Source organism: Nocardia sp. NPDC019219 (assembly GCF_040632645.1).
GTDB lineage: Bacteria > Actinomycetota > Actinomycetes > Mycobacteriales > Mycobacteriaceae > Nocardia > Nocardia sputorum.
This window is the reverse complement of record NZ_JBEYCG010000008.1, coordinates 180,242-237,912: the sequence shown is the minus strand read 5'-3', so window position 1 is coordinate 237,912 and position 57,671 is coordinate 180,242. Positions and strand designations below refer to the sequence as shown.

Genomic DNA, 57,671 nt, shown 5'->3' with positions numbered 1-57,671 from the left:
GGTCCGGACGCGGCCATGGACCGGGCGCTGTCGGCGCTGTACAACACCGATGACGAGACCTCCCCCGGCAAGCGCACCGGCGGTTTGCAGGGTTCGGCGCCGCGCGTGGCCCGCTGGCTCGGCGATATTCGCAGCTACTTCCCTGCCTCCGTCGTCGAGGTCATGCAGCGTGACGCCGTGGAGCGACTCGATCTCACCCAGCTTCTGCTGGAGCCGGAACTGCTCGAGGCGGTGGAGCCGGACGTGCACCTGGTCGGTACCCTGCTGAGCCTGAACCGGGTGATGCCCGAGACCACCAAGGCCACCGCCCGCATGGTGGTGGAGAAGGTGGTGCGGGAGATCGAGCAGCGCATCGCGGCACAGACCGTCGCCGCCGTCTCCGGCGCGCTGAACCGCGCTGCCCGCGTCTCCCGGCCGAAATTGCGGGATATCGACTGGGACCGCACCATTCGCAAGAACCTCGCCACCTACCTGCCCGAGCATCGCACTGTGGTGCCCGAACGCCTGGTCGGCTACGGCCGCAAGGCGCAGGCGGTGCGGCGCGACGTGGTGCTGGCCATCGACCAGTCCGGTTCGATGGCCGCCAGCGTCGTGTACGCGTCGGTGTTCGGCGCGGTGCTCGCCTCAATGCGGTCGCTGCGCACCTCGCTGGTGGTCTTCGACACCGAAATCGTCGACCTCACCGACAAACTCGACGACCCGGTGGACGTGCTGTTCGGCACGCAACTCGGCGGCGGCACCGACATCAACCGGGCCCTCGCCTACTGCCGGTCGTTGGTCACCCGCCCGGCCGACACGCTGTTCGTCCTGATCTCCGACCTGTACGAGGGAGGCATTCGCGACGAGATGCTGCGCCGCGTGCGCTCGATGCAGGAGTCCGGCGTGCAGGTCGTCGTATTGCTCGCCCTCTCCGACGACGGCGCGCCCGCCTTCGATCACGACAACGCCGCTGCTCTTGCCGCCCTGGGCATCCCGGCCTTCGCCTGCACGCCCGACAAGTTCCCGGAGCTGCTGGCCATCGCCCTCGATCGGGGTGATGTGCAGTCCTGGGCGCATACGAACGCCGCCCACCACTAGATCCCGCCTTGTCGGTTGGCGTTGTCGACTACCGGAGATCAGGACGGTCGGACCGCGGTGACCTGGGCTTACTCGTTCCAGCCCACCGCGGCCCCGTCGCGGCCACCGGTATCGGCATTCGGCGGCCGGACCATGCCGGCGCTCATGCGGGAGACACTCGCCGCAAGCAAGAGCGGCGCGGAAGCCGCGGCCGGAACGGGTCAGCCGGGGTAACCGCCGGGGAATCCTCCCAAAAGAGAGAACACCTGGATGGCAAGCGAAGACAGCAGATCCATGATGGTCATCGGTTCCATGGCAACTCCTTGTCCGGACGGGCGAACAGGATGACTCCGCGATCGTACGCGCGACGGAGCGCTCTTCCGGTCAGCGCCGCCGCGCGTGGCGGACCGCTAGGAGCTGGTCAGCATAGGTTTCGGTGGAACGGGACCCATCACGCCCCACGCCGTCGCCGCCGCGGGCACCACGACGGGATGCAGCACGGCGGACAGCGCCAGCAATACGACCGCGACGATGACGTCCAGCCAGTAGTGGTTGGCGGTGCCGACCACCACGAGCGTGGTCAGCGCCGGATGAGCCAGGGCGAGCCAGCGCCACGGCGTGCGGGTCGCGGCGACCACCGCCACACCGAGCAGCAGCGCCCAGCCGACGTGCAGCGACGGCATGGCCGCGAACTGATTGGACAGCCCGCCGGAATCCGCCGCGCCGTAGACGGATTGGCCGTATCGCGCGGCCAGATCGACGAAGCCGCGATCGGTCAGCATGCGCGGAGGCGCGAGGGGGACCAGGATGTGCACCGCGAGCGCGCCCGCGGTCAGCGCCACCATGAGATTCCTGGTCCAGCGATAGTGCTCCGGCCGGAACATCCACAGCCACAGCAGCACTCCCACGGCCACAGTGAAATGCGCACTGGCGTAATAGAAGTTGGCCGGAACGGCGAGGAACTCGCGGTGCAGGAACAATGCCTGAACCGTCCGCTCGTCCGGCAGGCCGAGCCGTTCCTCGAAGCCGAGCAGGCCGTGCGCGTTGCCCATGGCGCGCCCGGTGTCGTCGGCGGTGATCAGCCGCCCGGCGCGATAGCCGAGATAGAGCACCGTGATCAGAAGGAGCTGGGTCACCGCTTCGCCGCCGCGACCGCGCACCGCCGACCGCATTCGTTCGACGACTCCGCCCGGCGCGAACTCCAGTTCGCCGAAGTCCACAGCGACCATCGCGCGGCCTCCTTCCCCGTCGAATCAGGCCGTTTACCGGAAATTAAGTGGAGTGGTAACCTCCGTTTGAGTTAACACTACGAACCGGACAACTTCAGCAGGATGTGACGGGATAGACACCGCCACGATGACGATCGAATTCGCTTGTGTCGCAAGTGAATTCGCGATTCCTTCGGTCCGCACCATGCGAGGCGGCAGGCACCGGCAGCGGCGGTCTTCCGCCATTCGGTGCGCGCACGGCGCCCGCGCCGAGAGTCACCCAGGGGTACCAGCGGTCGCATACGAATCGGCGACGACTCCGTCGGCGGGTCCAATGAACGGGACACTTTTCGCTGTCAGCCCGCAGACGACGCGGCGATACCGTCGGTGTCCGGCGCGGCCGATCTTCGGCAAGAAGATCACCAACTTCTACGCCGTGCGCAACCCCGACAAACTTGTCACCGTGGCGGTTCCGCGGCGGATCAGCCGATAGCGGGAGCCGACAACGTTCCGTCGTATCCACGACCGCACTGATCCGTCACCCGTGCGGCGCACCGCGCAGGTGCGCCGCACGGACGTCAGAGATCCGCGATGGCCGCCAGCGGCGGTGTGCGCGCCGCCCGCACCGCGGGCCAGAGCGCGGCGAGCACCCCGACAACCGCCGAGCTGACCAGGACCAGGACCAACTGGCTCCACGGGACGGCGATCTGGTCGAGCCCGAAATCGCGCAGGGTCCGCAGGAAGCCGACGCCGAGCCCCAGCCCGAGCGCCATGCCGACGACCGCGCCGAACACCGCGATCAACATCGACTCCAGATAGATGGTCCGGCGCACCTGGGGGCGCTGCATGCCGACCGCGCGCAGCATGCCGATCTCCCGCCTGCGCTCCACCACCGACAGCGCGAGGGTGTTGACGATGCCGAGGATCGCGATCACCACCGCCAAGGCGAGCAGGCCGTACAGGATGGCCAGCAGGGTGTTGATCTGCTTACCCTGTGCTCCCTTGAACTCCTCGCGGTCCTGCACCTGCACCACGACGAACTGCTCGGTGGCCTTCTCCAGGTCGGCGCGCATCTGGGTGGGATTCGCGCCCGATCGTGCCTTGATCAGGACCAGGAAGTTGGTCCGGAAATTGAGCGGGACGACCTCGTCGTAGACCGTCTGCGACACCACCATCGGACCGAGCAGCGGGTTCTTCTTGTACACGCCGGTCACGGTGAGCGGAACCTTTTTACCGTCGACGCTGGTCGGGGTCACCTGATCGCCGACCTTCCATCCGCGATCAGTGGCCTCGTCCTCCGACACGAGTACGTCCCTGGCGCCGAGGGTGTCGCCGCCGCGCACGATCTCGTAGTTCAGCACGCCGGCCAGCGGACCGTCCGGCGACGTGGCGAACACCTGCTCGTCGCCGAGTTTGAACCCGGCGCCTCGCATCCCCACCGCCTGCTCCACTCCCGGCACCTCGGTGCGCGCGGCATCGGCCGCGCCGAACGGCACGCCGAGCAACTGCGGTCCCGCCAGCACGTAGTCGGCCCGCACCCCCTTGTCGACCAGCACACCGACGCTCTCCTTCGCCGAAGCGCCCAGCATGCCGATGGCCGAGACGAGCATCAGTCCCAGGGTGAGCGCGAAGGCCGTCGCGGCGGTGCGGCGCGGATTGCGCGCCGCGTTGTTGCGCGCCATGCGGCCGATCGGCCCGAACGGGCGCACCAGCACGCCGAGCCCACCGACCAGCGGCCGCGACAGCGCGGGCGCGGCGAGCAGCACCGCGAAGACCAGCCCGAGCGCGCCGACGCCGACCGTGGCGGCCGCCGTACCGCCGGTGCGCTGCGCCCCCAGCACGACGAAACCCGCGCCGAGCACGGCGAGCACCACACCGAAGACCGTGCGCAGGCGCAGCGACTCCCCGGTGGACGCGAACTCCTCGCGCATGGCCTGCACGGGCGGAATGCGCGAGGCGCGGCGCGCGGGCGCGTAGGCGCTGACCATCGTCACCGCGAGACCGACCAGCAGCCCCACCACGATGGTCCGCGGCCGCACCGCCATCGATCCGGTCGGCAACCCGAGGTCGAACGCGTTGAGCACCGCCGACAATCCGAACGCCAGACCGACGCCGCCCGCGAGACCGACGGCGCTGCCGATCAACCCGATGACGAACGCCTCCGCCACCACCGACGTGCCGACCTGCCGCCTGCTCGCGCCGACCGCGCGCAGCAGCGCCAGCTCCCGCAGGCGTTGCGCGACGATCATCGAGAAGGTGTTGTAGATGATGAACGTGCCGACGATCAGCGCGATCGCGCCGAAAGCGAGCAGAAAGTAGTTGATGAAGTTGAGCGCGTCGGACACTTCCTTCTTCAGGTCCGCACGCACCTGATCGCCGTTCTGCACCTTGTAGCCCGGCAGTTCTCGGGCCAGGTTGTCGCGCAGTTCGTCGCCGGGGATGCCGTCGGCCGCCAGGTCCACATACGCGACGTGCAGGCCGTCGGTGAACAGCTTGCGCGCCTGCGTGTCGTCGAACAGCACCCCGATCAAACCGCCCGTGTCAGAGGGTATTTCGTAGATGCCGGTGAGGGTCACATCGATGGGATCCGGCTGGGATGGGATGAGGATCTTCGTCCGGTCTCCGACCTTCAGTGCGGCGCGCTCGGCCCCGCCGGTGTTGAGCGCGATCTCACCCGGCCGGGCGGGCGGGACGCCCTGCAGGAATTTCTCCGGCTCCGCGACGGCCTTCTCCGGCGGCAGGTAGGACTTGCCGAACGTCGGCGCACCGCCGGTCTGGACGGCCTTCTTGCCCGCCGGATCGAGCAGCACCACCGGGCCGTTCACGCTCGGCGCGACCGTGCGGACGCCCGGATACTTCACCAGCTCGTCCACCACATTGTTCGGAACACCTTGCGCCTGGCGCTCCTTCGGGCTCACCCGGACGTCGACGCCCTTCGCCTCGTTGGCGAAGATCCCGTCGAACGTGCTCTGCAACGTGTCGGTGAAGACGAACGAACCCGCGATGAACGCGGTGCCGAGCACCACCGACAAGAGGGTCAACGCGAGCCGCACTTTGTGCGCGGCGAGATTGCGCAGCGCGACTTTGCGCATCGGACTTCCGGCCATCACGCCCGCCCCCGATTCTCCCGCGAGCGCCCGATCACGCCTGCTCCAACGCTTTCATCCGGTCGAGCACCGTGTCGGCGGTCGGATCGCGCATCTCGTCGACGATGCGTCCGTCGGCGAGGAACACCACCCGGTCGGCGAACCCGGCCGCGTGCGGTTCGTGGGTGACGATGACGACCGTCTGCCCGAATTCGTCCACCGCGGCGCGCAGGATCGACAGCACCTCCTCCGAGGCGCGGGAGTCCAGGTTGCCGGTCGGCTCGTCACCGAAGATGATCTCCGGCTTGCCCGCCAGCGCCCGGGCGCAGGCCACCCGCTGCTGCTGACCGCCGGACAGCTCGCTGGGACGGTGCGTGAGCCGATCGGTCAGCCCGAGCCGCTTCAGCACCGTGTCCAGCCACTCCTCGTCTGGTTTGCGTCCCGCGATGTCCAGCGGCAACGTGATGTTCTCCAGCGCCGTCAGCGTCGGCACCAGGTTGAACGCCTGGAAGACGAAGCCGATCCGGTCCCGGCGCAGGCGCGTCATCTGCTTGTCGGACAGCGTGGTCAGGGCGGTGTCGCCGATGCGGACGGTGCCCGAGCTGGCGCTGTCCAGCCCGGCCAGGCAGTGCATGAGGGTCGATTTGCCCGACCCGGACGGACCCATGATCGCGGTGAACTCGCCCTTCGCGAACTCGGCCGACACCCCGTCCAATGCCCTGACCTGGGTATCACCCGATCCGTAGACCTTGGTCAGTTCGATAGCGTGGGCCGCGACATCGGTGGATGCCGCCAGGTCGGCGGTGTCGGCGCCCAAGGCTTGCGAAGTCATGCCGTCCAGTCTTACCGGCATCTCCCCCGCACGCCATCAGGGAACACCCTGTGTTGGATTTGCATGCTCGGTCTCGCTTCGCTCGAAACCAGTGGTCGAGGTGAGCTGAGCGCGTCGGGTTGGAGCCTTCCGGAACTGGCTCGCAGTTCGGACGCACCAGCACTGCTCCGATGTGAGCCGGGCAGACGGCAGTGTGCGCCGTTCGGCACAAGCCCGGTACCCGGCCGGTTCGGGAGCGACTATGCCTGCGGCTGACTTACCACCCACGCGAAAGCCGATGCCTTGGATCTGGCTCCTTCGAGGGTGCGGGAGCGGTTGGGTTCGCCGAGTTCGGCCAGTAGTTCTTCCGAGAGGTCGACCAGCGCGGCCAGGGTGGCAGGGGTGAACCAGTCCGGCCTGGTGGCGAAGAGAATGTCCTCGGAAGCGGTGTTTCCGCTGGCACCCGGCGCGAAGGGGCAGCCGCCGAGCCCGCCGAGCGCGCCGTCGACCATATCCGCGCCCGCCGCGACCGCGGCGAGGGTGTTGGCCACGCCCATGCCCCAGGTGTCGTGACCGTGGAAGACGACCCGTCGCGCGGGCGTCCGGTCGCGCACCGCGGCGACCAGCGCGGCGACCTCGCCGGGATGGGCCTGGCCGAGCGTGTCGGCCAGGACTATGTCGTCCGCGCCCTCGGTGCGCGGGTCGCGGGCGATGGCCAGTACCCGCTCCGGGTCGACCGGGCCGTCGAACGGACAGGTGAATGCCGTCGCCAAGCAGAGCTGAATGGACCCGTCCACCTCGCTGGCCAGGCGCACCGCGTCCGGCATGGCGGCGACGCTGGCCTCGGTGTCACGTCCGATGTTCGCCCGATTGTGCGCGTCGGAGACCGAGAAGCAGTACTGGAAATTGCGCACTCCCGCCGCGGCGGCCTTCTCCACATGGCGCGGCGTCGCCACCCAGACCCAGCAGCGGCTCAGTTCCTCGGGCGTCAACGCGGCGACCAGTTCCATGGTGTTCGCCATCGGCGCGACCAGGTCCGGGCGCGCCATCGAGCCGATCTCCAGCGCGGGCACGCCGAGTGCGAGCAGGCGGCGCACGATGTCCACCTTGCGCTGCACGGGCAGCAGCTTGCCGGTCAGCTGCAGTCCGTCGCGCAAGGTGACGTCGCGCAGCACCGGCGCGGTCATCGCTGCTCCCGCGCCCGGTGGTGCCCGCACATCACGCCGCCCCAGGGCTTCTCGCCCGCTCCGGTGGGATTCGGCTGGACGGCGGGCCTGCTGGTACCCGGCGAACGCAGTTCCCGGGTCCCGCGCCCCTTCGGACGCCTGCGGTCGTGCGGTCGCGTGCTCATCGCGCCTCCAACGCATCGATCTCGGCCTCGCTCATGCCGAGCAGATCGGACAGAACTTCCCGGGTGTGCTCACCCAGGTCGGGGCCGACCGTACGGATGGGAAGGGACTGATCGCCGATCACCGGGACGATGCCGGGAAAGCCGACCACCTTCGGCTCCGGCGCGCCGACGTCCACGGCGAACGGCTGGATCATGTTGCGTGCCCGGTACTGCTCGTCGGCCACGATGTCGGCCGCGGTGTAGATCGGGCCGCACGGGATGGCGGCGGTATCCAGCAGTTTCAGCGCCTCGGCGCGGGTGTGCCGGATCGTCCACTCGCCGATCGCCGCGTCCAGCCGCTCCCGGTGGCGCCAGCGGCCCGCGTTGTCCTGGAGTTCCGGGTCCGCGGCCAGGTCGGGCCGCTCGATGACCGCCATGTAGCGCTGGAAGATGGCGTCGCCGTTGCCGCCGATGATGATGCTGGTCCCGTCCGCGCACGGGTAGGCGTTGCTCGGCGCGATGCCCTCCATCCGGCCGCCGACGCGTTCGCGCTGGATGCCGTAGGCGAGATAGTCCGGCACCAGCGACTCCATCACCGAGAGGATGGCTTCGTTGAGCGCCACGTCGATCACTCTCTCCCGCAGCGGGACAGGCGCGTCCCGCTCGGTGCTGCGCTCGCGCTGGAACAGCGCCATCACGGTGCCGAACGCGGCGTAGATGCCCGCGATGGAGTCGCCGATCGAGACGCCCGTGCGCACGGGGGGACGGTCCGGATCGCCCACTAGTTCGCGAAGGCCACCCACCGCCTCGGCCACCGCCGCGAACCCGGGACGTTCCGACATCGGCCCCGTCTGCCCGTAGGCGGAGATCCTGGTGATCACCAGATTCGGATTCGCCTCGTTCAGCACCTCCGGCCCCAGGCCCCACTTCTCCAGCATGCCGGGCCGGAAATTCTCCAGCAGCACGTCACAGCGCCGCACCAGATCGAGCACTATCCCGCGCCCCGTCTCGGTGCGCAGGTCCAGGGTGATCGACTTCTTGTTGCGGTTGATAGTCCGGTACAGCATCGAGGTGTCGCCGCCGTAGAGCCGCCAGTTGCGCAGCTCGTCGCCTGCCTTCGGGCGTTCCACTTTGATCACCTCGGCGCCGAAATCACCGAGGATGCGCCCGGCGGTCGGCGCGGCGATGTAATTGCCGAGTTCCAGGACGCGCACCCCGTCCAGCGGCCGAATACTCATGGCAACCAGTCTGGACCATGCCGTGCCGGTTTCCGCACCGCCCGCGGCGCCGCGTGTTCGCGGCCGTGGTGAGTTCGGGGGGCACACGCACCCTCCGCTTCGGTCGCCGCGCGGGGTCCAGGGCGGCGGGAGCTGGTCGCGGTGCACCCGCCGACGGTGGATCCGCTTCGGTCACCGGGCGAGGATCAGGGCCGCGGGAGCCGGTTCACGGTGCGCCGGGCGCTGCCGGTTCTTCCGCCCTGTTTGCGATCAGCCCGACGAAAACCCTGGTCAGCGATGTGGTTTCGGTGATGTGCTCGAGCGAGCACCAACCGATCTCGACAGCGAAGGTATCTCATGACGGTCGCACCCGTAACACCGACCACCGCCTCGGTGACCAAGCTCGGCGCCCGCATCGGCGCGCGGATCGACAACGTCCGGCTCGGCGGCGATCTGGATTCGGCGACCGTCGAGGTGATCCATCGCGCACTGCTGGAGCACAAGGTCGTCTTCTTCCGCGGGCAGGATCACCTGACCGAGGACGGGCAATACGAATTCGCCCAGCTGCTCGGCGCGCCGACCACCCCGCATCCGACGGTCACCTCGCACGGCGTGAAGAGCCTGGCGATCGATTCGGAACACGGCCGCGCCAACAGCTGGCACACCGACGTCACCTTCGTCGACCGCATCCCGAAGGCGTCCATCCTGCGCGCGGTTCACCTGCCGTCCTACGGCGGCGCCACCACCTGGGCCTCCACCGTCGCGGCCTACGAGTCGCTGCCGGAGCCGCTCAAGCGGCTGGCCGAGTCCTTGCGCGCCGTGCACACCAACGTCTACGACTACGCCCGCGTCGAGGAGACGCCGCGTCCGAACACGGCCGCCTACCGCGCCGAGTTCGAATCCACTTACTACGAGACCGAGCACCCCGTGGTGCGCGTGCACCCGGAGACCGGCGAACGCGCGTTGCTGCTCGGCCACTTCGTCAAGCACTTCGTCGGGCTGTCCAGCACCGAGTCGCACGCGCTGTTCCGGCTGTTCCAGGACCGGGTGACCCGTCTGGAGAACACCACCCGCTGGAATTGGGCCCCCGGTGACGTCGCGATCTGGGACAACCGCGCCACCCAGCACTACGCCATCGACGACTACGACGACCAGCCGCGCAAGCTGACCCGCATCACGCTGGCCGGCGACGTCCCGGTCGGCGTCGACGGCGCGACGAGCACCACCATCGCGGGCAACGCCGAGCACTACTCGATCATCGAGGACACCCAGCTGCTCGCGTCCTGAGCCGAGGACCCCGCATGGTTGCCGGACCCCGGCTGTTGAGGGGCCATGCGGTGTCTTCGGTCGGAGCTGAGGTCAGCTCCGCTGTCGCGACGGAACCGACCAGCCGAATCGGCCCGTCGTGCGCCCGAAGCGCGGCGCGTCGCCGGGAAACACCCGTGGTCGCCGGCTGGCTTCCGACGCGCTGGTCCGATCGCCGAAAGCGCCCGTTTCGATCAAGACCAGTCCGTCGGACGCCGTCTCGACCGGATGGCAGTGGTTCCCGGCATGCCGCGCGGCGATCGAACCGAGCGCCGCACCTCAAGCACAGTGCTCGCGCAAGTACGCCAGATCCTCCGCGAGGCCGTCCCCCGGAGTTTCCAGGACAACCGGCGCGCCCGCCGTCCGGCACACCTCGGCGAGCAGTTGCGGGTCGATGGTGCCGTCGGCGAAGTTGGCGTGCCGGTCGGCGCCGGAGTTGAACTCGTCGCGGGAGGAGTTCAGGTGCACCAGGTCGATGCGCCCGGTGATCGCCTTGATCCGGTCCACGACGCCGACGAGTTCTTCGCCGCCCGCCCAGGCGTGGCAGGTGTCCAGGCAGAAACCCGCGCCGTAGTCGCCGACCGCGTCCCACAGCCGGGCGATGGCGTCGAAGTGCCTGGCCATGGCGTGATTGCCGCCGGCGGTGTTCTCGATCAGGATCGGCACCGCGAAACCGCCCTTGTCCTGCTGCCGCTCGAACAGTTTGCGCCAGTTGTCGATTCCGGTCTCCAGCTCGGCGTCGGATCGCACATGCCCGCCGTGCACCACCAGGCCGAACGCACCGAGGTCGGCGGCCGCCCGCGCTTGCTGGGCCACCGCGTTGCGCGAGGGCATGCGCAGCCGGTTGTTCAGGCTCGCGACGTTGATCTGATAAGAGGAGTGCACCACGACATCGATCGGGCTGGCAAGGATCTCCTCGGTCCGCGGGTGCGGGGTGGGTTTGTCCCAGCTCTGCGGATCGACCACGAACATCTGGATGACGTCGGCGCCGAGTTTCTCCCCGAAGCCGATCGGGTCACTGTCGAGCCGGACGTGTGCTCCAATGCGCATGCGGGCCACAGTACTGGCAGCTACCGACGGCAATCGAGGTTGCGCCGCGACTGTTGCATCCCGATGGTTCGCAGAGATACATGGATAGTGTCCGCGCGCTCGACTCGACAAGGGGGTGTAACGGTGTCGCAGACCGGCGATGTGTTCGCGGGCTATCGCGTCAAGCGCGACCTCGGCCGAGGCGGGATGGGGACCGTGTCCCTGGCCAGGCGCCGCCCCGTGCACCCCGGCCTGATCGAGTTGCCGAACTTGTCCATGCGCCCGGGATCCGGGGTGCGGCCGCACCAGCAACCTCCGGACCCCCGGCCCCCGCCGGGCGGTCCGGGTCCCGTCGATCGCCCGCGCGTCACCACGCTCGACGAGCGATAAGGCGAGGCGCGACTACTGCTATGGTTTCGATGTTTTCCGTGGTCGGACCCTGCTCCGGCCACGCATTCTTTTGCTGTACGCCTGTTCGCCGGTGGGTCCCGGCGGGCGGCGGGAAGTGGAGCAGTCATGCTGGCCAGCGGTGATGTTTTCGCCGGCTATGTCATCGAGCGGCAACTCGGCCGCGGTGGCATGGGCTCGGTCTATCTGGCGAAACATCCGCGGCTGCCGCGGATGACCGCGCTGAAGCTGCTGAATCGGGAGATGTTCTTCGACAAGGAGGTGCGTGCGCGGTTCGAACGGGAGGCGGATCTGGTCGCCCAGCTCGATCACCCGAACATCGTCACGGTCTACGACCGCGGGCTCGAGGACGAGCAGCTGTGGATCTCGATGCAGTACGTCGACGGCATCGACGCCGCGTCGGTGGAACCGAAGTCGCTGCCCCCCGAACGCGCCGTGCAGATCATCAAGGAGACCGCCGACGCGCTGGACTACGCGCACGGCAACGGGGTGCTGCACCGGGACGTGAAGCCCGCCAACATCCTGCTGGCCCGCTCCACCGCCGGTCGCGGCGAGCGGGTGTACCTCACCGACTTCGGCATCGCGCGGCTGCGCGACGACACCGGTCATCTCACCCAGACCGGCACGTTCACGGCGACGCTCGCCTACGCCTCGCCCGAACAGCTCACCGGCGCTTCGCTCGACCACCGTTCCGACCAGTATTCGCTGGCCTGCTCGCTGTTCTGGTTGTTCACCGGCACCGGACCGTTCTCCGCGACCAATCCCGCCGCGGTCATCCAGGGGCATCTGCAGGGCGCGCCGCCCGCGCTGAGCAGCGTCCGGCCCGGACTGCCTTTCGCGCTGGACGGCGTTCTGGCCAGGGCGATGGCCAAGCGGCCCGACGACCGATACGGCAGCTGCGCGGAATTCGCCGCGGCCGCCAAGCAGGCGCTGACCGGTTCGAGTGTGCCGTCGATGCCGGTGGTGGGCGGCCCACGCCCGGTCACCGGGCCACCGCACCCGACCGCCGGACCACGTCCGACGACCGGGCCGCAGGTGCCGACCACCGGCTCGCCGTATCCGGCGGCGCAGGGCCACTTTGTCAGCGGTCCCGGACACCAGATGCACACCCCGCAGACCAGCGGACCGAACCCGCTCGCCGCCTCGGCGTCGCCCGCGACTCCACCGCCGGCGCCGGTGGCCAACTCGCGACCGCAGACCGGCCCCGCGCCGCAGCCGACGGCCGCCAATCCTTACCCCCAGCAGCAGTTCTCCGGCTTCGCCGCGCCGCCCGCGCCGCCGCACGGCGCGCACGCCCATCCTTCGGCCGTGCCGCCGCCCAAGAAGAACACCGGGCTGATCGTCGGCCTGGCGGTGGGCGTGGTCGTGCTGATCCTGGTGGTGCTCGGCATCATCGGCGCGGTCTCCGATTCGGGCTCGAACAACGGCGGCACCACGACCACATCGGCGGTGAAGCCGAACCTCGTCGACGCGACGCCGGAGTCGATCAGCGCGGAGTTCCCGCGGATGGTGCCCGCTTCCCAGACCGAGGAGATCGGCTACAACGGCGCCGAGTGCTGGCTGGCCTCGCCGAGTTCGCCGCCCTCGCCGTCCAAGGGCGACCCGGACTTCGGCGACTGGGCCGCGCAGTGGCGCTGCTTCAAGGGCGGCAACAACGAGGACCCGTACTACCGCATCTACGTCTACAAGACTCCGGCCGACGTCCAGGCGGTGCTGAAGACCCTGCCCTCGTCGGCCACCAAGTCCACCGACACCAACGGCGGGAAGACCTACACCAATTACAAATACGTCGACGAGGGCGCCAAGATGGTGACCGCGTTCACCGGCGACCCGGATCGAACCCAGTACCTGATGTACACCGACGGCTTCGCCCACACCACCATCGACGAGGCGCTGCGCTGGTGGCGCTCGGCGCCGCTGAACTGACCGATGCTGCGCACCGGCGAGGTCTTCGCGGGATACACCATCGAGCGTCTGCTCGGCCGCGGCGGGATGGGATCGGTGTACCTGGCCCGGCATCCGCGGCTGCCCCGGCTGACGGCGATGAAGCTGTTGAACCCGGAGCTGTTCGACGACCGGGAGATCCGGGCCCGCTTCGAACGGGAGGCGGACCTCGTCGCGCGGCTGGACCACCCGAACATCGTGACGGTGTTCGATCGGGGCATCGAGGGCGACCGGCTGTGGATCTGCATGCGCTACATCGACGGCACCGACGCCGCCGCGCTGGACGCGTGGACGTTGCCGCCGCAACGGGCGGTGCAGATCATCGCGGAGACGGCCAAAGCGCTGGACTTCGCGCACAGCCGCGGCGTGCTGCACCGTGACGTGAAACCCGCGAACATCCTGCTGGAGCGCGTCGACGGCGAGCAGGAACGCGTCTACCTCTCCGACTTCGGCATCGCCCGGTTCCGGGACGACACCGGAAGGCTCACCCAGACCGGGACCTTCACCGCCACCCTGGCCTACGCCGCGCCGGAGCAGCTGTCCGGTGCGCCGCTGGATCACCGCGCCGACCAGTACGCGCTGGCCTGCACGCTGTTCCGGTTGCTGACCGGCACGGTGCCGTTCGACGCGACCAATCCGGTCGCGGTGATCCAGGGCCATCTCAGCGCTCCACCGCCACCGGTCAGCAGGCTGCGGCCCGGATTACCGGTGGCGTTGGACGGCGTCCTGGCCGAGGCGATGGCCAAGCACGCGGCCGATCGTTTCGACTCTTGCGGTGAGTTCGCCGCCGCCGCATGGCAGGCGCTCACCGCTCCCGCGACGTGGTCGCCACCGCCCGCGCCGAATGCGCCGCCCCGGGCCGACGCGGCGATCCCCCAGCGTCCGGCGCGCGCCTACCTCGGCCCGAGGCGTCGTTCCCGATGGCATGCGTCGGTGGGCGGCTGGATCGGCTTGCTGTTGGTGGTCGCCCTGCTCGGTCTCGTCGTCGCGGTGGCCCTCACCGACAACGGTTCCCCCGGTTCCGCCGCCCCGACGACGACCGCACGCCCGCAGAACACCATCTCCGCCGCGCCCTCGACCGGGCGGCCCACCACGACCGCGTCCACCACCGCGGACCGTGCCACGATCGGCGCCCGCGCGGCGGAGCTGAGCGCCGCGTTCCCGGACATGCTGCCGGAGACCTCCGCGCAGCGCTTGGTGCACTCCGGAACCGGGTACAACAAGGCGGGCTGTTTCGCGCACGCGCCGGACTCCGCGACGACGCGCGACCACGACGATCCGGATTTCGGTCCCTGGCTGGTGATGTGGAGCTGCTTCGGCGGCCCGAACAAGGCGTCCTTCGACTTCTACCTCTACGGTTCCCCCGCCGACGCGCAGGCGGCGCTAGCCGCGCTACCGGCCAACGACCGCGCCACCGCCACCAACGACAGCGGGCGCAGTTACACCAACTACACGCTGCACGACAGTCGCAACCTGCGCCCGCGGATGGTCACCGCCTTCTCCTCGGATCCGGGCCGCGCGGCCATGTTGATGTACAGCGCCGGATTCATCGCCACCGACGCCGAGTTCATGGCTTGGTGGAAATCCGCACCGCTGAATTGAGTTGCGGGGAGACGCAAGGGTATGCCCACCCGCCGCGCGTTCCGCGGCCACGTTCGGCAGGCCCCGCGCCGCGCGAGTGGATGCCGACACGACCGATGGTGGCCGACGACCCACGCGTGGAGCGGTACCGGTAGTTGCTCGCGGTCAGCAACGGGTGGCCCGCGCCGCCGACTCCGGCGCGGTGTTCGCCTGGTTCACCACCGCCTCGCGCACCGTCCTGGCCGGTTATTCGAAGACGTAGTGCGCGAACTCGTGCGTCGGGTGGAAGCCGATCGTGCGGTAGATCCGGTTGGCCGTGGTGTTGGCGGTGTCGGCGAACAGGCAGACCTCGAGGCTCTGGGCGCGCAGCAGCTTCGCGACGTGCGCGGTCACCGCGGAGGCATAACCGTGCCCGCGTGCCTCCGGCGGGGTATAGACCGGCCCGATCCGGGACCAACCCTGGATCGGGATCTGATGCGCGGCAAGACTGACCGGTTCTCCGTCGCGTTCCCACAGCCACCAGCGGCCCGCCGCCACCCGCCGGCGGATCGCGGCGTGGTCCAGTCCGGACGCCATGCCGGACTCCTCGCGCATGGCCGCCAGCCAGTCCAGGCACAGCGCGACGTCGGAGTCCCGGGCGGGGCGCGGCGCTCCGGCCACCTCGGGGATCCGCAGCGCGCCCAGCCGGTGCAGCCGGGTGGCATACGACTGGTGAAAACTCTTCCCCAGCAGTGCGCACCAGTGCTGCGCGAAAGCAGTCGCGTCTTCGACGACGCCCTCGACGCCCGCGCTCGCGGGGACGACGTCGGCCAGCGCGCGAGCCACCGCGGGAATGCCGTCGGGCGGTAGCGCGCCGAGATACACGTCGCGACCCGCCACGCGCATGGCGGCGCCGACCACCGCGGCGTCCTCGCCGTGGACCGACAGGAATCGCGAGGCCTCGGCCGGGGCGTCCATGCCCGTGAGGTGGTTGGCGACGCTCGTGGTGAGCACGGTGTGCCGCAGCGGATCGCGGAGCAGGAACGACCCCGCGACCGAGCGGAACTCGGCGGCGTCGGTGGTGATCTCGATCCTCATGGAATCACGGTAGGCGCATGAAGTGTTGCGCGCCTTCGTTTCTCACGGCCGATGCCGGTCCGGTCACCGGGCGACCGGCCGGTTTCGTGTCAGTCGGGTTCGCCGCCACCCGCGCGGAGTTTGAGCAGCACCAGCCCTGCGGTGCAGGCGAGAATGAGTCCGGCGACGGTGATCTCGACGTGCAGGCCGGCGATGCCGAGCACCGCCCCGACGAGTCCGCCGATGAAGAACAGCCAGGCGAGCGTCCGCGACACGATCGTGAACACGCCCTGCTGGTTCGACGCGGGATGCTGTGCCGTTGCCGACACCGCATCTTCCGCGGCGCGGGATGAACCACGCCGCGACGCTGTCGAGTAAGCTCCCATCATCTACTCCTCGATGACGCCGGTCAGAGAACCACTATCACGTTCTCACACAACGTGTCTCTCATCCTTGAACCGGCGTCTCACGCGTAACTTTGCTCACACACGCTACGACCCCGGGACGCCGGAAGATAGCGACACGTGCCCACGACACGCCGAAGAGACCAATTCGATATCTGAATCAGAACTGTTTTATATGCGCCGCCCGGCGTACCCCCAGCGACCACTCGCCTCGCCGGACCGACCGGCCTCGAGTAAGGTGAGTCCACTCGATACACACGAGGAGCGTCACCGTTGGAAAGCAGCAGGGCCAAGATCGCCGGTCCGGCGATCGCCGCGGGAGCGGTTTCCATCGGACTCGTCCTGATCGGCGCCTGCGGCGTCGGCAAGCAGGACACCTACGTGCCGCCGCCGCCGCTGAAGGCGGGCGAGTACGCCGAACCCGTGGTCCACGAAAGCACTACGGGATCGACCACCCCCAGGGTCGTCATCCCGCCGTCGCCCAGCTGGCGGATCGCACCGGCCGACCAGCGGCACCCGACCCCGTTCGCGGGCTTCATGAGCAGCACGACCGCCGAGCCGTCCCCGCGTAACCCGCACGAGGACACCTCGCAGGCCGCGCCACCCGAGGACCCCAGGCCGCCCACCGCGCGGACGCCCACCGGCGAATCGACGGACGAGGCGCCCACGCAACTGCGGACCTCCCCGGAGGGCCAGGACGAGTGAGACGCGGTGGTGCGCAAGCACGCACCACCGCGGCACTCCTTACAGCTCGGGCAGCTCGTAGTCGCCGACCCGGTCGCTGAGCACCCGCAGGTGCTCGAGTCCGCTGCCGAGAGTGTGCTCGATCGCGGTCAGCCGTGCCACGTAGTGGCTCACCGGGTACTCCGCCGTGACGCCGATGCCGCCGTGCATCTGGATCGCCTCTTGCCCGATGTGCCGGGCCGCGCGACCGACCTGCAACCGGGCGCGCGAGGCGATCACCGGATCGTCGGCTCCGTCCGCCAGCGACGCCGTGGCGTACAGGCTCATGCTGCGCGCCAGCTCCAGCGAGACGTACATCTCGGCCGCCCGCTGCGTGAGCGTCTGGAACTTCGACAGCGTGACGCCGAACTGCTTGCGCTGCTTGAGGTAATCGGCGGTCAGCCGCAACGCTTCTTCCATCGCGCCGACCGACTCCGCGCACAGGCTCGCCTGCGCGTGCGTGAGCACGGACGCGATCGCCTCGGCCGCGTCCGCCGCGCCGAGCCGCTCGGCGGGCGCGTCGGTCAGTTCCAGCTGCGCGCCGCGCTGACCGTCCACCGTGCGGTAGGACTTGCGGACCACGCCCGTCGCGTCGGGCGCGACGAGAAACAGCCCCACACCGCCCTCCGGCAGCGTGGCGCTCACCACGAGCTCGTCGGCGCTGTCCCCGTGCGGAACGGGGTTCTTCACGCCGGTCAGCGTGTACGAATCACCCCGCGCCGCGGCGGTGGTCGCCAGGTCGTTCGACGGCCAGCGCACCCCGGGCTCGGCATGGGCGAACGCGAGCAGCTTCGCGCCCGAGGCGACCTCGGGCAGGATCCGCTGCCGCTGTTCGGCACTGCCCGCCGCGGCGACCAGCCCGCCGGGCACCAGCACCGCGTCCAGGATCGGTTCCGGAGCGAGCCTGCGGCCCACCTCTTCGAGCACGACCATGGTCTCCACGGGACCGGCGCCGACGCCGCCGTCCTCCTCGGTGAAACTCAGGCCGAGCACGCCCAGTTCGGCGAGCTGGCGCCACACGTCCCGGCTCCAGCCGAGCTCGGAGTCGATGACCTTGAGCCGCGATTCCGCGTCGTAGGTGCGGGCGAGCAGGTCACGGACCGTGTCGCGGAGCATGACCTGTTCATCGGTGAGATCGAAATCCATGGTGTCGCCTCACAATCCGAGGATCGTGGAGGCGATGATGGTGCGCTGCACCTCGCTGGAGCCTCCGTAGATGGTTGTCTTGCGGTAGTTCAGGTAGGAAGGGCCGCTGCGCTGCGCCCAGCCGGGCGAGGCGATGTCGTCCGCACCCACCGGGATGGCGTCCGGTCCCGCGATGTCCAGCAGCAGCTCGGTGGCCGCCTGCTGGAGTTCCGAACCGCGCAGCTTCAGCACCGACGAGGCCGGATTCGGCTTGCCGTCCGAGGAGTTGGACACCACCCGCAGCTGGGTGAGTTCCAGCGCGAGCAGCTCGTTCTCCAGTTCGGCGACCCGCGCCGCGAACACCGGGTCCTCCAGCAACGTGCCGTTGCCCGACTTGGTCTTCGCCGCGTACTGCTTGGCCACACCGATCTTGACCTTGGTGCGGCCGACGCCGGTGATGCCGGTGCGCTCGTTGCCGAGCAGGAACTTCGCGTAGGTCCAGCCCATGTTCTCCTCGCCGACCAGCTGGTCGGCCGGCACCCGGACGTTCTCGAAGAAGACCTCGTTCACCTCGTGCCCGCCGTCGATCAGCTTGATCGGGCGAATGGTGACACCGGGCGATTTCACGTCGAACAGCAGGAAGGAGATGCCCGCCTGCTTCTTCGGCGCGCTGGGGTCGGTGCGCACCAGGCAGAAGATCCAGTCCGCGTACTGGGCCAGCGTGGTCCAGATCTTCTGGCCGTTGACGATGTAGGAATCGCCGTCGCGGACCGCGGTGGTGCGCAGCGAGGCCAGGTCGGAGCCGGCGTCCGGCTCGGAGAAGCCCTGGCACCACCAGATGTCCAGCGCCGCGGTGGGCGGCAGGAAACGCTCCTTCAGCTCCTGCGAGCCGAAGTGGGCGATCACCGGGCCGACCATCTGCGCGTTGAACGTCAGCGGCTCGGGCACCGAGGCCAGCTGCATCTCGTCCTGCCAGATGTGGCGCTGCATCGGCGTCCAATCCTTGCCGCCCCACTCCACGGGCCAATTGGGCACCGCGAGGCCGTGGTCGTTGAGGATCTTGTGCGTGGTGACGATGTCGTCGCGGGACAGCTCGCGGCCGTCGCGCACGCGCTCGCGGATGTCGGCCGGGATCTCGGTCCGATAGAACTTGCGCAGTTCGTCGCGGAAGGCGACGTCGTCGGGGGACAAGGATAGTTTCATACGCATCTCCCTGCGTGTCTCGTACGTCCGAGTCAAACCTACCTCCCGGTAATCCCCCATTGTCGACTGGATCACAACGGAGGGACACACACGCCGGTCACGACCCCCGTCCCAGGCGCCGCTCCCCGGGACGGCAGCGGCCGCGAGCTGGTACGTTGCTGCAGGTGGGTCGGGGGCCCACAGGGTTCGGTATCGAGGAGAACGAGTGAACGGCAGGACCATCGCACGCGCCGCGGCCGCGGCGGCATCTCTCGCCATCGGCGCGGTTCTCACCTTCTCCGCGCCCGCCACTGCGGAGCCCCAAGCGCCGGTGGACTCCGGCCTGGCCCATCTCACCGACATCGCCGGATCCGACCCGTCCGCGCAGGAGGGCGTCGGCGCGCTCAGGCGCTACGCCGACTTGATCGGCGCCGCGCGCCTGCGCGAGGTGTCCAGCGTGTTCACCCCGTTCTCCTACGCCGCGCCCACGTTCGGCTGCGGCAGCAACGGGCCGATCACCACGATCATCGCGGCCGCCACGACCGATGGGACGGGCACCGGCCGGGATCTGAACGTCGGTCCCGGCGAGCTGCGGTTCAGCGCGACCCCGTCGCACTCCGGCGCTCCCCTGGCGTCCGGTCTCGTCGTCGCCTGGGTGAACGTGAACACCGGCGCCAGCGGCATCGATCCGCTCGACGACGTGACCGAGTACCGCCTCCCGACACTGTCGAAGACGGTCAAGAGCGGACCGGGCACGGTGCTCGCCTCGATGTGGGGCATCATCGACTACCCCTTCGCCCACTGTGTGATGACACCCACAGTCGGGTTGTTCACCGTCCCCGATGCCCCGGCTCCGCCGCCTGCGCCCGCGCCTGGCCCTGCCCCGGCGGCCCCCGCGCAGCCCGCGCCGAGCGGCTCCGGCGGCGAGCCCACCCCTTAGGAGCCGTTTCACCCTGGCTATGGACCGGCTACGGCACGTAGCGGTTGCCCTCGGCATGCTCGAAAACGGCGCACCCGCCCAGCCCCCTGGATGCGGTCGCATCGGTCCCCGCTGATCGCTACACGGCCGAGCAGCCACTTGGCGACATCGCTCGGCGGGGCATCGCCCCCGGCGCTCCCTACCGCAGGGCGGCGAAGAAGGCGCGGATGTCGGTGACGTGCGCCTGCGGCTGCTCCATCGCGATGAAGTGGTTGCCGGTGTTGCCCTCCGGCCAGTGCACGATGGTGTTGTCGCGTTCGGCGAGCCTGCGCATCAGCGCGGATCCGCCGCCGTAGGTGCCGGTCGGCACCAGTTTCTGTCCTTTCGGCCAGGCGAATCCGCCATCGCCGAGGCCGTTGTACATCGGCCACGACGAGGAGGCCGCGGTGGAAGTGAACCAGTACAGACTGGCGTTGGTGAGCAGCTGATCGCGGCTGATCACGTCCTCGACGCGGTCGGCGAGCGGGGCGAATTCGGTGAACTTCTGCATCAGCCAGGCGAGCAGGCCCACCGGTGAATCGGTCCACGCGTGGGCGAAGGTCTGCGGGGCGGCGTGCAGCAGGACGTGGTGGTTCACGCCTCCGGTCATCCATTGCTGCATGCCGTCCCATTCGGCGCGTTCCTCGGGCGTCATGGTGGGTACGTCCGCCTCGGTCGGCATCCCGATCCCGCCGTCGAGGTGTACGCCGATCACTCGGTCCGGCGCGGCGATGGCCAGTTCGGGCGCGACATACGCGCCGAGATCGCCGCCCTGCGCCCCGAAGCGCCGGTAGCCGAGGCGATCCATCAGGCTCAGCCACATCCGGGCCACTTTCGCCGGTGTCATGCCGAGCTCGCGCGGCCCTTCGGAGAAGCCGAAACCCGGGACCGACGGCACCACGACGTGGAATGCCTGGGCCGGATCGAGTCCGTGCGCACGCGGATCCGCGAGCGGGCCGATGGTCTCGGCGAACTCGGCGAACGAGTTCGGCCAGCCGTGGGTGAGGATCAGCGGCGTCGCGCCCGGCTCCGGCGAGCGCACGTGCACGAAGTGCACGTCGAGACCGTCGATCCGCGTGCGGAACTGGGGGAACGCGTTGAGCGCCGCTTCCTGTGCGCGCCAGTCGAACCCGGTCCGCCAGTACTCGGCCAGTTCACGCAGGTAGTCGACCGGGACGCCGCGATCCCAGCCCACGCCGGGCAGCTGGGCGGCCCAGCGGGTGCGGGCGAGCCGGTCGTGCAGGTCGGCCACCTCTGCCTGCGGAATCTCGATGCGGAAGGGTCGGATATCGGTCATTCGGTCGGCTCCTTGCCAGTCGGTCCTGCGAGTACGACGACGACGTTAGAAGCGATCTAGGACTGATCAGGTCCTAGATTTCCGGCATGCTCGGAGCATGAACGACACCCCCGCCCGGCTCCTTCGCCTGCTGTCGCTGCTGCAGACGCCGCGCGAATGGCCGGGCAGCGAATTGGCCGAACGCCTCGGCGTCACCGACCGCACGGTGCGCCGCGATATCGATCGGCTGCGCGAGCTCGGCTATCCGGTGACCGCGACGCTCGGCGCGGCTGGCGGCTACCGCCTGGCGGCGGGCGCGGCGATGCCGCCGTTGCTGGTGGAGGACGACGAGGCCGTCGCCATCGCGGTCGGGTTGCGCGCCGCCGCCGGGTCCGCGGTGGCCGGGATCGAGGAGGCGTCGGTCCGGGCGCTGGCCAAAGTGGAGCAGGTGCTGCCCGCGAAGTTGCGGCGCAGAGTGCGGGTCTTCGCCGCCGCGCTGACTCCGCCCACCGGTGACGGGCCAACTGCCGACCCCGAGGTGCTCGCCACGCTCGCGGCCACCGTGGCCAACCGGGAACGGGTGCGATTCGCCTACCGCGACGAAACAGGAGCCGAGACGCGGCGCAATGCCGAGCCGGTGGGCCTCGTGCCCGCCCGGCGGCGCTGGTACCTGGTCGGCTACGACCTCGACCGCGCAGGCTGGCGCGTCTACCGCGTCGACCGGATCGACCGTCCGCAGCCCACCGCCGCCCGCTTCGCGCCGCGCCCGCTACCCGCCGCCGATCCCGCCGCCTACGTCACGGGCCGCCGCACCGACTGGGGGACACCGGCCTTCCGGCTCCGCCTGACCATCCACGCTTCCGCCGACCGAGTCGCGGGACGGCTGGGTGACGGCCCGGGCGAGATCATTCCGATCGACGCGCGTACTTGCCGGATCGACACCGTTCGCGACGACGCACCGGAGTGGCTGGCCCACCGGCTGCTCGGGCTGGGAGCGGACTTCCAGGTCCACGAGCCACCGGAACTCATCGCGCAGCTGCGCGCCATCGCCGACCGCGCCGAGCGCGCGATAGGCACGCAGGAGCGCCCATGACTCGAGCGATTCGAACTCGTCACCGTCGCGCTGGGACAGCGCCGAAACTTGCGAGGCCACGAGCCGACCCGGGAGTTCTGGCGTCCGTGCACATCCCAGGCGAACCGCCGCGCGCACCCGGCCCTCTACGAGTCGTAGCCGAACACTTCTGAGCACCTGGCAATACCTTGATCAGCCGGTCCTCTGCGCATTCTGCGCGACGTCTGCGATCAGGGAGCGCATCCCCTCGGGCGCACCCCGCTTCGAGCGTCTATACGCGCACCCGCCCGCGACCTCCGATTCAGCGGGCGAGGCGGATTCCGAGCAGAGCGCCGGATTCCGTGCTCGCGATCAATTCGTCCGGACGGCCGGGGGCAGCGGCCACCGCGGTGAGCGGCTGGCCCGCGAGGACGGCGCAGCCTGCGCCGGTGCGGGGATCGACCCGGACCAGCTGGCCGGTGAGAGTGGTGACGTACAGGATGCCGCTCGGGTCGACGAGCAGGTCGTCGGCGAAATCCGGCAGGCCGGGCAGTCGCCCGGCGACATCCGCGACGGTGGCGCGGGCCGCGGGGTCGTCGAGCGGGATGCGGACGATCCGGCCGAGCGGGCCGCCGTTGGCGGTGATGTACAGCGCGCCGTCGTGCACGACCGCGCCGTTGGCGGCCAGTCCGGCCAGCGGTGCGCCCCAGGCGGTGTCGACGGAGGCGTCGGGACGAACCTTGACCACGCCGGACAACGTCGCGACGTACAGGTTCCCAGCTGGGTCGAACGCGGCGCCGTTGGGCATCGTGAACCCGGAGACGTAGAGCTCCGGTGCCGGCACTGCCGCCGCCGGATCGAACCGGATCACGCCGCCGGGCCGCACGACGCTGACCGGCGCGTCGCCGTAGACGACGTACAGCAACCCGTCGGGACCGAGCCGGACCGCGCCCGGGAACTCCACCGGAACAGTCGCGGTCAGCGTGCCGGCGGCGTCGTAGCGCTGGACCTCGTTGCGGTTGAGCCGCGAGACCCACAGATTGCCCTGGGCGTCGTAGCCCAGATTCTCCGCCCAGTCGAGCACCGGCACCGGCGCCGGAACGGCCGTGACCGCCGCCGCGGGGTCACAGGCGGCGACCGGCGGCGCGGCCTCGGCGACCGGCGCGAGTACTGCGGTGCAGGCGAGCGCCGCTGCGGAGGCGAGGAAGGCGCCGGGACGGCGGAGGGTTCTCAACGCGGGCACCTCGGGCTCGGGTAGGAGTGAGTCGCCGCGGATCTTAGCCGTTTTCGGCGCGAAATCGTGCGGTCCCGTCCCGGACACGATCTTTGGCACTATCGGTGAATGCCTTTTTTCGACGGCGCGCGCGGGCGGATGCACTATCGGCGGTGGCCGATCGAGAATTCGCGGTACACCCTCGTTCTGCTGCCCGGAATCGGGCAGCACAGTGGGCACTACCACCGGTTCGCGCGCGCCCTGGGACCCGCCGGGGCGCAGGTGTGGGCGTTGGACACCTCGGGACACGGGTTGAGCGAGGGCGATCCGGAACGGCCCGGCGCACTGGCCGAGCTGGTAGCGGACGCCGTGCGGCTCGTCGAACTGGCGCGCGACGACCGGCCACTGATCCTGCTGGGTCACTCGCTGGGCGCGGTGACCGCGCTGGGCATGCTCGGCGCGGCGGTGCCGGAAACCACTGACACGACAGCGCATCCGGTGACCGTGGAACGAGACTACCCGCTGCGGCCGGCCCTCCCCGACGACGCGCTCGCGGGCCTGGTGCTGTCGGGAGTCCCGAAGCGCGCGCTCGGCGGCGGTGCGCCCGGCGCGCCGGGAACGCCACTGCCACGCGAGCTTCCGATCCTCGCGGTGCACGGCGTGGACGATCGGCGCGCGCCGATCGATGCCGTCAGGGTCTGGACTAGCCGCCACGAATCGGTAGATTTACGGGAGTACATCGACGCAGGGCACGACCTGTTGCACGAGCCGGTGCACGCGCGGGTCACTGCCGACATCGCGGATTGGACGCAGGGTGTCGTCGTGGGGTTGGCACGACATCCGTGAACCGCTCTTCGGACGAGGAAGGGGGACGGCGCAGATGCCATCGCAGGAGAACGAGTTCGGCGGAGAGCCACGCGCGGAGGTCACCGCACCAGGTATCGACATCGCCGCGCTGAACAGGGCGGTCGACGACGGCTCGCTGTGGATCGACAGCCTGCTGGTCGCCGACGGCGCGCACGAACGCTGCGCGCGCCAGTACGAATTGCTCGCCGATCGGGTCGACGAGCAGATCCGCGTGCTGAGCGCCGCCACCGCCCTGCCCGGATTCGGCGGATTCGCCTCCGGCGACGCGCTACGCGCCGGCTTCGAGCGCAAAGCCGACGGCGCGATCACGCGACTACGCCAATATTCTTCCGCTGCAAGGGAACTCGCGCAGACATTCCGCGCCGCGGCCGCCACCTATCAGCAGGCCGACCAGGCCCTCGCGCTGGCGGTGGAACGGATCGACGTGACGGGAGCCGCGCATGCGTGAGATGCCACGCGCCGGCGAGCGGGCCACCCACCGGCGCACCGATCCCGCTTACGCGCCGAACGTCGAAGTGTTCGACAACCTCACCCACAGCGAGATCCACGCCAAGGTGCAACTGCTGGATCCGGCCGTGCTCGCGGGCGGCCAGCAGGCGTGGAGCGAAGCGGCAGCGCATCTCGCCGACGCGGTCTTCCAGGCGCACACCGAGATTCGCGCGGCCATCGCCGACGGCTGGCGCGGCTCCGCCGCCAAGAGCGCGGACGCGGTGGTGCGCGTGTTCGAACAGGGCGGCCAGGACCTGGCCGACGTGTTCGCGGTGGTCTCGCAGCGCCTCGGGCGAGCGAGCGACGCGGCCGAAGCGCTGCGGGCCGCGGTGACCGAGCCTCCCACGGACGCACCGGATCTGGCGGGAGCACTGCTGGATCCGTCCCAGGCGACCAGCAATGTCGAGGGGCAGAAGGCGAGTGAGCACGCCCGTCAGGACGTCGTGCGCGCGATGAACGACATCTACGCCGGTGTGTTCGTGCAGACCGGGACCGACGTGCCCGCGTTCCCCGACGAGACGGATCCGCCGACCGCAGCGACGCCCGGTGCCGCACCGTCCAGCAAGATCATCGGAGACGCCCAGCCCTCCCCTGCCGCGCAACCCCTATCGTTCGCGACAGCCTCGCAGGAGCCGAGCCACCCGGTACAGCAGCGGGGCGCTGTTCCGCAGGCCGATCCGGAACCCACTGCGGAAGCTCCATCCACATCCACATCTGCCGCCGCTGCCGCGCCGACCACCACCGCTGCCGCTTCGGGCGAGGCACCGGCGCCGACGGCGCCTCGTGTCGCGCCCGCCGCCGCGGCGGCGCTTCCGGCGATGGCGGCCGCGTCCGTCCACCGTACGACGCCCGTCCCGGGCGCACCGGGGCCGACGACCGCCCCCGCCGCGGTGACGGGCGAGCCGATGACGGTGCCCGCCGTGCCGGGCGCGGGCCCCCAGGTTCCGCCCGAGGAACAGCGCAAGCGCGACGAGCGGCGCAGGAACGACGACAGCGGTGACGCGGCCGTCACCGGTCTCGGCGCGGGCGCGATGGGCGGCCTGATGGGCGGTGCGGTGGCCGCGGTGGACACCCCGCGCGGGGGTGCGAGCGTGGCCGCGAACGCGGCGACCGCACGCCTGGCTCCGATCGACGACGAGGACGAGGAGTTCGACCTCGACGACCTGCCCACCTTCCTCGAGCCCTCCGACGACGGCGGCGAACTCATCGGATCGCTCGATCCGACCACGCCGCCCGTGCTCGGGGAATGGTCCGAGTACGAGTGAACTGGACGCTGACCCCGGACCAGTTCGCGCTGGCCTGGTCACGCACCGACGGTGATCGCATCCCCTATCCCCTCGCCGTGCGCTTGTCGGCCCGCGACATCGGCGAACGCGCCGCGCAGCTTCCGGCGCTCGAACGCTGGTGTGATCAGGTCCTGGACGCGGATCTGGAGGCGGCGCTGCGCGTTCTCGCCGAGCCGGACCTGCGCGTCGAGGTGTTCGGTCAGCGTGACGCGGCGCCGCGCGAGGACAGCGGACACCGACCGGTGTTCGGTCAGCGTGACGCTGCGCCGCGCGAGGATGGCGGACCGCGACCGGCGACCGACACCGAACCGGCGGTGCGGCCGGTGCGCATCCTCGGCGCCGCCGCCGGGAACATCGCGGTGGTCGCGGCGCAACGCCCCGGCGCGACGCCCGACCGCGGCGGCGAGGTGCGATTGTTCGCGGGCAGCTCGAAAAGCCTGTGCGCGCGGATCGTTTCCATGCTTCCCGAGAACGCCCCCGGCACCCTCCCGCGGCTGACCGCTCCCCTGACCCAGGTCGGCGAGGACAGCCGCAACCTGGTCACCGTTCCGGTCGCCGGGCCGTCCACCCCATCCCGGATCCGCAAGTTGCTCCGGCAGCCGCGCGAAGGCATCGGGCAGATGGTCGTCTCCGCCCGTCGCGGCGCGGGCGAACTACGCCCGTTCGGCGTGCTGTGCTGGATCGACGTGGTCGCCGACGGCCGGTACGCAGTGCGCACCGGCGCGGACGTCGACATCGTCGCGGTGAACGCGGAGCGTTTCGCCGCCCACCTCCGACCGCTCGTCACCGCGGCCGCGCGCACGTCCACCGCCTACGCCGGACGCTGAACATCTCGGCTACCCGTCGCGGGTCAAGCGCCCGCCGACACTCGACAGCGCAACGGATGAACGCGTGACGGACACGACGATCGGACCGCACGCTCGGCCCGGCCTGCTGCTGCGCCGCTGACCGTTACGCGGCGATCAGCCACCGGTGTCGGTTGGACCGGCTTGTCCGCACGAACGCGGAGACCGACACGACTGGCATACGCGGGCTCATCATCCGAGGCAGGACGATCGCGCCAGGTGCGGACCGGGCACACGGCAGCCGATGGACCGCGGCACCGCGTTGGGAGTCCCACTTCCATCCCGGATTCGACACTCATGGGATCCAGACCGGGGCTGAGCCGCACGGCGGTTCCCGACGCCGGTCCGGCGACGACCCGACACCACCGTTTACGGTGTACGAGTGCCACTCTACGAATTCGAAGGCAAACGGCCGCAGGTCGATCCGACGGCGTTCGTCGCGCCGACGGCGACCCTGATCGGTGACGTCCGGGTCGAGGCGGGCGCTTCGATCTGGTACGGCGCGGTGCTGCGGGCGGACCTCGCGCCGATCGTGATCCGGGAACGCGCCAACATCCAGGACAACGCGGTGCTGCACGTGCCACCGGACGTGCCGATGGAGATCGGGCCCGGCGCGACGATCGCGCACAGCGTGGTCTTCCACGGCGCGGCGGTCGGCGCCGAGGCCATCGTCGGCAACGGGACCACGGTGCTGGACCTGGCCAAGATCGGCGCGGGCAGCATGATCGCGGCCCACTCGCTGGTGCCGCCCGGGGCCGAGATTCCCGACGGCGTGCTCGCCGCAGGTTCCCCCGCCGAGGTGAAACGGCCGATCGAGGGCACGCAGGCGCAGATGTGGGTGCAGCTCAACCCGGGCTTCTACGCCGAACTGGCCCAGCGCCACCGCAAGGGCATCGCCGAGATCTGAGCACTGTCAGCACAGCAACGCGGTGACCTCGGCGTCCTCCAACTGATGGAAGTCCCGGTACGCGCCGCCGACGCCGCCGAGCGAGCGCGGCACCCACGGGCAGACCGCCTCGTCGGCCTCGTCGGCGACCCGGCGCATCGCCTCCGTGGAGGAGACCGGCACGGCGACGACGACGCGCGCGGGCCGGTGCAGCCGCGCGACCCGGCAGGCGACCACGACCGTGGCGCCGGTCGCCATGCCGTCGTCGACGATCACCACGGTGCGCCCTTCCAGCGGAATCGGCCGCGCCGAACCGCGCAACACCTGCCTGCGCCGCTCCAGTTCGGCGCGCTCGCGCGCCTCGATCGAGTCGACCTTCTTCGGCGTCAGCCCGGTGTGCGCCAGCACATCCGGATTCAGCACCCGAACCCCGTCCTCGCCGACGGCGCCCAGCGCGAGTTCCGGTTGCCAGGGCACGCCCAGTTTGCGGACCAGCAGGATGTCGAGGTCACCGCCGATCACCTCGCGCACCGCGGCGGCCACCGGCACTCCACCGCGCGGCAGCCCGAGCACCAGCGGATTCGCCGCGCGTAGGTGTTCGAGATGCGCACCCAGCGCGTGACCGGCCGAGGTCCGATCGGTGTAGACCATCGATTCCGAACGCTACTCCGGTCCGCGCTCGGTGATCGAGAATCGACGCAACGCGAGGCTCGGGTTGGCGGTGCGCACCTTGCTCAGGTAGGCCAGGTCGATTCCGGCGGTCAGCACACCGGGCTCGTCGCCGAGTTCGGCGAGTACCGCGCCTGCCGGGTCCACGATCATCGACGCGCCCGCGCCCCGGGGAGCGGCCTGATCGGCGGCGGCGACGTAGACGGTGTTCTCGATGGCACGCGCCCGGACCAGCGTGGTCCACTGGTCGACCTTGGCCGGGCCGGGGATCCACTGGGCGGGCAGCAGCAGCACTTGCGCGCCTGCCGCGGCGACCCGGCGCACACCTTCCGGGAAGCGCAGATCGAAACAGGTCTGCATGCCGAATGTCACATCGCCGACCGTGAAGGTCGCCGGGGCTTCGATCACGCCCGGTTCGACCACGTCGGATTCGAGGTGGCCGAAGGCGTCGTAGAGGTGGACCTTCCGGTAGCGCGTGACGAGGGCGCCGTCTGGGCCGAGCACGACCAGGGTGTTGCGGATGCGGTCGCCACCCGGAGCGACCTGCTCCACCGTTCCGGCGACCAGGAACACGCCGAACTCGCGTGCGATCGCCCCGAGGCCGGTGACGAATGGGCCGGTCAGCGGCTCGGCGACGGCGACGACCCGCTCGTCGAGCCGGGTCACGGCAAACATCGAGTATTCCGGTGCGACGACCACGCGCGCCCCGCGCTCGCGGGCCGTGCGGACGTGCTCGCGCACGGTCGCGAGGTTCGCCGCGGGGTCGGTCGACGGGGCGAACTGGACGACCGCAACGTCCAGCTGATCCGGCGTCACATCGCGATGCGCGGGCGAGTTGTCCAGTTGCATAGGTCTCACGGTATTGGGGCGGTGGCCGGGACGACCAGCACGAGGCAGTAAACTCCTGGTCAATGAGCACCAATCAGGTCGACAGCGTTTCTGGCGACAACGACAGGGACACCGACGGCCCGTCTTTCGCCGATCTGGGGATCGATGACCGCATCCTCGCGGCCATCGCCGACGTCGGTTACGAATCGCCGTCGCCTATTCAGGCCGCGACGATTCCCCCGCTGCTCTCCGGCGCCGACGTCGTCGGTCTCGCGCAGACCGGCACCGGCAAGACCGCCGCGTTCGCCATTCCGATCCTGATGGGGCTCGAAGCCACCGGCCGCACTCCGCGCGCCCTCGTGCTCGCCCCGACCCGAGAGCTCGCGATCCAGGTCGCCGAGGCGTTCGGCCGCTACGCCGCGCACATCCCGGGGCTGCATGTGCTGCCCATCTACGGCGGACAGAGCTACGGCGTGCAGCTGTCGGGCCTGCGGCGCGGCGCGCACGTCGTGGTCGGCACGCCGGGCCGGGTGATCGATCACTTGGAGAAGGGCACGCTCGACCTGTCGCAGCTGCAGTATCTGGTGCTGGACGAGGCCGACGAGATGCTCAAGATGGGCTTCCAGGAGGACGTCGAGCGCATCCTCGCCGACACTCCGTCGGACAAGCAGGTGGCGCTGTTCTCGGCGACCATGCCCGCCGCGATCCGCAAGATCTCCAAGCAGTACCTGCACGATCCGGTGGAGATCACGGTCAAGGCGAAGACCTCGACGGCCACCAACATCTCCCAGCGCTGGGTATTGGTGTCGCATCAGCGCAAGCTGGACGCGCTCACCCGGGTGCTCGAGGTGGAGTCGTTCGAGGCGATGATCATCTTCGTCCGCACCAAGCAGGCCACCGAGGAACTCGCCGAGAAGCTGCGCGCCAGGGGCTTCTCCGCCGCCGCGATCAACGGCGACATCGCGCAGAACCAGCGCGAACGCACCATCGGCCAGCTCAAGTCCGGCGCCTTGGACATTTTGGTCGCCACCGACGTGGCCGCGCGCGGGCTGGACGTGGACCGCATCTCGCACGTGGTCAACTACGACATCCCGCACGACACCGAGTCCTACGTGCACCGCATCGGCCGCACCGGCCGGGCCGGGCGCAGCGGCGAGGCGCTGCTGTTCGTCGCGCCGCGCGAGCGGCACCTGCTCAAGTCGATCGAGCGGGCCACCCGCCACCCGCTGACCGAGATGCAGCTGCCCAGCGTGGAGGACGTCAACGCCCAGCGCGTGACGAAGTTCGGCGACGCCATCACCGAGAACCTCACCTCGGCGAACCTGCCGCTGTTCCGCAAGCTGATCGAGGACTACGAGCGCGAGCACAACATCCCGCTGGCCGACATCGCCGCGGCGCTGGCGGTGGGCTCCTACGACGGCGACAACTTCTTCATGGAGCCCGAGCCGGAGCCGGTGGAGCGCCCGCAACGCGACCGGACCCCGCGCGAGCGGCCCGCCCGGCGTTTCGACGAACCGGTCGGCGGTTCCCACCACCGCGCCACCGGAACCGAGCTGGCGACCTACCGGATCAGCGTGGGCAAGCGCCATCGCGTGGTGCCCGGCGCGATCGTCGGCGCCATCGCCAACGAAGGCGGCCTGCGCCGCAGCGACTTCGGGCACATCAGCATCCGTCCCGACCACAGCCTGGTGGAACTGCCCGCCCAGCTGCCGGAGGAGACGCTGGAGGCGTTGCGGCGCACGCGGATCAGTGGTGTGCTCATCCAGTTGCAACTGGATCAGGGCGCGCCGCAGCATCGCACGTTCAGCCGCGGCCAGCGCCGGGAGCGCGAAAGCGGCAAGCGGCCGGAGCGCCGTAAGCCACGGTCCTGAGCCGGGGAGGGTAGGCCGAGGTCAGGCGCGCTAGCTACAGTGTTGCGGTCCGTGTGTAATTCGGCGCACGCCGGCAGCGGGTGTCCCGCGAAGACACAGGAGGGCCGCGTTTGTTCGTGTTCGGTGATCGTGTCGTCTGCAGCACCGTCGATCTCGTCCGCGCGGCGCACTGCGAGTTCGCGTTGTTGCGCGCCCTCGACGCCGAACTCGGTACCATCCCGGCCGAAACCCGCAGCACCGCACCGGGAGACGAGCCCGCGCGGGGAACCGATGACGTCCGGCGACGCCTGCTCGACGATTACCGCACGCGGTTCGGCGGCGCGGTGGTCGAGATCGATCGGCCGCCGGACGATCCGAGCGATCCCGGCCGGTATGCCGCGGCACTGACCGCCGCTCACGCCGAAACGGTCACCGCTTTGCGCTCCGGCGCCCACGTGGTGCACGGCGCGTCCTTCTTCGACGGCCGATTCCACTGTGGCGCCGACTTCCTGGTACGGGCGGAACATCGGGTCCGCTACACCGTGCACGGCATCGCGCCCACGACGGCGGACCGGGTCGCCGCCGCGCTCGAACTCGCCGCCTGCGCCGAGGCCCTCGACCGCTCGGGCGCGCTCACCGCACCGCTGGTCCGGCTGCACCGGGGCCCGCAGAGCAGCGCCCGGGCGCTGAGCGAGTTGCTTCCGTTGTATCGGGCGCGTAGGCGGCGGGTGGAGCGGATCGTGGACGAGAAGCTCGGTGAACTGCTGCCCGTGCAGTGGGGCGACCCCCGCTATCTGGCCTGCGGCCGCTGCCGGACCTGCACCGACGCCCTGTCCGCCGCGCGCGACCTGCTGCTCGTGGCAGGCATGCCGTCCGCCGCCCGCGCCCGGTTGCGCGAAGCGGGAGTGACCACCATCGACCGGCTGGCCACCACCGATGCCGCGGTGCCCGGCGTGCCGCCGCGGACGGTCTCCGCGCTGCGCCGCCAGGCGGAACTCCAACTGCGGCGCGAGTTTTCCGGAACACCCACGTATGCCCTGCTCGACGCGGCCGCGCTCGGAGCGCTGCCCGCGCCGTCCCCCGGTGACCTCTCGCTCACCATCGCGGGCGGCGGCCGCGCTCCGCTCGTCGTGGAGGTCGGCGGCCCGGACACGGTGCATCTCTCGCTGCGCGGGCCGATCGATTCGAGCGACCCCCGGCACGCCGCGGCCGCGGAACGCCGCGTGCTCGAGCAGGTGCTCGACTATCTGACCCAGCGCCGCCGGATCTATCCGGACCTGCACGTCTACCACTACTCCGCCGCGGTGCGCACGGCGCTGCTGCGCTGCACCGGACGGCACGGCGTCAACGAGGAGCTGGTGGACGAACTGCTGTGCGGAGGCGTTCTGGTCGATCTGTATCCGATCGTGCGCGGCGCGCTGCTCGTCGGCGAATCCTCCTACCGGCTCAGCGGGCTGCGCCGACTGCTTCCCGGCCCTGCCGATACCTCCGCCGAACACGATTGCGGTACCGTGCTGCGGCTGCGCGATTGGCTGCTCGATCGCGCGGCCGAGCAGCGCGTCGCCGCGCGGACGCTGCCCGCGGCGGCCGGATACACCGCGGCGATCCCCGGCGCGGCCGCACCGCCGCCGTCGTCCCGGCCGTCGTCGCTGGAGGCCGCGCTCGCCGAATACGCCGCCGCGCAAGGTGATTCGCTGCATCCCGCCGCGCTGACGGCCGCCGCGCTCGGCTACCATCGCCGCGAACGGCAGCCGTTGTGGTGGGCGCACGCCGACCGGCTCAGCCATCCGGTGGACGAATGGGCCGACGCGCCAGGAGTCCTGGTCGCCGACTGGGGCACGGTCGACACCAAGTGGCATCGCCGCCCCGATCGCCCGGCGATGCGGCGCTACCTGACCCTGACCGGCCGGATCGGCACCGGTCCGAGCGGCGCTCCGGGCGCGAGCGCGCTCACTCCCGGTACCACCGTCTACACCTTCTACGACCAGCCGATGCCGGCGGGAATGGTCACCGCTCCGGGCCTGCGGGCCACCGCGACGGCCACGGTTCTCGGCTGCTCGGTGGACGCCGAATTCGACGACACCGTCCGGCTGGAGGAATCGCTGCCCGAAGGGTGCGAACCCTACGACGAACTGCCGTCCGCGATCGCGCCCGGCCTGCCGGAGTGGGACGAGAACGCCGCAGCGGCCATCGAGTTCGCGGCGCAGCAATTGCTGATGACCTTGCCGGACACGCCGCGGGCGGCCGTCTTCGACATCCTGGCGCGGCGCCCGCCCCGGCTGCACGGCGACGCCCGGTTGCCCGAGGTGCACGGCGACTACGCCGCGGCGATCACAGCCGCGCTGTGCGCTCTGGACCACTCCTACGTCGCCGTGCAGGGCCCGCCGGGCACCGGGAAGACCCCGACCGCCGCCCGCGTGCTGGAGCGGCTCATCACGCGGAACAAGTGGCGCATCGGCGTTGTCGCGCGGGAATCCGCCACCGTGGAGAACCTGCTCGACGCGGTGGTGCGGGCGGGCGTCCTGCCGGAACTGGTCGCCAAGAAGGACGCGGCGACGCTCGCCCCGGAGTGGTTGGTGATCGACGCCGCCCGCTACCCGCGATTTCTGGACAACGCGATCAGCGGGTGCGTGCTCGGCGGCGTCCCGGCCGATTTCGCGGACGAGAATTCGGTGCCGCGCGCGGGCCTGGACCTGCTCGTGATCGCCGACGCCGGCCGTTTCCCGCTGGCCGAGGCCGTGTCCGTCGCGGCGAGCGCGCGCAATCTGCTGCTGCTCGGCGATCCGGTGGCGTCGAGCGCGCGCGGCGCCCACCCGGCCCCGGTGGGCGAGTCGGTGCTCGGCTGGCTGGCCGCGGGACGTCAGACGCTGCCCATCGAACGCGGCTACTTCCTGGACCGCACCTGGCGGATGCACCCGGCGGTCTGCGAGCCGGTCTCCCGGCTGTACTACGACGGCCGCCTGCGGGCCAACGAGACGGTCACGCTGGCCCGGCGGCTGGACGGCGAGCAGCCCGGAGTGGACACCGTCCTGGTGGACCATTACGGCAACGCCACCGAGTCGCCCGCGGAGGCGCGCGAGGTGGTGCGCCGGGTCCGCGCCCTGCTCGGCATGTCCTGGACGATCGGCGCGACCACGCGCAGGCTGCACCCGCACGACATCTTCGTGGTCGCGCCGTACGCGGCCCAGGTGGGGCGCATCCGGACGCTGCTGGGCCGCGCCAAGATCGAGGACGTGCTGGTGGGCACGCCGGATCGATTCCGCGGCCGGGAGGCGGCGGTGGTGTTGCTGTCCATGACGACCTCGAGCCCCGCCGACGCTCCCTACGGCATGCCGTCGCTGCTGTCGCGCGGCGTGGTGCACGCGCTGTGCCGCGCCATGTGGAAGGCGATCGTCATCCGCTCACCACTGCTCACCGAGTATCTGCCCGCGAGCACGGACGAACTCGCCGATCTCGGGGCGTTCCTCCGGCTGACCGACGCCGGTCAGCCGAAGCAGACGCCCTCGCCGCGATAGGTCGGCACGCCGACGCGGGAACCGTCCTCGTCGACCAGGTGCACGGTGTCGAACCGCTCGCACAATTCGCCGGCCTTCGCGTGCCGAAACCACACCCGGTCGCCGACCCGGAGTGACGCGCCGCCCGACAGCGGGGTCTGCACTTCGCCCGCGCCCTCGGTGCCGAGCAGCTTCATCCCGCGCGGCCACACCGGCTTGGGCGCCCGCGACGCTCCGGTGGGGCCGGACGCGATGTAGCCGCCCGCGAAGACGGTGGCGATATCGGACGCGGGTCTGCGCAGCACGGGAAGCGCGAAATACAGCGCGGGCCGCGGGGTGAACGACCGGTACCCGTCGAACAGCGTGGGCACGTACAGACCGGACCCGGCGGTCACCTCGGTGACGTCCGGATCGGCGACGCTGACCTCGATGGATCCGCTGCCGCCGCTGTTGACGATCGCCAGCTCGCCGGTCACGGACCGGACCGCGTCGAGCACCTCGGCCCGGCGCTTGCGGATCTCCGCCGCGGACGCCCGCTTCACCAAGCGCACCGCGAGATTGGTGTCCGGCAGTCCCGCGATCTGCGCCTCGTAGGTCATCACGCCCACCACGTCGAAACCACGCCGCAGCGCCTCGCCCGCCAGGGCGGCGGCCTGCTGCGGCGTGCGTACCGGAGAACGGCGCACGCCGAGGTGCAGGGGGCCGATGCGCAGCGACGCGTCCACGTCCAGGCAGACCCGTGGCCGGACCCGGTCGGTGCCGACGGCGGCGCGGATCAGGTCGAGTTGCGCGGCATCGTCGATCATCAGCGTGATCGATCGCAGCGCGATGTCGTCGGCGGCCAGTTCCGCCAGCGCCGCACGGTCCACGCTGGGATACCCGAGCAGCACGTCGCGCGCCCCGTGGCGCACGAGCCAGAGGGCTTCCCGCAAGGAATAAGACATGATGCCCGCGAAACCGCCCGAAGCGGTGAGATCGGCGCCGAGGACTTCGGCGAGCACTGCGCGGCAGCGCACGGATTTGCTGGCCACACGCACCGGGGTGCCGGCAGCGCGGCGCACCAGGTCGGCGGCGTTCGCGCGCACAGTGGGCAGGTCGAGGGCGGCCAGCGGCGGATCCAGGTCGGCGGTGGCCGCGTGCAGCCCCGCGATCGGCGACGTCTCGGTCACCAGGACAACTCAACCACCAAGTTGGTCAAACGTCCAGTATTTGTCAGATCTCCGCGGCCTTGGTGGCCAGTCCGCTGACCATCTCGTCGAGCACCACCAACATGGTCTCGTCGTTGCAATCGGCCAGCCAGCGCAGGACCGTGCCCTGCACGATCGAGACGACGTTGCAGGCGATCGCCTCCACCGGCTCCAGCCACTGCGTCCCCGACCGCTCGGCGCACAGCTTCAGGAACGCGGTGACCTCCGCGTCCTTCTCACGGTAGAACTCCGTCGCGATCGGATCAGGGAAGCAACCGGCCCTGACCTCCCAGCGCGCGCGCAGCGCCTCCAAGGTCCTCTCGTACGACCTGATCTGCTTACCCGGAGTGGCCTTGACCAGCGGCCAGTAGGCACTGACCCCGGCGTGCAGCAACACCCGCAGCGCGCGCAGGCCCTTGTAGTCGAGCGTGGCGGCCGCCGCTTCGACCGCATCCGTGACGGCGGGTCGTAGCCGGATATCTGTTATTACTTCTCCACGTGCGCTCAACGACGACTCCCTCGGCGAAAGAACTCGCGCACCTCCGTTGGCGCGACTCGCTGAACAGGGCGGGCAACATCGGGAAACACCTCGGCTGCCCGGTCCAACGTTCATCAATGGTAGAGCGTTTTCGGGGTTTGAGAACGGGTTCGATGGGTAATTCCAGACTGAAAGAATGTTTTGTTACCCAACCGGGACCGGTATGCGATCCAGCCGTGTCGCCCGGAAATCCCGCTATGACGGTGGATCTCGGCGACGCTGCGCCGCTCGACAGACCATGGACAACGGTACGGTTCAGGTGGGCGGCAACCCAAATCGTGTGGCAAATACCACAGCGAAACCGCCCAAATCGGTCAGCCTGTCGTTCGAGGTCCGATCCGCTATCGACACCTCTTCGCTCCGCCCGGCGGATAGCCTGGATCGGTGACTCTCTCGCCCCCCGCCGACCAGTACTTCCTCTCCGGCACGTTCAACTTCCGCGACACCGGCGGGCTGCGCACCCACGATGGCGCCAAGGTCCGCCCCGGCGTCCTGCTGCGCTCGGCTCAGCTCAGCGGCCTGGATGACGCGGGCCATGCCGGGCTGCGCGAACTGGGCGTCAGCGTCGTCCACGACCTGCGCGGACAGCGCGAGATCGACCATATCGGCGCCGACCGGCTGCCCGCGGACGTCCGGCTGACCATCACGCCGTTCGACTCCCGGATGGCCGAGGCGCCGCCGCACGAGGCGACCGCGCGGACCGCCTACGCGCACATGCTCGAGGTCTACCGGATGTTCCCGGCGCTGCCGGAGGCGCACGCCGCCATCGCCTCGCTCGCCGAGTCCATCCTGCGTGGCGAAGGCGCCGTGCTGGTGCACTGCGCGGCGGGCAAGGACCGCACCGGCTGGGCCGTCGCGACGCTGCTGCGCGCGGTGGGCGTCATCGAGGCCGACGTCCAGGCCGACTACCTGCTCAGCAACGGCGCCGTCCCGGCGCTGCGCGCCCTCATGACGACGAAACTGCTGGCCGGTGAGGAACTCTCGATCGACCTGCTCGGCGTGCGCGACGAATACCTGGACATCGCCACCGCGTCGATGCGCGAGTTGCACGGCGACCTGGACGGCTATCTCGCCGCCATCGGGCTGACGCCCGCTCTCCTGGCGCGACTGCGCGATCGAATGCTGGAGTGAGACCGCGTCATTCGGCGGGCACCGCGCCCCTGCGCACCAAACCGTCGGCATCGATCGTCACCTGATCGCCGGTGTGGAACCACGTTCCGGTGAATCGCGCCGCGGTCGTGGTGGGATCGTTCCAGTAGCGCGGCGTGACGTTCGGCCCGCGACACAGCAACTCACCGTGCCCCGCCCGCGCGCGCGGGCCCCAGAGCGCCAATTCCGTTCCGCCGAACGGGAATCCGAGCACCCCTGTCGCGTCGGGCGAGTCTTCCTGCTCGGCGTCGTCCACCGCAAGACCGATGCCGCTGGTCTCGGTCGCACCCCACACCGACCACTGCCGGGCCGCGGGGAACACGCCGCGCAGTTCGGCCGTCAGGTCGACCGGAGCGACCGGCGACGCGGCGCGTTCGGCCCGGTGACCGGCCTTGCTGATCCGCGCGATGCCCTCGGTGCACAGCCCCTCGGCGCGCAGTTCCGCGAGTTCGGGCAGCAGGCCCGCGAAGATCCGCGGAGTCGCGGAGACCATGTCGATCCGCTCGGCGGTGATGGCCTCGGCCATGCCGCGGGTGTCCCGGGTGAGGACCACGGTGCCGCCGACGGCGAAGGTCGGCAACAGCTGGTCGACGCAGCCGCTGGCGTGCGCCAACGGCAGGAGCACCAGGTTGCGCAGGCCGTCGGTCGGCAGGTCGAGCGCCGCGACCACCGAGCGCACGGCGGAGAGCAGATTCTCGTTGGTCAGCTCCACCCCTTTGGGCGTGCACGTCCCGCTCGTGTAGGACAGCAGCGCCAGGTCGCCCAGCGCCGCGCCGTCATCGATGTAGGCGGCCCCGTCGGGCAGTTCGGTCTCGGCGCCCTGGTGGCCGAGCACGAAATCGGCACGGCTGTCGGCGATCACGCGCTCGGCCACCGCGTCGGGCAGCCCGTCGTGCACCAGCACGGGCACCGCACCGCTGAGCAAGGCGCCGAGGAATGCCTGCACCCACCGGACGCCGGAAGGCATGTGAACGGCGACCCGGTCGCCGTATCCGATCCCGTGCTCCTGCAAGCCGCCCGCGATCCGGGAGGCCGAATGCCACAGCTCCCGGTAGGTCAGGCGCGGGCCGCCGACCTCGACCACGGCTTCGCGGGTACCGAAGGCGTGCACTTGCAGATCCAGCAGTTCGGTCAGCGCGGGCGTGAGGTTTCCGTAGCGCAGCACTCCGTCGGCGCCGCGGGCTAGCGGGTTGTCCCAGACGTGCGGGCCGGTGAGGGGATATTCGACGAGCAACTGCGACATTCGTCCTCCGCGTGCCTCGAGGTATCAGGCACTGCGACTATATGACGCATGTCACAACTTCGCTGGAATAGGCGATGAACGTGTCCCAGCTGTCACCGGCCCGCGTAGCGAGCCTTCCCCGGACCCTGCTCGAGGAAACTGCGCACCCCGCCCTTCAGGTCCTCGGTGTCGAACAACACCCCGGACACCTCGGGCGTCACCGAATCCGCGTGTGCCACACCGCCGGAACGCCACGCCTCGATGATCTTCTTGGTCGCCGCGTTGGCCTTCGTCGGTCCCTCGGCCAGCCGGTGGGTCAGTGCGCGCGCCGCGGCGTCGACGTCCTCGTGCACGGCGTTGACCACGCCCCACTCGGCCATGGTCGCCGCGTCGTAGAGATCGCCGGTCATCACGAACTCGCGGGCCCGGCCCGAGCCCGCGCGTTCGGCCAGACGCTGCGGGCCGCCCATCGACGGGGTCAGCCCGACCACGATCTCCACCAACCCGAACTTCGCCTTCGGCGCCGCGAGCAGGATGTCGCAGGCGAGGGCGATCTCGAAGGCGGCGGTCAGGGTCAGCCCGTGCGCGGCGAACACCACCGGGCACGGCAGCGCCTCCAGCGGATGGATGATCTGCGCGAACAACGTGCGCCACAATTCGGCGCCCTGCTCCGGGGTCAAGCCGTCGAAGACGTGCACGTCGACGCCGCCGGACACCACCTTGCCCTCCGCGCGCAGCAGCAGGGCGCGCGGCGGCCGCGCCGACAGCTCGGCGATGTCGGCGATCAGCGCGTCCAGCATCGACCGGTCGAAGAGGTTGAGCGGCGGGTGGGCGAGCGTGAGGGTCGCCACCTCCGCCCCGCCGTCGGTGAAGTCGCGTTCCAGGCGGGTGGCCTTCGTTTCACTCATCCGGTCAGCGTACGAGGTCGATCTGGAAGACTGTCGATGTGACCAAGTCGGCCAGTGCAAGCGGTTCCTACGTCGAGCCCGGCGAGTTCAAGAGGGACACGAACTACATCACCACCCGGATCACGGCCGACGGCCGCGACGGCTACCCGGTCGAGCCGGGGCGCTATCGGCTGGTCGCGGCCCGCGCCTGCCCGTGGGCCAACCGGACGCTGATCGTGCGCCGTCTGCTCGGGCTCGAACCGGTGCTCTCCCTCGGCCTGTGCGGACCCACGCACGACAAGCTCAGCTGGACCTTCGATCTGGACCCCGGCGGCGTCGACCCGGTGCTCGGCATCCCCCGGTTGCGCGACGCCTATCTGGCCCGGTTCCCGGACTACCCGCGGGGCATCACCGTGCCCGCCGTCGTGGACGTGCCAACCGGGCAGGTCGTCACCAACGACTACGCGCAGATCACCCTCGACTTCTCCACCGAATGGACCGAGCATCACCGGCCCGGCGCGCCACAGCTGTACCCCGAGCCGCTGCGCGCCGAGATCGACGAGGTGAACCTCGCGGTGTTCCGCGACGTCAACAACGGCGTCTACCGCTGCGGGTTCGCCGGGGCGCAGGACGCCTACGACGCCGCCTACGACCGGCTCTTCCGCCGCTTGGACTGGCTGTCCGAACGCCTTGCCGCGCAACGGTATCTGGTCGGCGACACCATCACCGAGGCCGACGTGCGGCTGTTCACCACGCTGGTCCGGTTCGACGCGGTGTACCACGGCCACTTCAAGTGCAACCGGTCCAAGCTCACCGAGATGCCGGTGCTGTGGGCGTACGCGCGCGATCTGTACCAGACCCCCGGATTCGGCGACACCATCGACTTCGGGCAGATCAAGACGCACTACTACGTCGTGCACCGGGACATCAACCCCACCGGGATAGTTCCCAAGGGCCCCGACCTGTCGAACTGGCTGACCCCGCACGGCCGGGAGGCGCTGGGCGGCATGCCGTTCGGCGACGGAACCCCGCCGCCCCCTCCGCCGTTGGGCGAACGCGTGCCCGCGATCCACGCCCCCGAGTAGCAGCGCACCCGTCCGGGTCGAAAGCGCGGCAGCCGCCGGTGGAACCGATGCGGCTGGGTACTTCGTTGTCATGACGAGCTGACGGCAACCGGTGCCATACAGTTCTACCCAGCAGACCGGAAGAGGAGGATGCCGCCGATGCTCAAAGGCGCGTTCGAGAAGACGGTGGTCGAGCTGCTCGACACCGGGTCCCGCCTGCAGGCCCCCGCGGTCGCCAAATACGTGGACCGAATCCGCCGCTCCCATCCGGAGGAAAGCCCAGCGCAGATCATCGAGCGGCTGGAGAAGCAGTACCTGCTCGCGGTGACCGGCAGCGGCAGCGCGGTGGGCGCGACCGCCGCCTTCCCCGGCGTCGGCACCGTCGCGGCCATCGCGGCGGTGAGCGCGGAGACCACCTTCTTCATGGAGGCCTCCGCGGTGTTCACCCTGGCGGTGGCCTCGGTGCACGGCATCACCCCGGAGGACCAGGAGCAACGCAGGGCGCTGGTGCTGGCGGTCGTGCTGGGCGAGAGCGGCATGCAGATCGTGCAGAAGAGCGTCGGCAGCTCCGCGAAGAACTGGGGCACGGCCTTCGCCAACCGCATCCCCGGACTGTCGAGCATGAACGACTCGCTGCTGAAGCGGTTCATCGTCCGGTTCATCACCAAGCGCGCCGCTCTGATGGCGGGCAAGGTGCTGCCCGCCGGCATCGGCGCCGTGATCGGCGGCGCGGGCAACCGGGCGCTGGGCAAGGCCACGATCACCAACGCGCGCAAGGCATTCGGGCCTCCGCCCGCCACCTGGCCCGGGCACCTGGTCATCGACGCCGAACCGCTTACCGCGATCGACCCGGCGAAGCCGCGCCCGCCGGCCACGCCACGATGAGCGGGACGCGGCCGATCGCGTTCGCGGTCCGTGGCCTGACCAAGCGGTACGAGCTGGCGACCGCGCTGACGGACGTCAGCTTCACCGTGCCCTCCGGCACCGTCGCCGCGCTGGTGGGTCCGCGCGGCGCGGGCAAGACCACGATCCTGCGGGTGCTGCTCGGGCTGCTCGTTCCCACCGCCGGAACCGCGTCCGTCGGCGGGCCCGGTTCCCGGCGGGACGGCGCGGGCTCCGCGGCTGTGATCGGCGGCGTTCTCGCGCCACGCGGCCTGCATCCGGCCCACACCGCACGAGATCACCTCTGGATCTACGCCGCCGCGGCGCGCGTCGCCGACAGCCGGGTGACCGAGGCGCTCGAGCTGGTGGGCCTGGACGAACACGCCTCGACGAAGATCGGCGTTCTGTCGATCGGGCAGCAGACCAGGCTGGCCCTGGCCACCGCGTTGCTCGGCGATCCCCCGCTGCTGGTGCTCGATGAGCCGATGGAGGGGCTGGACACCGCAGAACGCGGCTGGCTGCAGGACTTCCTGCGCAGGCATACCCGTCGCGGCGGCAGCGTCCTGTTGACCAGCGAGAGTCTCGGCGCCGTCCTGCCCGCCGCGGACCAGTTGGTCGTGCTGAACGAAGGCGCGGTGGTGTACCAGGGCACGCCGGCGCGGTTGCGGCGCGGGCATCCGGACCGGCTGGTCGTCGCCGCGTCCACCCCGATCGCGTTGGCGACCATGCTCGCGGCTCGCGGATTCACCGACGCGGTGATCCGGCCGGACGGTCGCCTCGCCGTCGCCGAGGCGACCGAAGCGCAGATCAGAACGGCGGCCACCGCGGCGCAGGTGCGAATCGATAGCATCGTGCCCGACCCGATCCACCCCGACCGCGTGCTGGCGTCGCTGACCAAGCCCACCGCCGCGCCCGCGCCGCACTATCCGGGCCTCGCCGCGCCCGGCGCCCAGCCACCCTCGCCGATGCCCTACGGAATCCCACGATGATCGCCATCCTGCCCGCGGACCTGGTGCCGAACGTCAACTCCGAGGTGCGCAAGGTCGTCACGATGCCGCGCGGACGGACGCTCGCCGCCGCGCTGCTCGCCGTGGCACTGTTCGCGAGCCTGGTGTCGGCGAGCCTGGCCGGACCGCCGGATCCGCGCGGCCAACCGGCCACGGGCGCTGCGACGATCGGGCTCTACGTGGGCCTGGCGCTGGTCGTGCTGGCGGCCGCCGTCTTCGGCGCGGTGGCGACCGGGGCGGAGTACCGGTATCACAGCATGGCCGTGACCACACTGTTCAGCGGCGACCGCGATCGGCTCGCGGCCGCGAAGTTCCTGGTCATCGGATGCTGCGCGCTGGCGGCTGCGGTCGCTGTCGAACTGGTGTCGGTCGCCGCGCTGTTCGGCGCCGGGCGGAGCAAATTCGCCGTCACCGGGGAGTTCTTCGCGGTGCTCGGCGGCGGGCTGCTCGCGGCGGTCTGCTGGTCGCTGATCGGCGCGAGCGCAGGCATCCTGCTGCGGTCCTCGACCAGGGCGGTGTCGCTGCTGCTGGGCTGGATCGTGCTCGCCGAACCGCTGATCTGGCTGATCGCGCGTGGTCTCGGCATCCCGGGTGTCGTCACCGTGCTGCCCGTCTCCGCCACCGTCGGCACGGTGGCGGTCGGCTCCTATCCCGACAGCGACGTGCTCGCCCCCGCACCGGCCGCCGTCGTGGTCCTTCTGCTGTGGAACATCGGGCTCGGCGCCGCGAGCTGGTGGAGCCTGCGCACCCGCGACCTGTGATGAACGGCCGGTAGGGAACAACGGCTTGTCGGTCGGTGTCGGTACCGTCGATGACGAACGCGGTACGACAAAGGGGGCGAGCGCACGACGTGGACGGGGGAAGCAGACCGGGCTGGATACGCAGGCTGTGGGCCGAATGCCTACCGCACCGCGCGGTGCTCGCCGGGCTCGCGGCGGCGGTGCTCGGCGGCGCGATCGTCGAGACCGCGGGGCCGCTGCTGACCAAACGGGCCGTCGACGCGGCGGGGATCGGTGATGTGGCGGCGATCAGCGCCGTCGCCTGGCTGATCGTCGTCCTGGCCGTCAGCCGATCCGCGGCCGGATTCGGGCGGCGCTGGCTGGCCGGGCGGCTGTCCCTGGACGTGCAGCACTCGTTGCGGGTGCACCTGCTCGGCGCATTGCAACGGCTCGACGGCGTCGGACAGGACACGCTGCGCACCGGGCAGGTGGTGTCCCGATCGATCACCGATCTCCAGTTGGTCCAAGGTCTGCTGGCGATGGTGCCCCTGTCCGGTATGGCGCTGCTGGAATTCGGGCTCGCCGCCGCGGTCATGACCTGGCTGTCCCCGCCGCTGGCCGCCGTCGCGCTGCTGGTGGTGCCCGCGATCGGCCTGGTCGTCTACCGGATGCGGCCGCGCCTGCACGCGGCGACCTGGTCGGCGCAGCAGCGTGCCGCCGATCTCGCTCAGCACGTCGAGGAGACGGTCACCGGCGTGCGGGTGGTCAAGGGCTTCGGTCAGGAAGCGCGGATGGTCGATCTGCTGGAGCGGCACGGTCGCAAGCTGTTCGCGGAGCGGATGCGCGCCGCGCGGATCGACGCCGGATTCGCGCCGACCGTCGCGACGATCCCGCAGCTGGGGATGGTCGCGGTGATCGCGCTCGGCGGCCTGCTCGCACTGCACGGCAGCATCGGCATCGGCACCTTCGTCGCGTTCGCCGCCTATGTCGCCGTGATGACCGGCACCGCGCGGATCCTCTCCTCGGTGATCGTCATGGCCCAGCTGACCAGGGCGGCGGCCGAGCGGGTATTCCAAGTGATCGACACCGCGCCGGTCATCGCCGACCCCGAGCGGCCCGCGGAGCTGCCGGACGGACCGCTCGGCATCGAGATCGACGCCTTGACGTTCGGTTTCGATCCCGACCGTCCCGTACTGCGCGAACTGGACCTGCGCGTGCGGCCCGGCGAGACGGTGGCGGTCATCGGTCCGGCGGGCTCGGGCAAGTCCACCCTCGCCCTGCTGCTCCCCCGGTTCTACGCACCGGACGCGGGCAGCATCCGGCTGTTCACCGGCGCCCCGGCGCACGCGGGCGCGAGCGACGCGTTCGCGCGCGCAAGTTCGCCTGCCGGGACCAGTTCCGCCGAAACCACGGGCGTCGACATCGCCGACGTGCGCGCCGCCGACCTGCGGGCCGCGATCGGCGTCGTCTTCGACGATCCGTTCCTGTTCTCCGACACCATCGCGGCCAATATCGCGCTGGGGCGGCCGGAGGCCACCGACGAGGAGATCAGGCAGGCCGCCGTCCAGGCCGCGGCCGACGAGTTCATCACCGAGCTGCCCGACGGCTACGACACGGTGGTCGGCGAGCGCGGCCTCACCCTCTCCGGCGGCCAGCGCCAGCGGATCGCGCTGGCCAGGACGCTGTTGGCCCGCCCGCGCATCCTGGTGCTCGACGACGCAACCTCCGCCGTGGACGCGGTGACCGAGGCCGCGATCTTCGACGCGCTACCCGACCGCGGCGGACGGACCACGCTGATCCTCGCGCATCGGGAATCCACGCTGGCCCACGCCGATCGCGTGATCCGGTTGCCCGCACCGGCCGGGCACCTCGCGCCCGAGCCGCACGTGGACGCGGCCCCGGCCGCCAAGGGGCGAGCGCCGGACAGCTCCGCCGGTCGCCGCTTCGGCAGCGCGGCGGCCGATATCAGCGAGACCCCCGAGCTGCGCCGCACTATCGAACTCCTGCCACCCGCCACCGAGCAGCCGGGCATGGACGCGCAGCGGCTGCGCGAGCCGGATCCGCGTTTCCGGCTCGCCCGCCTGCTGCGCCCCGTCCGCCGGTTGGTGCTGACCGTGATGGCGCTGCTGGCCGCGGACGCGGCAATCGCGATCGCCTTCCCGCCGCTGGTGCGCTACGCGATCGACGGCGGCGTGCTCGGCGGCGACGCCGCAGCGCTGGTCCGCGCGACGCTGCTCGGCACGGTTCTGGCCGCGGCGGGCTGGGCGGTCGGCGCGGCCACCACGCTGCTCACCGCGCGCACCGGGGAACGGGTGCTGTTCGCCCTGCGCGTCCGCAGCTTCGCGCATCTGCAACGGCTCGGCCTGGACTACTACGAACGGGAACTGTCCGGGCGGATCATGACGCGGATGACCACCGACGTCGACGCGCTGTCGACCTTCCTGCAGACCGGAGTCGCCACCACCCTGGTCGGCCTGCTGACGCTGGTCGGCATCACGGTGGCGTTGCTGGTCATCGACGTCTCCCTGGCTCTCGTCGTGCTGGCGACGGTGCCCGCCCTGTTGATCGCGACGGTGCTGTTCCGCCGGGTTTCCTCCACCGCCTACACCGTGTCGCGCGAGCACGTGTCCGCGGTCAACGCCGACTTCCAGGAGAACGTCACCGGTTTGCGGGCGGTGCAGGCCAATCGGCACGAGCCGCGGGCCGCCCGTCGCTTCGCGGAATACTCGCAGCGCTACCGCAACAGCCGGTTGCGCGCCCAGCGGGCGATCGCGCTGTACTTCGCGTTCGTCGTGGGATGGGCCGATGTCGCGTTGGCGGCGGTGGTGTTCTTCGGTGCGCGTGATGTCGCCTCCGGTGCGACCAGCGCGGGAACCCTGATCGCGTTCGTGCTGTATCTGGAGCTGCTGTTCGTGCCGATCCTGCAGTTGTCCCAGGTCTTCGACAGCTACCAGCAGGCCAGGGTCGGCCTGCGCCGGATCGGGGACCTGCTGCGCACGCCCTCCTCGATCGCCGCCGATCCGGCCGACCCGGTGCCCATCGGGGCGAGGCTGCGCGGCGAGGTGGCGTTCGATGACGTTCGCTTCCACTACGCGGGCAGTCACATTCCGGCGCTGGACGGCGTCTCGCTGCGCATACCAGCGGGTTCCACCCTCGCCCTGGTCGGGCCGACCGGGGCCGGAAAGTCGACCGTGGTCAAGCTGCTGGCCCGGCTGTACGACCTGCCGCCCGATCCGGGCGGTCGCACGCGGCGCGGGCCCGCCGCCGTGGCGAAGAACGGAGCCTCGGCGGATCCGGTGGCCCCCGGCGCGATCCGGGTGGACGGCGCCGATGTGCGCGACTACCGCCTCGCCGACTACCGCGCGCGGCTGGGCATCGTCCCCCAGGAAGCTCACCTGTTCACCGGGGACGTGGCGAGCAACATTGCATTCGGGAAACCATCCGCGACCCCGGAGGAGATCGCCGCGGCAGCCGCGGCGGTGGGTGCGGCGGAGATGATCGCCGCGCTCCCGCTCGGGATGCACCAGCCGGTCGGCGAGCGCGGCCGCGGCCTGTCGGCCGGGCAACGGCAACTGATCGCGCTCGCCCGCGCCGAACTGGTCGCTCCGGACTTGCTGCTGCTCGATGAGGCCACCGCCACCCTGGACCCGGATACCGAGGCGTCGGTGCTGGCAGCGAGCCGATCGCTGACCCGGGACCGCACCACGGTGATCGTCGCGCACCGGCTCGGCACGGCCGCTCGCGCCGACCGGATCGCCGTGGTCGACCACGGGCGGATCGTGGAATTCGGCCCGCACGCCGAGCTGCTCGCGGCGGGCGGACCGTATGCCCGGCTATGGGCAGTGGCAGCGGCGTCGGAGGGAATATTCTCGGGTGACGACGGGTCGTCACCAATAGGGTCGGGGGTGTCGGGTGGTCAGTGAATCCGCCGATTTGCTGCTGGGCCTATCCTCAGATAGGGCGCATCGGCGCGCAATCCGCTGATCCCCGTGCCGGGCACGTCACAAACGTCGCAGCGCGAAGAACGAAATGAGGCGAACACCTGCTGTGAGCAGCTCAACTTCCCAGTTCGGACAGAACCAGTGGTTAGTCGACGAGATGTATCAGAAGTTCAAACAGGATCCATCCTCGGTCGACGAGAGCTGGCACGAGTTCCTGGCCGACTACACGCCTGACACGAGTGGCGACACCGGCAACAGCCAGCCCGCCCCCGCGCCCGCGCAGGCTGCCGCTCCCGCCCCGGCTCCAGCGGCCGCCAAGCCCGCCGCCAAGCGCAACGACGCCAGCCCCGCGGCCCCGAAAGCGCCCGCACCGGCCGCCGCCAAGCCCGCCCCGGCCGCCGCCAAACCGGCCGCGGTGACCACGCGCGCTCCGCAGACGACCCCGGCGCCGACGTCGAACGCCGCGCCGACCTCCGGCCCGAAGCAGGCCGACACCGCCGCCGACGAGTCCAAGGTGCTGCGCGGCGCCGCCGCCGCGGTGGCGAAGAACATGTCCGCCTCGCTGAGCATCCCCACCGCCACCAGCGTGCGCGCCATTCCGGCCAAGCTGATGATCGACAACCGCTTGGTCATCAACAACCACCTCGCCCGCACCCGGGGCGGCAAGATCTCCTTCACCCACCTGCTCGGCTACGCCATCGTGCAGGCGGTCAAGGCGTTCCCGAACATGAATCGGCACTACGCCGAGATCGACGGCAAGCCGAACGCGGTCACCCCCGCGCACACCAACCTCGGCCTGGCCATCGACCTGCCCGGCAAGGACGGCAGCCGGTCGCTGGTCGTCGCGGCCATCAAGGGTTGCGAGGCGATGACCTTCGGGCAGTTCCACACCGCTTACGAGGACATCGTCCGCCGCGCCCGCGACGGCAAGCTCACCGCCGAGGACTTCTCCGGCGTCACCATCTCGCTGACCAACCCGGGCACCATCGGCACCGTGCACTCGGTGCCGCGCCTGATGAACGGTCAGGGCGCGATCATCGGCGCGGGCGCGATGGAGTACCCCGCCGAGTTCCAGGGCATGAGCGACGAGCGCATCGCCGATCTGGGCGTCGGCAAGCTGATGACGCTCACCTCCACCTATGACCACCGCATCATCCAGGGCGCGGAGTCGGGCGACTTCCTGCGCACCATCCACCAGCTGCTGATCGCCGACGAGTTCTACGACGAGATCTTCCACGGTCTCGGCGTACCGTACGAGCCGGTCCGCTGGCGCAAGGACGTCCGCGAGCGCGGCGTCGACAAGAGCGCGCGCGTGCTGGAGATGATCGCGGCCTACCGCAACCGCGGCCACCTGATGGCCGACACCGATCCGCTGCGCCTGGTCAAGGACAAGTTCCGCAGCCACCCGGACCTGGACGTCACCCAGCACGGCCTGACCCTGTGGGATCTGGACCGCACGTTCAACGTGGCGGGCTTCCACGGCCAGGAGCGGATGAAGCTGCGCGACGTGCTGTCCGTTCTGCGCGACGCCTACTGCCGCCACGTCGGCGTGGAGTACACGCACATCCTGGACGTGGAGCAGCTGCGCTGGATCCAGGACCGGGTCGAGCAGAAGCACGCGAAGCCGACGGTCGCGCAGCAGAAGTACATCCTGAACCGGCTCAACGCGGCCGAGGCGTTCGAGACCTTCCTGCAGACCAAGTACGTCGGGCAGAAGCGCTTCTCGCTGGAGGGCGCCGAGGCCGTCATCCCGATGATGGACGCCGTCATCGACCAGTGCGCCGAGCACAGCCTCGACGAGGTCGTCATCGGCATGCCGCACCGCGGCCGGCTCAACGTGCTGGCCAACATCGTCGGCAAGCCCTACTCGAAGATCTTCACCGAGTTCGAGGGCAACATGAACCCGGCCGCCACCCACGGCTCCGGTGACGTGAAGTACCACCTCGGCGCGCAGGGCACCTACCTGCAGATGTTCGGCGACAACGAGATCGAGGTCTCGCTCACCGCCAACCCCTCGCACCTGGAGGCGGTGGACCCGGTCCTCGAGGGCCTGGTCCGCGCCAAGCAGGACCTGCTGGACAAGGGCGACGGCCCGGAGGGCTTCTCCGTCGTGCCGCTCATGCTGCACGGCGACGCCGCGTTCGCCGGTCAGGGCGTGGTCGCCGAGACGCTGAACCTGGGCGGCCTGCGCGGCTACCGGGTCGGCGGCACGATCCACATCGTGGTGAACAACCAGATCGGCTTCACCACCGCTCCGGAGAACAGCCGCTCCACCGAGTACTCCACCGACATCGCGAAGTTCATCGGCGCGCCGATCTTCCACGTCAACGGCGACGACCCGGAGGCCTGCGACTGGGTGGCGCGTCTGGCGGTCGACTTCCGGCAGAAGTTCCGCAAGGACGTCGTCATCGACATGATCTGCTACCGCCGTCGCGGCCACAACGAGGGCGACGACCCGTCGATGACCCAGCCGTACATGTACGACGTCATCGACACCAAGCGCTCGGTCCGCAAGGCGTACACCGAGAGCCTGATCGGCCGTGGCGACATCTCGCTGAAAGAGGCCGAGGACGCCCTGCGCGACTACCAGGGCCAGCTGGAGCGGGTGTTCAACGAGGTCCGCGAGCTGGAGAAATACTCGCCGGGGCCGAGCGAATCGGTCGAAGGCGACCAGCCGGTGCCCGCCTCCGTGGTGACGGCTGTGGACAAGTCCATCCTGCAGCGCATCGGCGACGCGTTCCTCAACGTGCCCGACGGCTTCAACGTGCACCCGCGCGTCAAGCCGGTGCTGGAGAAGCGCCGCGAGATGGCCTACGAGGGCAAGGTCGACTGGGCCTTCGCCGAGCTGCTCGCGTTCGGCACGCTGATCGACGAGGGCCGCGCGGTGCGCCTGACCGGTCAGGACTCCCGTCGCGGCACCTTCACCCAGCGTCACGCGGTGATCATCGACCGCAAGACCGCCGACGAGTACACCCCGCTGCACAACATCGGCAGCGAGAACCCCGGCTGGTTCGCCGTGCACGACTCGGCGCTGAGCGAGTTCGCCGCCGTCGGCTTCGAATACGGCTACTCGCTGGGCAACCCCAATGCGCTGGTGTTGTGGGAAGCGCAGTTCGGTGACTTCGTCAACGGCGCGCAGTCGATCATCGACGAGTTCATCTCCTCCGGTGAGGCCAAGTGGGGCCAGCTCTCCGACGTCGTGCTGCTGCTACCGCACGGCCACGAGGGCCAGGGCCCGGACCACACCTCCGGCCGCATCGAGCGCTTCCTCCAGCTGTGCGCGGAGGGCTCGATGACCGTCGCGGTGCCGTCCACCCCGGCCAACTACTTCCACCTGCTGCGCCGCCACGCACTCGACGGCATCCGCCGCCCGCTGATCGTCTTCACCCCGAAGTCGATGCTGCGCAACAAGGCCGTGGTCTCGGACCTGAAGGACTTCACCGAGAGCAAGTTCCGCTCCGTCTTCGACGAACCCGCCTACGAGCAGGGCGTCGGCGACCGCGGCAAGGTCAAGCGCGTCCTGCTGACCAGCGGCAAGCTCTACTACGAGCTGGCCGCCGAAAAGGCCAAGCAGAAGCGCGAAGACATCGCCATCGTGCGAATCGAGCAGCTCTACCCGCTGCCCGTCCGCCGCCTGAACGAGGCCCTGGAGGGCTACCCCAACGCCACCGATCTGGCGTGGGTCCAGGAGGAACCGGCCAACCAGGGCGCCTGGCCCTTCTTCGGCCTCAACCTCCCCGAAACCCTCCCCGCCCGCTTCGCCAACACGAAGCTGCGCCGCATCTCCCGCCGAGCCATGTCGGCCCCGTCCTCGGGGTCCAGCAAGGTCCACGCGGTGGAACAGGCGGAGATCATCGCGGAGTCGTTCGAACCGACGAGTTAGTTTCCTGCTGTGACGCCGGCCCGGATCGCTCAATCCTTTGAGCGATCCGGGCCGGTTTCGTTCTGCGGGATTGAGTTCTAGGACGTTCGAACAAGGTTTCAGGGCTGCGGGACAGGTCGTTGGCTCTCCCGATCGCTGCTCACGCCTCGAACAAGCTGGGTCGCAACCGTGTTCGGGGCCGGTGATCGTCCGGTGGCGATCGGCCTGTCAGGCCCGGTCGTGGAGAGTGATCTGGTAGCCGTCGGGGTCGGCGAAGGTGAATGTCCGACCGAAAGGGCCGTCGATCGGTGCGGAGACGATGGTGTGACCGTCGGCGACGAGAGCATCGTGAATGGCCTGGACGTCTGTGGCGTGCAGCCAGATCGCGGCGCCGATGCCGGGCTGAGCGGCGGATGCGAGATCAGTGCCGGGAACGACGTCGCGGAGTGCGAACGCGATCGGCTTCGTCTCGAAGACGACGGCGTGCGGAGGTCCGGTCTGCGAGCGGACGAGGCCGAGGTACTGCTCGTAGAACGCCTGCGAGGCGTCGAGGTCGCGCGCTTGCAGCGAGATGAAGTCGGGGCCGGTGGCGGGCATGATGATGCTCCTTTCTTATGTGTCAGTTTTCTGACACAGATCAAGCTATGTCAGGATACTGACATGAGTCAAGACGGTGTCGGCGTCGACCTCGAGACGTCACTGGGCTACCTGCTGAAAGAGGCGTCGAGCGCCCTCCGCGCGGCCATGGAGGAGGTGCTGCGGCCGCTCGGGATGAGCGTGACGCACTACTCCTGCCTCGAACTGCTGGCGCAACGACCGGGTTTGTCGAACTCCGAACTCGCGCGCGGCGCGTTCGTGACCCGGCAGACGATGAACGTGCTGCTCCAGACCCTGGAACGCGAGGGCTACGTGACCAGGCCCGCGGAGGCACCTGTCGGGAAGGTTCTTCCCACGCGGCTCACCCCTCGCGGACGACGGAGTCTCCAGAAGGCGACCGTAGCGGTCCGGTCCGTCGAGGTCAGAATGCTGGCCGGCCTGACCGAGACCGAGCAGGCAGACGCGTTCCGGATCCTGCGGAGCATGATCCATTCCCTGCGCGATGGCAACGACCGCGCATAGCTTGTTCGCCGGCGCACGTCTCGTCGCGCTCGGATAGGAGCGCAGCCGAGCGTGAAATCCGTGCGAGCGAACGACGGACCCAACTACACCCTCTTCTGCGATGAGCCGGTGAAGCACTGCGACATGTGCGCTGACCTCGATCGGCATGGTTACCATCGGACGCGATGCACGTTGACTTGATGCTCGATTCACTCGATGGGCTGTCTGTGGGGGACGCGCTGGGTGCGGAGTTCCCCATCATGGGCCGGTCGATTCCCGATCTTCGCGCGGGCAATCTCCCTGCGCGACAGTGGGGGTGGACCGACGACACCGAAATGGCCTGCACGGTGGTCGCTCAGCTCTCCAGTCACGGTGCGATCGAACAGGATCGGCTTGCCGCCGCCTTCGCGCGACGGTTCGACCCGCGCCGCGACTACGGCTTCCTGGCGGTCGACACGTTGCGTCGAATCCGCAACGGCGTGCACTGGCGGGAGGCGGCCGGAGTCGCGTTCGATGGCCAGGGATCCTGCGGCAACGGTGCGGCCATGCGGGTTGCCCCGCTGGGCGCCTTCTACGCCGACGATCCGGACAAGATCGCCGCCGAAGCGGCGCGGTCGGCGCGGGTGACACATCTGCATCCCGAAGGCGTCGCCGGCGCGGTGGCGGTAGCACTCGCGGCTGGTCAGGCCGCTCATGCCCGCCTGACCGGGAAGCGGCCGACATCGGACGATTTCATCACCACCATCATCGACCGCCTCGACGACGGTGAGACCAGCCGACTGATTCGCCGTGCTCGCACTTTGCTCGGAGCCTCCGCGAAGGACGCCGCGGAGGAACTCGGCAACGGATCTTTGGTCACCGCACAGAACACGGTGCCGTTCACGATTTGGGTAGCCGCAACGCATTTGGCCGATTACCCGGCCGCAATTGCCACATGTATCGCGGCGGATGGAGATATCGACACCACGAGCGCCATCGTCGGCGGCATCGTCGGCGCCTACACCGGCATCGGAATCCGCCCCGATCCGATCGCCGGGGTGCCGCATGCCTGGCTTGCCGCCCGAGAACCGTTGCCCGACTGGTTCAACACGCCCCTTCGAACACGACGCAAGAAATCCGCGTTCCCTCGCGTTCGAAAATGGCTGTCCGGCGCGTCGTGAGCACGCCAGTCGTAAGTGCCGGGTCCTCATACGGTTGCCACTGCCACCAGCCCGACGGCTTAGTGATTCGGCGGATCGCCGCGCTACGAAACCTCCGCGCTATCCGGCGACTCGAACCTTTCCGCGCTGGCGCCGTCAGCGCGGCCGGTTACCTAGTGCGTCGAACACTAAGCGCCCGGCAAGGTCGCATACTACCCGCCGTCCGCGCCCCCGGCGCGTAGACGACTTCGCCATTCGCCTCGCGCCACGTGCCCGCATCGAGAGCCCCGCCTGGAACTCGCCTCCCACAGAAGCCGTTAGAGACGTCAACCCAAAAATTTGTCTTGCCCAACGATATACACTATGCTTTGCTTATGTACAACGAGGGGGATAGCACGGTTTCCAGCATTGATCGTTCCGAGAATCAATTCAGGGAGTCCCTCGTTAAATATGATCCCCTAACGGTGGTGCAGCGACACATAACCTCGGGTAGTTGCATCATGTTACCCGAGGAACAATACACTGAGCTGAAGCAACGGATATCCTCCCACCTCGAAGTTCATCACTCCTCCATATTGGTCGTCGGCTCAGCAAAATTAGGGTTCTCCATAGCGCCAGCGAAAAGATGGATGCGTTTTAGTGAGCGAAGCGACCTAGACGTCGCGATCGTCTCATCTGAGCTATATATTGCCGTTTGGAAGGAGCTTGCTGCACTTGTCAGTACAGATCCTGTTCTGGATTGGCCGTCAAGAAAGAAATTTCGCTTCCTGGACCGCAAACTGCACGGCTGGATCAGACCTGACTTACTCCCACGCTCAGCGGCATTACCACTGGCTGACGAGTGGTTCGAATACTTCAGGCAGCTGACCGCTAGCGGCGACTGCGGCCCATACAAAATCACTGCTGGCTTATATTTCGACATGTACTTTCTGGAAGCGTATCAATCACGCGCAGTGAGCAGCTGCCGATCGAACTGAGGGGACTTATGCGAACCGCCGCTACCAATCGCAGACTTCGAATGATACTGACTGGCGTCAGAGAGTCCAGACTTGTTCCAAACCCAGCATTCCAACGAAGGCTGGTCTGGTCCAACCGAAATAAGGCAGCATTTCTCCGAACCGTGCTCGAAGGCATGCCATTCCCTGAAATTTTTATCGCGGCAGGTCAAGTGGACCCAGATACCGGCGAGGGCACTGAGCTGATCGTAGACGGCCAACAACGCGTAACTACGCTATTCCAATATTTCATTGGTTCCCCTGACTTGAGATTGACCGCAGACGTGCCCGCCTATTCCGATCTTTCACAAGATAAAAAGCTGGCCTTTCTTGAATACGAGGTCGTGGTGCGGGACCTTGGCGCTCTGACCGAAGATCAGACGCGCGAATTGTTCTATAGAATAAATTCCACTTCTTACGCTTTGAATGCAATGGAAGTCAATAATGCTCGCTTCGACGGCGAGCTCAAGCAATTTTGCGATCGATTGAGCGAAAAGCAATTCTTTTCGTCTCGCTCAGTTTTCAACTCCACCGATGCCAAGCGCATGAACGATGTCAGATGGTGTTTGACCCTCGTAATCACCCTACTTTCTACCTATTTCAACCGAGACAGCGAGCACGAGTCGTATCTTGCGCGATACAATGATGAGTTTCCCGAGGGAAATCGGACGCTCGTGCAGCTGGAGAAAGTATTCAAATATGTAGACGAAATCGACTTCGACACAAGTTCTCGCGTTTGGCAGAAGACGGATCTGTTCACCCTTCTAGTCGAACTGCATAGGGTGATCGAGTTGATCCATCAATGCGGAACGTCACAAGAGGTAGGCTCACGTCTCGAGTCTTTCTATTCTAAGGTAAACAGGATCGCCCGAGGAGATTCCCAAGTGCGGGACGACGCAGCATCGGAATATTTCGCAGCCACACGATCAGGAGCCAACGATCGTTCAAGCAGAATCAGGCGTGGCCGCGTCATAAATACGGTTCTCCTCGGCAAGCCGTTCGAACGTGAAGCAACACTTTTTTGAAAATATCTCGAATCCTGCTCCTGCCGTCTGCTGGCTCCATCTTAGTCCTGCTGGCGACAGGGGCGGGCTGATGAGAGACATCAGCGCGGCGGAGGTGAGTGCGTCTGGGACCCGCCCTAATTCTATACTCCAGAAATTGTTAAGCGGCTCAATCTGCCAAACTTCGACGGCAACTTGGGCCGCGGGATTTCCGACACATCCACTCAGTGGCCGCTCGCATCTTTCATCAGTGCCGATGCTAAGTCAGCGTCGTCGTCGACAACTTCAACCGCAGGGCGCCCATCAAGCGTCGCCGCAGTGCTAACAAGCGTCGCACCCTCCCGCCCTGCGAACGAGCCCTGCAGCAGTTCGCCCTGATATACGGCAAGCGCAGCACCGAACACACCGACTAGTGAAATTGGGAACCGATCGCCTTTACTAACGAGTCTTTTTGACAGTTTCTTTAGCACTTGGGGTTGAACGGAGTGCACAAAGGCAAAAGGTTCATGCGGCCTGGGGTTTCCGTGACCGGTGGCGGTGGCGGAACTGCCTCGGTGGTGGGCGCGGGAGCTTGCGTCGGTTGCACAGCGCCGCCCGTGGGCGAGCAGGAGGCCGCCAGGATCCAGATCACCCCGATGACGAGCACGATCAGTGCCACCGCGGCGATCTGTTGTGAGCGGTGGCCGCGTGGCTTCGATTTCTCGGAGGCGCGGCCGGGGATACGTGCGGACAGTGCGGTGATCTGGTCGCGAACCGCTGTCCGTGGACGCTCTAGCACCGCGGTCGGTGTGGGACGGCGCAGTGGCCGCGGTTCGGGGGTGGGTGTGGACCACGCGGCGGGCGGGCTCGGCTGAGGTTCCGGGGCCGGGCGCGGGCGCAGCGGGCGGGACCGGCTCGGCTGAGGTTCGGGGGTCGGGCGCGGACGCAGCGGGCGGGACCGGCTCGGCTGAGGTTCCAGGGCCGGGCGGGCAAGGGCGGGCTCGATCCACGACGACCAACTGTCCGTGAACGACGACGATGCGGGGGCCGATCGCGCGGCCGGATCGAAATCCTCGTCGGCGGGGAGAAGTTCAGGTTCAGTTCGTTCCGGTGAAGTGGGCTCAGCTGCGGCGGGGGGTATCGATGCCACGTACCCGGTCGCGAAGCGTTCCCGCACAGAGGAATTCGGCTCGGCGTCTTCCTGCGCGAACCTCGCCGCGAGGCGGCCTTCGAAGCGAGGCGGCTCCGGATGATGATCTTCTGGCACATCGGGCTCGGCGTCCGCGCGAGCGGATGCCGACCGATGCTCCCCTTCGCCGGCATATGAATGCGCTGTCGCGTCCGACGAGGCGGGCGGTGGGGGCTCCGGCGCGAGGAATTCCGGTGCAAAAGGATCTGATTCGGCAGGTTGCGTCCCCGCCGGGGCAGCGGGCACCTCCGGGGGATGCGACTCGAACGCGTCCTGGCCACCGTCTGGAACAGCCGCGGTCTCGAGCGGCTGCGGAGCCGTCGACGATGACAGGTAGACTTGCGATGCTCTTTCAGCACCCGATTGCGTCGGCGAAACAACCTCCGAACCCGCGCACTCCCCGGAACCAGCTCCGACACCCGATCGCGTCGGCGAAACAACCTCCGAACCCGCGCACTCCCCGGAACCAGCTCCGACACCCGATCGCGTCGGCGAAACAACCTCCGAACCCACGCGCTCCCCGGAACCAGCTTCAGCACCCGATCGCGTCGGCGAAACAACCTCCGAACCCACGCGCTCCCCGGAACCAGCTTCAGCACCCGATCGCGTCGGCGAAACAACCTCCGAACCCA

The 57,671-nt window shown here is 69.4% G+C and carries 46 protein-coding genes (1 of these 46 cut by a window edge); 26 read left to right on the top strand and 20 right to left on the bottom strand.

Going from position 1 to position 57,671, the window contains the following annotated elements; all coding sequences use genetic code 11:
- Positions 1 to 1,077, top strand: partial view of a VWA domain-containing protein gene (locus ABZ552_RS17625; protein WP_357438272.1) — the 3' portion only. 81 nt of this gene lie to the left of the window's left edge; 1,077 of the gene's 1,158 nt are visible here — the last part of the coding sequence; its start codon lies off the left edge, out of view; the stop codon is at positions 1,075 to 1,077.
- A 389-nt stretch (positions 1,078 to 1,466) separates the two neighbouring features.
- On the opposite strand, the gene ABZ552_RS17620 is transcribed toward ABZ552_RS17625, so the two are convergent.
- The 6 genes from ABZ552_RS17620 to ABZ552_RS17595 all read right to left on the bottom strand — a co-directional run bounded on the left by ABZ552_RS17620 (position 1,467) and on the right by ABZ552_RS17595 (position 8,729).
- Positions 1,467 to 2,285, bottom strand: a complete 819-nt coding sequence (locus ABZ552_RS17620; RefSeq protein WP_357438269.1) for a phosphatase PAP2 family protein — start codon at positions 2,283 to 2,285, stop codon at positions 1,467 to 1,469.
- Between the two features lie 557 nt (positions 2,286 to 2,842).
- Positions 2,843 to 5,371 carry an FtsX-like permease family protein gene (locus tag ABZ552_RS17615; RefSeq protein WP_357438266.1) on the bottom strand — a complete coding sequence of 843 codons (2,529 nt, stop codon included), beginning with the start codon at positions 5,369 to 5,371 and terminating at the stop codon, positions 2,843 to 2,845.
- Between the two features lie 34 nt (positions 5,372 to 5,405).
- Complete coding sequence (locus tag ABZ552_RS17610) at positions 5,406 to 6,182, bottom strand: ABC transporter ATP-binding protein (protein WP_357438263.1); 777 nt, start codon at positions 6,180 to 6,182, stop codon at positions 5,406 to 5,408.
- Between the two features lie 239 nt (positions 6,183 to 6,421).
- The gene (locus ABZ552_RS17605) at positions 6,422 to 7,348 is read right to left on the bottom strand and encodes a hydroxymethylglutaryl-CoA lyase (RefSeq protein ID WP_357438261.1); all 927 of its coding nucleotides are present in this window, start codon (positions 7,346 to 7,348) and stop codon (positions 6,422 to 6,424) included.
- Positions 7,345 to 7,512, bottom strand: coding sequence for a hypothetical protein (locus ABZ552_RS17600; RefSeq protein ID WP_195085818.1), 168 nt, complete (start codon positions 7,510 to 7,512; stop codon positions 7,345 to 7,347). The genes ABZ552_RS17605 and ABZ552_RS17600 overlap by 4 nt, the downstream gene beginning before the upstream one ends.
- Positions 7,509 to 8,729, bottom strand: coding sequence for a CaiB/BaiF CoA-transferase family protein (locus tag ABZ552_RS17595; protein WP_357438258.1), 1,221 nt, complete (start codon positions 8,727 to 8,729; stop codon positions 7,509 to 7,511). The genes ABZ552_RS17600 and ABZ552_RS17595 overlap by 4 nt, the downstream gene beginning before the upstream one ends.
- A gap of 336 nt (positions 8,730 to 9,065) precedes the next feature.
- Between ABZ552_RS17595 and ABZ552_RS17590 the strand changes: the two genes are divergently transcribed.
- A complete protein-coding gene (locus ABZ552_RS17590) occupies positions 9,066 to 9,995 on the top strand; it encodes a TauD/TfdA family dioxygenase (RefSeq protein WP_357438255.1) in 930 nt (309 codons plus the stop codon).
- A 297-nt stretch (positions 9,996 to 10,292) separates the two neighbouring features.
- On the opposite strand, the gene ABZ552_RS17585 is transcribed toward ABZ552_RS17590, so the two are convergent.
- Complete coding sequence (locus ABZ552_RS17585; protein WP_159847215.1) at positions 10,293 to 11,063, bottom strand: deoxyribonuclease IV; 771 nt, start codon at positions 11,061 to 11,063, stop codon at positions 10,293 to 10,295.
- A gap of 123 nt (positions 11,064 to 11,186) precedes the next feature.
- Between ABZ552_RS17585 and ABZ552_RS17580 the strand changes: the two genes are divergently transcribed.
- The 3 genes from ABZ552_RS17580 (at position 11,187) to ABZ552_RS17570 (ending at position 14,996) form a co-directional block, all read left to right on the top strand.
- On the top strand, positions 11,187 to 11,432 hold the full coding sequence (locus tag ABZ552_RS17580) for a hypothetical protein (protein WP_357438252.1): 246 nt from the start codon (positions 11,187 to 11,189) through the stop codon (positions 11,430 to 11,432).
- 126 nt (positions 11,433 to 11,558) lie between these two features.
- A complete protein-coding gene (locus tag ABZ552_RS17575) occupies positions 11,559 to 13,376 on the top strand; it encodes a serine/threonine-protein kinase (protein ID WP_357438249.1) in 1,818 nt (605 codons plus the stop codon).
- A 3-nt stretch (positions 13,377 to 13,379) separates the two neighbouring features.
- The gene (locus ABZ552_RS17570) at positions 13,380 to 14,996 is read left to right on the top strand and encodes a serine/threonine-protein kinase (RefSeq protein WP_357438245.1); all 1,617 of its coding nucleotides are present in this window, start codon (positions 13,380 to 13,382) and stop codon (positions 14,994 to 14,996) included.
- Between the two features lie 225 nt (positions 14,997 to 15,221).
- On the opposite strand, the gene ABZ552_RS17565 is transcribed toward ABZ552_RS17570, so the two are convergent.
- Entirely contained in the window at positions 15,222 to 16,052 is an 831-nt protein-coding gene (locus tag ABZ552_RS17565) for a GNAT family N-acetyltransferase (RefSeq protein ID WP_281877840.1), read from the bottom strand.
- 89 nt (positions 16,053 to 16,141) lie between these two features.
- Positions 16,142 to 16,360 (bottom strand): hypothetical protein, encoded by a 219-nt coding sequence (locus ABZ552_RS17560; RefSeq protein WP_281877839.1) that lies wholly within the window; start codon positions 16,358 to 16,360, stop codon positions 16,142 to 16,144.
- Positions 16,361 to 16,708: 348 nt separating this feature from the next.
- Here ABZ552_RS17560 and ABZ552_RS17555 point away from each other — a divergent pair, with 348 nt between their 5' ends.
- Positions 16,709 to 17,140 carry a hypothetical protein gene (locus tag ABZ552_RS17555; RefSeq protein ID WP_281877838.1) on the top strand — a complete coding sequence of 144 codons (432 nt, stop codon included), beginning with the start codon at positions 16,709 to 16,711 and terminating at the stop codon, positions 17,138 to 17,140.
- Positions 17,141 to 17,179: 39 nt separating this feature from the next.
- Here the strand turns inward: ABZ552_RS17555 and ABZ552_RS17550 are convergent, their stop codons facing one another.
- Both ABZ552_RS17550 and ABZ552_RS17545 read right to left on the bottom strand, forming a co-directional pair.
- A complete protein-coding gene (locus ABZ552_RS17550; RefSeq protein WP_357438240.1) occupies positions 17,180 to 18,304 on the bottom strand; it encodes an acyl-CoA dehydrogenase family protein in 1,125 nt (374 codons plus the stop codon).
- A 9-nt stretch (positions 18,305 to 18,313) separates the two neighbouring features.
- Positions 18,314 to 19,486, bottom strand: a complete 1,173-nt coding sequence (locus ABZ552_RS17545; RefSeq protein WP_281877836.1) for an acyl-CoA dehydrogenase family protein — start codon at positions 19,484 to 19,486, stop codon at positions 18,314 to 18,316.
- A 205-nt stretch (positions 19,487 to 19,691) separates the two neighbouring features.
- Between ABZ552_RS17545 and ABZ552_RS17540 the strand changes: the two genes are divergently transcribed.
- Positions 19,692 to 20,405: a hypothetical protein gene (locus tag ABZ552_RS17540; RefSeq protein ID WP_281917407.1), complete on the top strand. Its 714-nt coding sequence runs from the start codon at positions 19,692 to 19,694 to the stop codon at positions 20,403 to 20,405.
- 178 nt (positions 20,406 to 20,583) lie between these two features.
- Here ABZ552_RS17540 and ABZ552_RS17535 read toward each other — a convergent pair whose 3' ends face one another.
- Entirely contained in the window at positions 20,584 to 21,720 is a 1,137-nt protein-coding gene (locus ABZ552_RS17535) for an epoxide hydrolase (protein ID WP_357438237.1), read from the bottom strand.
- Positions 21,721 to 21,817: 97 nt separating this feature from the next.
- Here ABZ552_RS17535 and ABZ552_RS17530 point away from each other — a divergent pair, with 97 nt between their 5' ends.
- Entirely contained in the window at positions 21,818 to 22,792 is a 975-nt protein-coding gene (locus ABZ552_RS17530; RefSeq protein ID WP_281877833.1) for a YafY family protein, read from the top strand.
- A 280-nt stretch (positions 22,793 to 23,072) separates the two neighbouring features.
- Here ABZ552_RS17530 and ABZ552_RS17525 read toward each other — a convergent pair whose 3' ends face one another.
- Entirely contained in the window at positions 23,073 to 23,984 is a 912-nt protein-coding gene (locus tag ABZ552_RS17525) for a hypothetical protein (RefSeq protein ID WP_281877832.1), read from the bottom strand.
- 108 nt (positions 23,985 to 24,092) lie between these two features.
- On the opposite strand from ABZ552_RS17525, the gene ABZ552_RS17520 reads away from it, so the two are divergent.
- The 5 genes from ABZ552_RS17520 (at position 24,093) to ABZ552_RS17500 (ending at position 28,357) form a co-directional block, all read left to right on the top strand.
- Positions 24,093 to 24,809: an alpha/beta fold hydrolase gene (locus tag ABZ552_RS17520; protein WP_357438234.1), complete on the top strand. Its 717-nt coding sequence runs from the start codon at positions 24,093 to 24,095 to the stop codon at positions 24,807 to 24,809.
- 34 nt (positions 24,810 to 24,843) lie between these two features.
- On the top strand, positions 24,844 to 25,278 hold the full coding sequence (locus ABZ552_RS17515; protein WP_281877830.1) for a hypothetical protein: 435 nt from the start codon (positions 24,844 to 24,846) through the stop codon (positions 25,276 to 25,278).
- A complete protein-coding gene (locus ABZ552_RS17510) occupies positions 25,271 to 26,584 on the top strand; it encodes a hypothetical protein (protein ID WP_357438231.1) in 1,314 nt (437 codons plus the stop codon). The genes ABZ552_RS17515 and ABZ552_RS17510 overlap by 8 nt, the downstream gene beginning before the upstream one ends.
- Entirely contained in the window at positions 26,581 to 27,432 is an 852-nt protein-coding gene (locus tag ABZ552_RS17505) for an ESX secretion-associated protein EspG (RefSeq protein ID WP_357438227.1), read from the top strand. The genes ABZ552_RS17510 and ABZ552_RS17505 overlap by 4 nt, the downstream gene beginning before the upstream one ends.
- A 400-nt stretch (positions 27,433 to 27,832) precedes the next feature.
- Positions 27,833 to 28,357, top strand: a complete 525-nt coding sequence (locus ABZ552_RS17500) for a gamma carbonic anhydrase family protein (RefSeq protein ID WP_043731092.1) — start codon at positions 27,833 to 27,835, stop codon at positions 28,355 to 28,357.
- Positions 28,358 to 28,363: 6 nt separating this feature from the next.
- Here ABZ552_RS17500 and ABZ552_RS17495 read toward each other — a convergent pair whose 3' ends face one another.
- Positions 28,364 to 28,987, bottom strand: a complete 624-nt coding sequence (locus ABZ552_RS17495) for a phosphoribosyltransferase family protein (RefSeq protein ID WP_281877826.1) — start codon at positions 28,985 to 28,987, stop codon at positions 28,364 to 28,366.
- A 12-nt stretch (positions 28,988 to 28,999) separates the two neighbouring features.
- Positions 29,000 to 29,854, bottom strand: a complete 855-nt coding sequence (locus ABZ552_RS17490) for a carbon-nitrogen hydrolase family protein (protein ID WP_357438223.1) — start codon at positions 29,852 to 29,854, stop codon at positions 29,000 to 29,002.
- A gap of 62 nt (positions 29,855 to 29,916) precedes the next feature.
- Here ABZ552_RS17490 and ABZ552_RS17485 point away from each other — a divergent pair, with 62 nt between their 5' ends.
- Positions 29,917 to 31,704, top strand: a complete 1,788-nt coding sequence (locus ABZ552_RS17485) for a DEAD/DEAH box helicase (RefSeq protein WP_281877824.1) — start codon at positions 29,917 to 29,919, stop codon at positions 31,702 to 31,704.
- A gap of 116 nt (positions 31,705 to 31,820) precedes the next feature.
- Positions 31,821 to 35,198: an AAA domain-containing protein gene (locus tag ABZ552_RS17480; RefSeq protein ID WP_281880767.1), complete on the top strand. Its 3,378-nt coding sequence runs from the start codon at positions 31,821 to 31,823 to the stop codon at positions 35,196 to 35,198.
- Here ABZ552_RS17480 and ABZ552_RS17475 read toward each other — a convergent pair.
- Both ABZ552_RS17475 and ABZ552_RS17470 read right to left on the bottom strand, forming a co-directional pair.
- Positions 35,168 to 36,346 (bottom strand): alanine racemase, encoded by a 1,179-nt coding sequence (locus ABZ552_RS17475; protein WP_281877823.1) that lies wholly within the window; start codon positions 36,344 to 36,346, stop codon positions 35,168 to 35,170. The two genes, ABZ552_RS17480 and ABZ552_RS17475, sit on opposite strands and share 31 nt — an antisense overlap.
- 43 nt (positions 36,347 to 36,389) lie before the next feature.
- The gene (locus tag ABZ552_RS17470; RefSeq protein ID WP_281877822.1) at positions 36,390 to 36,872 is read right to left on the bottom strand and encodes a TetR family transcriptional regulator; all 483 of its coding nucleotides are present in this window, start codon (positions 36,870 to 36,872) and stop codon (positions 36,390 to 36,392) included.
- Between the two features lie 414 nt (positions 36,873 to 37,286).
- Between ABZ552_RS17470 and ABZ552_RS17465 the strand changes: the two genes are divergently transcribed.
- Positions 37,287 to 38,033: a tyrosine-protein phosphatase gene (locus tag ABZ552_RS17465; RefSeq protein ID WP_281877821.1), complete on the top strand. Its 747-nt coding sequence runs from the start codon at positions 37,287 to 37,289 to the stop codon at positions 38,031 to 38,033.
- A gap of 7 nt (positions 38,034 to 38,040) precedes the next feature.
- Here ABZ552_RS17465 and ABZ552_RS17460 read toward each other — a convergent pair whose 3' ends face one another.
- Entirely contained in the window at positions 38,041 to 39,294 is a 1,254-nt protein-coding gene (locus ABZ552_RS17460) for an AMP-binding protein (RefSeq protein ID WP_281877820.1), read from the bottom strand.
- A gap of 92 nt (positions 39,295 to 39,386) precedes the next feature.
- Complete coding sequence (locus ABZ552_RS17455; RefSeq protein WP_281877819.1) at positions 39,387 to 40,181, bottom strand: enoyl-CoA hydratase/isomerase family protein; 795 nt, start codon at positions 40,179 to 40,181, stop codon at positions 39,387 to 39,389.
- Positions 40,182 to 40,219: 38 nt separating this feature from the next.
- Between ABZ552_RS17455 and ABZ552_RS17450 the strand changes: the two genes are divergently transcribed.
- The 6 genes from ABZ552_RS17450 (at position 40,220) to ABZ552_RS17425 (ending at position 51,656) form a co-directional block, all read left to right on the top strand.
- Positions 40,220 to 41,245, top strand: a complete 1,026-nt coding sequence (locus tag ABZ552_RS17450) for a glutathione S-transferase C-terminal domain-containing protein (protein ID WP_281877818.1) — start codon at positions 40,220 to 40,222, stop codon at positions 41,243 to 41,245.
- 138 nt (positions 41,246 to 41,383) lie between these two features.
- A complete protein-coding gene (locus tag ABZ552_RS17445; protein ID WP_281877817.1) occupies positions 41,384 to 42,109 on the top strand; it encodes a hypothetical protein in 726 nt (241 codons plus the stop codon).
- Positions 42,106 to 43,095 carry an ATP-binding cassette domain-containing protein gene (locus ABZ552_RS17440; RefSeq protein WP_281877816.1) on the top strand — a complete coding sequence of 330 codons (990 nt, stop codon included), beginning with the start codon at positions 42,106 to 42,108 and terminating at the stop codon, positions 43,093 to 43,095. The genes ABZ552_RS17445 and ABZ552_RS17440 overlap by 4 nt, the downstream gene beginning before the upstream one ends.
- On the top strand, positions 43,092 to 43,874 hold the full coding sequence (locus ABZ552_RS17435) for an ABC transporter permease (protein ID WP_281877815.1): 783 nt from the start codon (positions 43,092 to 43,094) through the stop codon (positions 43,872 to 43,874). The genes ABZ552_RS17440 and ABZ552_RS17435 overlap by 4 nt, the downstream gene beginning before the upstream one ends.
- Before the next feature lie 50 nt (positions 43,875 to 43,924).
- On the top strand, positions 43,925 to 47,755 hold the full coding sequence (locus ABZ552_RS17430; RefSeq protein ID WP_281877814.1) for an ABC transporter ATP-binding protein: 3,831 nt from the start codon (positions 43,925 to 43,927) through the stop codon (positions 47,753 to 47,755).
- Between the two features lie 106 nt (positions 47,756 to 47,861).
- Entirely contained in the window at positions 47,862 to 51,656 is a 3,795-nt protein-coding gene (locus ABZ552_RS17425; RefSeq protein WP_281877813.1) for a multifunctional oxoglutarate decarboxylase/oxoglutarate dehydrogenase thiamine pyrophosphate-binding subunit/dihydrolipoyllysine-residue succinyltransferase subunit, read from the top strand.
- 207 nt (positions 51,657 to 51,863) lie between these two features.
- On the opposite strand, the gene ABZ552_RS17420 is transcribed toward ABZ552_RS17425, so the two are convergent.
- Positions 51,864 to 52,232 (bottom strand): VOC family protein, encoded by a 369-nt coding sequence (locus ABZ552_RS17420; protein WP_281877811.1) that lies wholly within the window; start codon positions 52,230 to 52,232, stop codon positions 51,864 to 51,866.
- Between the two features lie 63 nt (positions 52,233 to 52,295).
- Here ABZ552_RS17420 and ABZ552_RS17415 point away from each other — a divergent pair, with 63 nt between their 5' ends.
- From ABZ552_RS17415 to ABZ552_RS17400, 4 genes are all read left to right on the top strand, one after another.
- Positions 52,296 to 52,754, top strand: coding sequence for a MarR family transcriptional regulator (locus ABZ552_RS17415; protein WP_281877810.1), 459 nt, complete (start codon positions 52,296 to 52,298; stop codon positions 52,752 to 52,754).
- A 164-nt stretch (positions 52,755 to 52,918) separates the two neighbouring features.
- On the top strand, positions 52,919 to 53,893 hold the full coding sequence (locus ABZ552_RS17410) for an ADP-ribosylglycohydrolase family protein (protein ID WP_357438213.1): 975 nt from the start codon (positions 52,919 to 52,921) through the stop codon (positions 53,891 to 53,893).
- Positions 53,894 to 54,246: 353 nt separating this feature from the next.
- Positions 54,247 to 54,849 carry a hypothetical protein gene (locus tag ABZ552_RS17405; RefSeq protein WP_357438210.1) on the top strand — a complete coding sequence of 201 codons (603 nt, stop codon included), beginning with the start codon at positions 54,247 to 54,249 and terminating at the stop codon, positions 54,847 to 54,849.
- An 8-nt stretch (positions 54,850 to 54,857) separates the two neighbouring features.
- Positions 54,858 to 55,892, top strand: coding sequence for a DUF262 domain-containing protein (locus ABZ552_RS17400; RefSeq protein ID WP_357438207.1), 1,035 nt, complete (start codon positions 54,858 to 54,860; stop codon positions 55,890 to 55,892).
- The last annotated feature ends 1,779 nt before the right edge of the window (positions 55,893 to 57,671 follow it).

Bases quoted from the DNA above. Each gene is read 5' to 3' on its own strand.
- ABZ552_RS17620 (WP_357438269.1), bottom strand. From the start codon at position 2,285: ATGGTCGCTGTGGACTTCGGCGAACTGGAGTTCGCGCCGGGCGGAGTC.
- ABZ552_RS17615 (WP_357438266.1), bottom strand. From the start codon at position 5,371: ATGGCCGGAAGTCCGATGCGCAAAGTCGCGCTGCGCAATCTCGCCGCG.
- ABZ552_RS17610 (WP_357438263.1), bottom strand. From the start codon at position 6,182: ATGACTTCGCAAGCCTTGGGCGCCGACACCGCCGACCTGGCGGCATCC.
- ABZ552_RS17605 (WP_357438261.1), bottom strand. From the start codon at position 7,348: ATGACCGCGCCGGTGCTGCGCGACGTCACCTTGCGCGACGGACTGCAG.
- ABZ552_RS17600 (WP_195085818.1), bottom strand. From the start codon at position 7,512: ATGAGCACGCGACCGCACGACCGCAGGCGTCCGAAGGGGCGCGGGACC.
- ABZ552_RS17595 (WP_357438258.1), bottom strand. From the start codon at position 8,729: ATGAGTATTCGGCCGCTGGACGGGGTGCGCGTCCTGGAACTCGGCAAT.
- ABZ552_RS17590 (WP_357438255.1), top strand. From the start codon at position 9,066: ATGACGGTCGCACCCGTAACACCGACCACCGCCTCGGTGACCAAGCTC.
- ABZ552_RS17585 (WP_159847215.1), bottom strand. From the start codon at position 11,063: ATGCGCATTGGAGCACACGTCCGGCTCGACAGTGACCCGATCGGCTTC.
- ABZ552_RS17575 (WP_357438249.1), top strand. From the start codon at position 11,559: ATGCTGGCCAGCGGTGATGTTTTCGCCGGCTATGTCATCGAGCGGCAA.
- ABZ552_RS17570 (WP_357438245.1), top strand. From the start codon at position 13,380: ATGCTGCGCACCGGCGAGGTCTTCGCGGGATACACCATCGAGCGTCTG.
- ABZ552_RS17565 (WP_281877840.1), bottom strand. From the start codon at position 16,052: ATGAGGATCGAGATCACCACCGACGCCGCCGAGTTCCGCTCGGTCGCG.
- ABZ552_RS17550 (WP_357438240.1), bottom strand. From the start codon at position 18,304: ATGGATTTCGATCTCACCGATGAACAGGTCATGCTCCGCGACACGGTC.
- ABZ552_RS17545 (WP_281877836.1), bottom strand. From the start codon at position 19,486: ATGAAACTATCCTTGTCCCCCGACGACGTCGCCTTCCGCGACGAACTG.
- ABZ552_RS17535 (WP_357438237.1), bottom strand. From the start codon at position 21,720: ATGACCGATATCCGACCCTTCCGCATCGAGATTCCGCAGGCAGAGGTG.
- ABZ552_RS17530 (WP_281877833.1), top strand. From the start codon at position 21,818: ATGAACGACACCCCCGCCCGGCTCCTTCGCCTGCTGTCGCTGCTGCAG.
- ABZ552_RS17520 (WP_357438234.1), top strand. From the start codon at position 24,093: ATGCCTTTTTTCGACGGCGCGCGCGGGCGGATGCACTATCGGCGGTGG.
- ABZ552_RS17515 (WP_281877830.1), top strand. From the start codon at position 24,844: ATGCCATCGCAGGAGAACGAGTTCGGCGGAGAGCCACGCGCGGAGGTC.
- ABZ552_RS17510 (WP_357438231.1), top strand. From the start codon at position 25,271: ATGCGTGAGATGCCACGCGCCGGCGAGCGGGCCACCCACCGGCGCACC.
- ABZ552_RS17495 (WP_281877826.1), bottom strand. From the start codon at position 28,987: ATGGTCTACACCGATCGGACCTCGGCCGGTCACGCGCTGGGTGCGCAT.
- ABZ552_RS17490 (WP_357438223.1), bottom strand. From the start codon at position 29,854: ATGCAACTGGACAACTCGCCCGCGCATCGCGATGTGACGCCGGATCAG.
- ABZ552_RS17485 (WP_281877824.1), top strand. From the start codon at position 29,917: ATGAGCACCAATCAGGTCGACAGCGTTTCTGGCGACAACGACAGGGAC.
- ABZ552_RS17460 (WP_281877820.1), bottom strand. From the start codon at position 39,294: ATGTCGCAGTTGCTCGTCGAATATCCCCTCACCGGCCCGCACGTCTGG.
- ABZ552_RS17455 (WP_281877819.1), bottom strand. From the start codon at position 40,181: ATGAGTGAAACGAAGGCCACCCGCCTGGAACGCGACTTCACCGACGGC.
- ABZ552_RS17445 (WP_281877817.1), top strand. From the start codon at position 41,384: ATGCTCAAAGGCGCGTTCGAGAAGACGGTGGTCGAGCTGCTCGACACC.
- ABZ552_RS17440 (WP_281877816.1), top strand. From the start codon at position 42,106: ATGAGCGGGACGCGGCCGATCGCGTTCGCGGTCCGTGGCCTGACCAAG.
- ABZ552_RS17435 (WP_281877815.1), top strand. From the start codon at position 43,092: ATGATCGCCATCCTGCCCGCGGACCTGGTGCCGAACGTCAACTCCGAG.
- ABZ552_RS17430 (WP_281877814.1), top strand. From the start codon at position 43,925: ATGACGAACGCGGTACGACAAAGGGGGCGAGCGCACGACGTGGACGGG.
- ABZ552_RS17425 (WP_281877813.1), top strand. From the start codon at position 47,862: ATGAGGCGAACACCTGCTGTGAGCAGCTCAACTTCCCAGTTCGGACAG.
- ABZ552_RS17420 (WP_281877811.1), bottom strand. From the start codon at position 52,232: ATGCCCGCCACCGGCCCCGACTTCATCTCGCTGCAAGCGCGCGACCTC.
- ABZ552_RS17415 (WP_281877810.1), top strand. From the start codon at position 52,296: ATGAGTCAAGACGGTGTCGGCGTCGACCTCGAGACGTCACTGGGCTAC.
- ABZ552_RS17410 (WP_357438213.1), top strand. From the start codon at position 52,919: ATGCACGTTGACTTGATGCTCGATTCACTCGATGGGCTGTCTGTGGGG.
- ABZ552_RS17405 (WP_357438210.1), top strand. From the start codon at position 54,247: ATGTACAACGAGGGGGATAGCACGGTTTCCAGCATTGATCGTTCCGAG.
- ABZ552_RS17400 (WP_357438207.1), top strand. From the start codon at position 54,858: ATGCGAACCGCCGCTACCAATCGCAGACTTCGAATGATACTGACTGGC.